The following is a 56,059-nucleotide window of genomic DNA, read 5'->3' as shown; positions in this document are numbered from 1 at the left end:
CAGCTGGCCGGTGCCGCGCAGGGCTTCCGGACCCACCAGGTAAGGTACATAAACTTCTTCATAGCCGTGTTCGCTGCTATGAATATCGAGCATAAAATCGATTAGCGCACGATGCAGACGGGCCAGGCCACCAGTCATTACCGCAAAGCGGCTGCCGGAGAGTTTGGCAGCACGCTCGAAATCGAGACTGCCCTGCCCCAGCGCCTCGCCCACATCCACATGGTCCTTTGGCTCGAAGGCAAAGGTCTTCGGTGTGCCCCACTGACGCACTTCCACGTTGTCGTCTTCGTCATTGCCGGCAGGCACGGCGTCCTGAGGCACATTGGGAATGCCCATCAGGAAATCACGAATCTCATCCTGAATCGCCTTGGCGTTAGCCACCTCCTGATCCAGTTCCTGGTCAATGGTCTTCAGGGATTCGGCCACCTGGGCCTTGGCCTGCTCCACATCCATGCCGGACTGGATCAGCTGGCCCACCTGCTTGGACGCTTTCTTGCGCTCGGCCTGCAGATCCTGGGATCGCACGTCGGCCTGTTTGCGGCGGGCATCCAGGGCGGCAAAGGCATCCAGATCCAGGTCAAAACCACGCTTGGCCAGTGCTGCCTTGATGGCTTCACCGTCCTGACGCAGGGCACGAATATCCAGCATGTTTGTTTCACTCCAGGCAAAAAACGCCCGACGCCAGATGCCTGACGCAAGACGCTGATAAGATTCTTCCTGTAGGAGCCATGCTTGCATGGCGAACCTGCTCGCGAAAGCGCCCTGACGGGCGGTTCGCCATGCAAGCATGGCTTCTACAATGTTTTTTCAGGCAATCGTTACTCGAACACCAACCGTCCCAGCAGCAACCCCAGCCCACCGAGACAAAAACAGACCAGCACCGACGCCAGGGCATATCCAGCCGCCATCCCGTAGGCCTTCACTTCCACCAATCGAACCAGTTCGAAGGAGAAGGTGGAAAACGTGGTCAACGCGCCGAGCATGCCGGTCATCAACGCCAGCCGCCAGAGCTCACCCACCGGCAGGCTGGCCAGAGCCACCGCCAGAAAGCCGAACAAAAAACTGCCCACCAGATTCACCCCGAAGGTGGCCCAGGGCCAGGTCGGCATGGTCGGCACACCGATCCACAGCGTAGTGGCAAAACGCAGGCTGGCACCAAGAGCTCCGCCGCCGGCAACAGCCAGCCAGGGCGCCAGGGTTGCCATATTCATGACTCGTCCCCGTAGCGTTGCCAGTCACTTTGCTGGTTCAGCTCGCGCAGACGCGCCAGCTTTTCCGACACCTTGATTTCCAGCCCCCGGTTCACCGGTTCGTACAAGCGGGTCCTGCTGAGGCTGGGCGGAAAGTAGTTCTCGCCAGCCACAAAGGCATCCGGAAAATCGTGGGCGTAATGATACTCGGCACCGAAGCCTTCATCTTTCATCAACTGGGTGGGCGCATTGCGCAGATGCAGTGGCACCTCATCGGTGGGGTGCTCACGTACCAGCGCCCGGGCCTGGTTATAGGCCTTGTAAACCGCATTGCTCTTGGGCGCCACAGCCAGGTAAGCAATGGCCTGGGCGATGGCCAGCTCACCTTCCGGGCTGCCCAGCCGCTCCTGCACATCCCAGGCCTGAAGGCAAAGCGTCAGCGCTCTGGGGTCAGCATTGGCCACTTCTTCACTGGCCATGCGCACCACGCGGCGGGCAATGTACAGGGGGTCACAGCCACCGTCCAGCATGCGCGCAAACCAGTACAGCGCCGCATCCGGATCAGACCCGCGAACGGATTTGTGCAGCGCGCTGATCTGGTCATAAAACAGATCCCCGCCCTTGTCGAACCGACGCACCGCATCGCGAAGCACTTCCCGCATCAGCGCCGCATCGATGACCGGGGATTCGCCGTCAGCCAGATCCGCCGCCACTTCCAGCATATTCAGCAATCGCCGGGCATCACCATCGGCGTAGTTGAGCAATAGCTGGCGAGCATCACCGTCAAGCTCCATGCCTTTCAGGGTCGGGTCCGCCAGGGCCCGGGAAAGCAAACCGTGCAGGTCCTCCGCGGTCAGTGAGCGCAGTCGGTAGACCCGGGCCCGGGACAGCAAGGCGTTGTTGAGCTCGAAAGAGGGATTTTCCGTGGTGGCACCGATAAAGGTGATGGTGCCCTCTTCCACATGGGGCAGGAAGGCGTCCTGCTGGGCCTTGTTAAAGCGGTGCACCTCGTCCACGAACAGGACCGTGCGCCGCCCCTGGCCCAGGCGGACCTGCGCCTGTTCCACCGCCGCGCGGATATCCTTGACCCCGGATAGCACTGCGGAAAGCGTGATAAAGGCCGCATCCACCGCCTGGGCCAGAATCAACGCCAGGGTGGTCTTGCCGGTCCCCGGCGGCCCCCACAGGATCATGGAATGCAGTTGACCCCGCTCCAGTGCCTGGCGAAAAGGTTTGCCGTCGCCCACCAGATGCTGCTGCCCCACGTACTCGTCCAGCGAGGTGGGACGCAGGCGTGCCGCCAGGGGCTGTGCCTGCCGGGCAGCGTCGGTGGCGAACAGGTCGTTCATTGTTGTTGCTGGATCACATCCGTGCCTTCCGGCGGCACGAAGTTGAACAACGCGGCATCAATGCCGGTGTTGATCATCAAGTCGCGAAAATCGATCACGGTTTGCTGACCCAGGGCATCCTGCAGACGCATGGAACGGGGCTTGTCGCCCTCGAACGTCACATCCAGCTGGTCGAACAAGGGATCGCTGCCTTTCGGCTTGAGGCGGTAGGTGACGCTTTCTCCCTCCCGGCTACGCTCGGAAATGGCGAAGGCCTCGGCCACGTCAGCAGGTTTGCCGCCAAACAGCAGCGCAGGGGTCTGGCCAAGGTCCTGACTCAGGGGCCGCACCACCACTTGTTCCAGATCCTTGTCATAGACCCAGACGGTGCTGCCATCGGACACCGCCAGTTGCTCGAAAGGCATTGCCGTGGACCAGTAGAAGCGGTTGCCCCGGGCCACCTGAAACTCCCCTTCCGCTTCCTGCATGTGGGTACCACCCTGGTCCAGCACCATCTGTTCAAACTGGCCCTTCATGGATTCCAGCTTCTGCAGCTTGGACAGCAGCTCATCGGTAGGGGCCGCCCACAACAGGGACGGCATGATCAGTAAACCCGTTAACAGCTTGCGCATTGAAACTCCTTGTTAAACCGGCGGCGGCGCCAGCACTTCGCGCTGGCCGTTGTGCCCCGCCTCGCTGACAACCCCGGCCATCTCCATGGCTTCCACCAGACGGGCGGCACGGTTGTAGCCGATTTTCAGTTTCCGCTGTACGGACGAAATGGAAGCCCGGCGCGACTGGGTCACATAGGCCACCGCCTCGTCATAAAGCGGGTCGTTTTCGTCATCGCCCCCGCCACCGGCACTTTCCATACCCGGCATGGGCGCATTGAGATCACTGCCACCATCCAGAATTTCGTCCAGATAGTTGGGCTCACCGCGTTTGCGCCAATCGTCACAGACCCGGTGTACCTCTTCATCTGAGACAAAGGCGCCGTGAACACGTTCCGGAACACTTTTGCCGCCGGGCAAATAAAGCATGTCACCGTGGCCGAGCAGTTGCTCCGCCCCACCCTGGTCCAGCACCGTGCGGGAATCGATCTTGGAGGACACCTGGAAACCGATCCGCGACGGCACGTTGGCCTTGATCAGGCCGGTGATCACGTCCACGGATGGCCGCTGGGTGGCAAGAATCAGGTGGATACCGGCGGCCCGGGCCTTCTGGGCAATACGGGCAATCAGCTCTTCCACCTTCTTGCCGACGATCATCATCATGTCGGCAAATTCATCAATCACGATGACAATGTAGGGCAGATGCTCCGCCAGTGGTGCCTCTTCCTCCAGATTCATGGGGTCGTCCGGCTTCCACATGGGGTCCTTGAGCGGCTGGCCCGCCTTCTTGGCGTCTGCCACCTTGCGGTTATAGCCGGAAAGGTTACGTACGCCCATGGATGCCATCAGCCGGTAGCGACGCTCCATTTCACCCACCCCCCAACGCAGGGCGCCGGCGGCCTCCTTCATGTCAGTGACCACCGGAGTCAGCAGATGGGGGATGCCATCGTAGACCGCCAACTCCAGCATCTTGGGGTCAATCAGGATCATCCGCACATCTTCCGGGCTGGACTTGAACAGCATGGAAAGCAGCATGGCGTTCACGCCCACCGATTTACCCGAGCCGGTGGTGCCCGCCACCAGCAAGTGGGGCATCTTGGCCAGATCGGCCATGACCGGGTTACCGGCAATGTCCTTGCCCAGCGCCATGGTCAACGGTGACGGAGACTGGTCGAACATCTGGGTGCCGACCACTTCGGTAAAGCGGATCATTTCCCGTTGTTCATTGGGAATCTCGATACCGACGGTGGTCTTGCCGGGGATCACTTCCACCACCCGCACACTGATCACCGCCAGGGAGCGAGCCAGATCCTTGGCCAGGTTAGTGATTCGCGACACCTTGATGCCCGGTGCCGGCTGGATTTCAAAGCGGGTAATCACCGGGCCGGGCTGCACCGCCACCACTTCCGCTTCGATATTGAAGTCCTTGAGCTTGATTTCCAGCAGGCGAGACATGCCTTCCAGGGCTTCCTCGGAAAAGCCCCCTTTGGACTCTTCCACCTGATCCAGGAGCACCAGCGGTGGCAGCTCGCCAGTAACCTCGGTGGTAAAGAGTTTCTGCTGTTTCTCCTTCTGGACCCGGGCGCTCTTCTCCACCGGTTTGGCCGGTTTGGCGATCTTCGGCGGGGTGCGGGTCTCGGCTTTCTTCTTCGCTTCGCTGATCACCTTGGCGCGCTTTTCATGGGCCTCTTTCTTCTGCTGGGCTTCCTCGCGCTTCTTGCGGCGAGCCTGCCACCAGGCGGGGATTTTCTCGAAGGCCCCCAGCACCAGGGCACCCAGCCCTTCGGCCAGAGCGATCCATGACAGATCCGTAAAGATCGTCACCCCGATCAGGAACAGGGCCACCATGATCAGTGAGCCGCCCAAGGGGTTAAAACCGTCCAGTGCCGCGGCACCGACCTCGTGGCCGAGAATCCCCCCTGCCCCTTCCGGCAGGGCATCCCCCACGGTGAAGTGCATGTAGGACAGTGCGGTTCCCGCCAGCATGGTCAGGACAAAGCCCACCAGGCGCAGGCTGAATAATGGCCAGCTGCCCGGCAGACCCGCATGGCGCTCTCTCAGCACCTTGGTGGCCCAAAAGCCCACCAGCACCGGAAACAGATAAGCCATGTAGCCGAACAGGCCCAGCAGCAAGTCAGCGCTGAACGCCCCTGCCCGGCCGGCGGCATTGCGCACCGCATCCACATTGCCCACATAGGACCAACCCGGATCCCGGCTGTCGAAACTGATCAGCGCCAGCAGCAGATACAGGGACAGGGCAATCAGGGCGATCACCATGCCTTCTACCAAACCGCGCTTGAGATGGCGGGAAAACCCGGACTGTCCTTGCCCGGCAACCGTTTTACTCACGCCTCGCCCCTCGCATTCATAAAGTTACGCTTAAAAAAGTGCTGATAACGAATTGAAATTATTGCGATTATAGTCAATCCCGCTGGGAGCGGCCAGCTTTGTGGCCCCGGCCCGGTCGAGCCGCCGGGCATTATCGCACAATTCCCCCTGGCTGCCTGCCCGGCGTGGAGTCGGTTGGCCAAATCTATAGGATCGATAGGCTTCACGTCACCCCGGTTTTACGGTAGTTTTCACACGCCTTGAATGTGCAGTGCCGCACCCCCATTAGCTGGGTGACAACCTGCCCTTACCTATCAACTGGAGTTCTCAATGAGCGACGTGCAGCACCATCGCCTGATTATCCTCGGTTCCGGCCCTGCGGGTTACACCGCCGCCGTTTACGCCGCCCGTGCCAACCTGAAGCCGGTGGTGATTACCGGGATTCAGCCCGGTGGGCAGCTCACCACCACCACCGAGGTAGATAACTGGCCCGGTGATGTGGAAGGTTTGCAAGGCCCAGACCTGATGGTGCGCATGCAGCAGCACGCCGAGCGCTTCGAGACGCAGATGGTGTACGACCACATCAATGAAGTGGATGTCCGTAATCGCCCCTTCACCCTCAAGGGCGACAGCGGTACCTACACCTGCGACGCCCTGATCATTGCCACCGGCGCTTCCGCCATGTACCTGGGCCTGGAGTCCGAGGAAGCCTTCATGGGCAAAGGGGTGTCCGCCTGCGCCACCTGTGACGGTTTCTTCTACAAGGGCCAGCGCGTGGCCGTGATTGGCGGCGGCAACACCGCCGTTGAGGAAGCCCTGTACCTGTCACACATTGCCGAACACGTCACCCTGGTGCACCGTCGTGACAGCCTGCGTGCGGAGAAAATCCTGCAGGACAAGCTGCTGGCCAAGGACAACATCAGCGTCGAGTGGGATCACACCCTGGAAGAGGTACTGGGCGACGACAGCGGCGTGACCGGTATGCGCATCAAGTCCACCAAGGGTGAAGGCAGCAAGGATCTGGAACTGCAGGGCGTCTTCATTGCCATCGGTCACAAGCCGAATACGGATATCTTTGAAGGTCAGCTGGACATGAATGACGGCTACATCAAGATCCGCAGCGGCATTGAAGGCAATGCAACGGCCACCAGTGTGGAAGGCGTGTTCGCTGCCGGTGATGTGGCTGACCACGTCTACCGTCAGGCAGTGACCTCCGCCGGTGCCGGCTGTATGGCCGCTCTAGATGCGGAGAAGTATCTGGATAACCTGAACCACTAAGCCATGGTGCCGTGGCTGGAGCCGGGAACCCCGTTCCCGGATACCCGCACCGCCCTGCGCGACCCGGACGGCCTGCTGGCCGCCGGGGCCGATCTGAGCCCGGAGACACTCCTCCGGGCTTATTCGTTGGGCATCTTTCCCTGGTACGACGCGGATTATCAACCCATCCTCTGGTGGTCCCCTGCCCCACGTTGTGTGATTCGCCCGCAACGGATACATGTCAGCCGGAGCCTGACCCGCCATCTGCGCCGGACCGACTTTACTGTCACCCTGGATCGCGACTTTGAATCGGTGATGCGCCTGTGTGCCGCCCCCCGGGCGGATGGGATGGGCACCTGGATCAGCGAAGAAATGATCACTGCCTATGTGGACCTGCACCAGCTTGGCTTCGCCCACAGCCTGGAGATCTGGCAGGACGGCGCCATTGCCGGCGGCGTTTACGGTATCAAGCTGGGTGGGGTCTTCTTCGGGGAATCCATGGTATCGCCAAGACAAAATGGCTCAAAGATGGCCTTTGCGGCACTGCGCGCCCTGGCGCCCACCCTCGGCATCGAACTGATTGATGCCCAGGTGGAAAACCCGCACCTGCTGACCCTGGGCGCCGAACTGATTGACCGACCCACTTTTGAGGGTCTGCTGCACCAGCTGATTCCTGACGCTGCCAAGGCAGAGCGCTGGCCGGATACCGATTGGGACCGGTCCCTGATCCTCGAAAGCGCGCGCTAGGGCGCCAGCGACAGAAGCTGCGCCGCTCCTCTCCCGGAAAAGGGCAGAATTAGCGCCCCTGCCCCCTCTCAGGGATATGGCTTCCACCAGGATATTCGCTACACTGAGGCCATGACCGATCTGTCCACGCTGCGGTTCTTCCGCACCCCGGCCCACAGCTGCAGTTACCTGGAGGACCGCCAGGCCTCTACCCTGTTTGTGGACCCCCAGGCCAAATTGTCACCAGAGCTCTACAGCGAACTGAGCTTGCTGGGGTTTCGTCGCAGCGGCGATTATCTCTACCGGCCGCACTGCGAGGGCTGCAACGCCTGTATTCCCGCCCGGGTCCGGGTGGCGGATTTCCAACCCCGGCGCCGTCATCGGCGTATCGAGAAAGCCAACCGGGATCTTACGGTTCATCGTGAGCCGGCCCGCTACACCCGTGAGTTCTACAACCTTTACGCCGCGTATATTGATCAGCGGCACGGTGACGGCGACATGTATCCGCCTTCGGAGGAGCAATTTACCAATTTCCTGACCTGCGACTGGGCGGATACCCACTTCTACTGCTTCCGCCGCCAGGGAGACCTGCTGGCGGTGGCCGTGACCGATCAGCTGGCGGACGGTCTCTCTGCGGTTTATACCTTCTTTGACCCGACACTGGCGGAGCGCAGCCTGGGGGTAATGGCCCTGCTCTGGCAGATTCGTCAGTGCCATCACCTGGAGCTTCCCTATCTCTATCTGGGGTACTGGATTGACCAGTGTCAGAAGATGGCCTACAAGAGCCAGTACCAGCCCCTGGAAATCCTCCGCAGTGGTGCCTGGAAAGAGTTCAAGAAGGACTAGAGCGCCCGATACCACCTGGAATAACCCGCTTTTCTTTCCCGTCCCAACTTCTTTTGCAGCCCGGCGTCTTTTCCGGCACAATTGCGCCCGCTAATAGCCGGTAACCCAAGGTATTCGTTGGATGGCGAAAGAAGAGCAGATTGAACTAGAAGGTGTCATCGTTGAAACCCTGCCGAACACGATGTTTCGTGTGAAGCTGGACAACGGTCATGTTATTACCGCCCATATCTCCGGGAAGATGCGTAAATTCTATATCCGCATTCTCACCGGTGACCGGGTCAAGGTGGAAATGTCCCCCTATGACCTGACCAAGGGCCGTATTACGTTCCGCATGAAATAAGCCTTCAATTGACAGTTGATAATTGACAATTGATAGCTAAAAAAATACCCCTGCCTCTTCGTGAGCCAGGGGTATTTTCTTTTTCTATGTTTTGCGGAAACCTGCAGAGGTGCAGGCCCCCTTGCTTAACATCTATTCCTGACGAAAAACCCGGCTTTGCCGGGTTTTTTCGTTTCTCGTTTTCAACTGTCAATTATCAACTATCAATTGCTTCTACGCTGGCTCCGGCTCCGCCGCCTTGACGGTAAGCGACAGTTGGCCGTCCTTCTCGGTCACATCGACCTGGCCACCGTTAGCTGAAAGCTCCCCGAACAGCAGCTTTTCCGCCAGCGGCTTCTTGAGCTGTTCCTGAATCAGGCGGGCCATGGGGCGTGCCCCCATATCCTTGTCATAGCCCTTGTCCGCCAGCCAGGTACGCGCCGCCTTGTCCACGTTGAGCACCACGCCTTTCTCGTCCAGTTGCGCCTGCAGTTCCACCAGGAACTTGTCCACCACACCGAGGATGACCTCTGTGGACAGCGGCTTGAACTGGATGATGCCATCCAGGCGGTTGCGGAACTCGGGGGTGAAGACCTTTTTCAGCATCTCCATGCCATCGGTGCTGTTGTCCTGCTCCGTGAAGCCGATGGTGCGCTTGTTCAGCACTTCCACGCCAGCGTTGGTGGTCATGATCACAATCACGTTGCGGAAATCCGCCTTGCGACCGTTATTGTCGGTCAGCGTGGCATTGTCCATGACCTGCAACAGGATGTTGAATACCTCCGGGTGAGCCTTTTCGATTTCGTCCAGAAGCAGCACACAGTGAGGCGTCTTGGTCACGGCCTCGGTGAGCAGACCGCCCTGGTCATAACCCACGTAGCCCGGGGGTGCGCCGATCAAGCGGCTCACGGTATGACGCTCCATGTACTCGGACATGTCAAAGCGCACCAGTTCCACACCCAGAGCTCGGGCCAGTTGCCGGCTCACCTCGGTCTTGCCCACCCCGGTGGGGCCGGCAAACATGAAACTGCCAATGGGCTTGTGTTCGCCCTTGAGGCCGGCACGGGACAGCTTGATGGCCGCCGAGATGGTATCAATGGCTTCCTCCTGCCCGAACACGGTCATCTTCAGGTCCCGCTCCAGATTACGCAGCAGTTCCTTGTCGGAAGACGACACCTGCTTGGGAGGAATGCGCGCGATCTTGGCCACCATGTCTTCCACGTCAGACTCGTCAATGGTGTGCTTGCGCTGGTCTTCCGGGCGCAAACGTTGCCAGGCACCCACCTCGTCAATCACATCAATGGCCTTGTCCGGCAGGTAGCGATCATTGATATAACGGGCACTGAGCTCCGCCGCCGCCTTGAGCGCGGCATCGCTGTAGGTCACATCGTGGTGCTGCTCAAAACGGCTCTTCAACCCTTTGAGAATCCCCACGGTATCTTCCACCGAGGGCTCTACCACATCGATTTTCTGGAACCGGCGCGACAGGGCCCGATCCTTCTCGAATACACCACGGTATTCCTGGAAGGTGGTCGAGCCCATGCACTTCAGCTCGCCACTGGCCAACATCGGCTTGAGAAGGTTGGAGGCATCCATGACCCCACCAGAAGCGGCACCTGCGCCGATGATGGTATGGATCTCATCGATGAAGAGAATCGAGTTGGGGTCTTTCTTCAATTCGGCCAGCACCGATTTCAGGCGTTTCTCAAAATCGCCACGGTACTTGGTACCGGCCAGTAACGCGCCCAGATCCAGGGAATAGACGGTGGCATCCAGCAGTGGTTCCGGCACCTTCTCTTCCACGATCATCCGTGCCAGACCCTCAGCGATAGCGGTCTTGCCGACACCGGGCTCGCCCACCAGGAGCGGGTTATTCTTGCGGCGACGGCAGAGTATCTGGGCCGCCCGCTCTATTTCGAAAGCACGCCCCACCAGCGGATCAATGCGGTCCGCACGGGCCAGCTCATTCAGGTTGCTGGCATAGTTTTCCAGGGCGCTGGCCGGGGCACTCTCCCCGGCATTTTCCATGTCCTGTTCCGCCTCCATGGACGGCTCCGCATCCTGCACCTGGGAAATGCCGTGGGCGATAAAATTCACCACGTCCAGGCGATGGATATCCTGGCAGTTGAGGAAATAGACTGCCTGGCTTTCCTGTTCGTTAAAGATGGCCACCAGCACGTTGGCGCCGGTCACCTCTTTCTTGCCGGAGGATTGCACGCTGAAGACGGCGCGCTGGAGCACACGCTGGAACCCCAGGGTTGGCTGGGTATCACGATCCGGATCACTTTCCGGCAACAGCGGGGTGGAGTCCTCAATAAACTGGCTTAACGCATCGCGCAGTTCCTCCAGATCCGCGCTACAGGCGCGCAGGACCTCGATGGCCGCCTCGTTATCCAGCAGCGCCAGCAGCAAATGCTCAACGGTCATGAATTCATGACGGTGGCTACGTGCATGGCGAAACGCTTCATTCAGCGTCATTTCCAGTTCTTTGCTGAGCATAAGGCTACCTCACTGCAGTACCCGGGAATCCAGCTGGAGAGCCTGAATCAGGCTTTCTCCACCTGACACATCAGCGGGTGCTGATTTTCACGGGCGTATTCCACCACCTGAGTGGCTTTCGTTTCGGCGATATCCTGGGGATACACCCCGCATACCGCCTTTCCTTCGGTATGAACCGTGAGCATCACGCGAGTGGCCTGCTCCCGGCCCAGATTGAAGAAGTCTTCCAGTATCTCTACCACAAAATCCATGGGGGTGTAGTCATCATTGAGCATCAACACCTTGTACATGGACGGTGGCTTCAACTTCGGCCTGGCCTCTTCCACTGCCAGATCGCCGTGACGATCCGGATCGGAAGGCGAATCCGCAGGCCCGTTACGGAGATCCTCTTTTCCGTGAGCCATTACCCAGTGCCCTTGTTGTTGCCAGTTCATAATGCCTCAAAACCGTTGTAACCCTGCTTGCGTCAGCAGGCAATGAAGAAATGATGGACGGTAACGGATTTTTCAATCCCTAGCAGCCTGCCACCCGTTGAATATTTCACGGGCTTGACACCCCGCCACGCATGTTTAAAAGTTGCACGATAACTCCGGATTCCAGTTTACCGCAGCAGTCGGCCCGGGGATAACAACAAACAACGACAGCCATTGGATAGGCAAGAGGGAAGGACCATGGCAACGGGACGAGTAAAGTGGTTTAACAACGCCAAGGGGTACGGGTTTGTCAGGCCGGATGAAGGGGGTGAGGACCTGTTTGTTCACTACTCCTATATACAGATGGAAGGCTACAAGAGCCTGAAGGCTGGCCAGCCCGTGGAATACGAGGTTCAGCCGGCCAACAAGGGCTTCCACGCTGTCAATCTCAGGGCTGACGGGGATTACGCCGAAAGCGACCACGAAAAAGGCGCCCCTGAAAATCAGTCGACGCCTTCCTGAGCAATCTGTGCCGCAGGGGTATCTGAGAAATCAGATGCCCATATGCTCTATCACCGCATCCCCGAATTCGGAACACTTCAGCAAGGTGGCATCAGGCATCAGTCGCTCGAAGTCATAGGTCACGGTTTTGGCCGCGATGGCCCCTTCCACACCGTTGATGATCAGGTCAGCCGCATCGTTCCAGCCCATATGCCGCAGCATCATTTCCGCTGACAGGATCAGGGAACCCGGGTTCACCTTGTCCTGCCCGGCATATTTCGGCGCCGTACCGTGGGTCGCCTCGAACAGGGACACGGAGCCACCGATGTTGGCACCCGGGGCAATACCGATCCCCCCCACTTCCGCTGCCAGCGCGTCGGAAATATAGTCACCGTTCAGGTTCAGGGTCGCGATCACGCTGTAATCGGCAGGACGCATCAGGATCTGCTGCAGAAACGCATCGGCGATCACATCCTTGATGATGATGTCCTTGCCGGTTCGCGGATTTTTCATGGTCATCCAGGGGCCGCCATCCAGCAACTCGGCGCCAAATCGCTCGCCGGCAAGCTGGTAGCCCCAGTCCTTAAAGGCCCCCTCGGTGTACTTCATGATGTTGCCCTTGTGCACCAGGGTCACGGAATCCTTGTCATTGTCGATGGCATACTGAATCGCCTTGCGCACCAGGCGCTGGGTCCCCTCCCGGGACACCGGCTTGATGCCAATACCACAGCCTTCCGGGAAGCGGATCTGGGTGACGCCCATTTCCTCTCGCAGGAAACGAATCAGCTTGGTCGCTTCCGGGCTGTCGGCCGCCCACTCAATACCGGCGTAAATATCTTCAGAATTTTCCCGGAAAATGATCATATCGGTGAGTTCGGGGTGCACAACCGGGCTGGGAACCCCTTCAAAGTAGCGCACAGGACGCATACAGGTATAAAGGTCCAGCTCCTGACGCAAGGCCACGTTCAGTGAACGAATACCCCCTCCCACCGGGGTAGTCAGTGGCCCTTTAATGCCCACGGTAAACTCCCGCAGGGCTTCGAGGGTCTCCTCCGGCAGCCAGACATCCGGCCCGTAGACTACCGTGGCCTTTTCCCCTGCATACACTTCCATCCAGGTGATGCCGCGCTTGGTGCCATAGGCTTTTTCAATGGCTGCATTCACCACTTTCATCATTACCGGTGAGATATCAACACCAATGCCGTCCCCTTCGATATACGGAATGATCGGATGATTGGGGACATTCAGGGACAGGTCCGCATTGACCGTGATTTTGTCACCGTCTGCAGGCACCGTGATCTTTTGGTATCCCATCTACACTACTCCCTCTGAATAAAAGCGAAACAGGTATTTACTGGCGAGTATAGCACCGACCTGCAAGCGGCGGACATCTGCCCGGAGGCCGATTAAGCAAGCTTTCCGCCCGATCTTCAGACAGCCACCCAAGCGGTCAGAGAGCCGGATTGAACATTGCGACTGAAACAGGGCCCGGTGGATTGTCCATAAAAAAGCCGGCTTGCGCCGGCCTTCTTATTCACTGCAGAGACTAGAGTCTATCGAGGATATTGTTGAAGGTGGCACTGGGCCGCATGGCAGCAGAGACCTTGCCAAAATCGAGATTATAGTAACCGCCGATATCCACGGGAGACCCTTGTACCGCAATCATTTCCTTGACGATAGCGTCTTCATTTTCTGTCAGAGCTGAGGCAATGGCGGTGAATTTGCTTTTCAGTTCAGCATCCTCATCCTGCTCGGCCAGCGCCTGCGCCCAGTACATGGCCACATAGAAATGACTGACCCGATTATCGGGCTCGCCGACTTTTCGTGACGGCGACTTGTTCTGCTCCAGGTACTGCTCATTCGCCTTATCCAGAGCCGCGGCAATCACCTTGGCCCTTTCGTTGCCGTATTTTTCACCCAGTTCCTCGATGGACACCGACAGCGCCAGAAATTCGCCCAGCGAATCCCAACGCAAATGGTTTTCTTCAGTGAACTGCTGTACGTGTTTCGGGGCCGAGCCGCCAGCACCGGTTTCATAGAGCCCACCGCCGGCCATCAAAGGCACAATGGAAAGCATCTTGGCGCTGGTGCCGAGCTCCAGAATCGGGAACAAGTCCGTCAGGTAATCACGCAACACATTCCCGGTGACCGAGATAGTGTCTTTGCCCCGAATCATCCGTTCCATGGTGTAACGGATCGCCTGAACCGGAGACATGATGCGTATATCAAGCCCGTCAGTATCATGGTCTTGCAGATATTTTTTGACTTTGACAATAAGCTGGGCGTCATGGGCCCGCTCCTTGTCCAGCCAGAAGATGGCCGGGGTATCACTTTGCCGGGCACGGCTGACGGCCAACTTCACCCAATCACGAATGGGCAGATCTTTCGCCTGACACATGCGCCAGATATCCCCTTGCTCCACTTCATGGGTCAGCAAGATTTCACCGTCTTCACGGACGATGCGCATGGTTCCGGCTGATTCGACTTCAAAGGTCTTGTCATGAGAGCCGTATTCTTCGGCTTTCTGGGCCATCAGGCCCACGTTAGGCACCGAACCACAGGTCACCGGATCGAAAGCACCATGGGTTTTGCAGAAGTTGATCACTTCCTGGTAAATCGTGGCATAGGTGCTTTCAGGGATAACCGCCTTGGTGTCCTTGAGCTTGCCGTCTGCGCCATACATTTTGCCACCCTGACGTATCATCGCCGGCATGGAGGCATCCACAATCACGTCGGAAGGCACGTGCAGATTGGAAATGCCGCGGTCTGAATCGACCATGGCCAGTTCAGGGCGGTGCAAATAGCAGGCACGAATGGTGGATTCGATTTCCAGACGCTGGGAAATCGGCAACTCTTCGATCTTCTGGTAGATGTGGCTCAGGCCATTGTTCGGGTTGGCGCCGATCTCATCGAGAATCTCGCCATGCTTGTCGAACAGCTCCTTGTAGAAACGGCGAACCGCATAGCCAAACACAATGGGGTGAGACACCTTCATCATGGTGGCTTTCACGTGCAGGGAGAACAGAATGCCGGTTTCCTTGGCATCATCGATCTGCTTGTCAAAAAAGTCGCACAGTGCCTTTTTGCTCATATACATGGCATCAATCACTTCGCCATCCAGCAACGGCAATTCCGGCTTCATGACCGTGACATTGCCCTCGGCATTCTCAAACTCGATGCGAACATTGCAGGCTTTCTCGACCGTCAGGGAGGTTTCATGGGAAAAGAAATCGCCGCCACGCATGTGCGCGACATGGGTGCGCGATGCCGGGCTCCAGTACCCCATGCTGTGAGGGTTCTTGCGGGCATAATTCTTCACCGCAATGGGAGCACGACGATCCGAGTTGCCCTCTCGCAGTACCGGATTGACCGCGGACCCGAGAATTTTGGTGTAGCGGGCCTGGATCTCTTCCTGTTCCGCGTCGCGGGGATCATCCGGGTACTCCGGCACGGCAAAACCGTGCTCGTTCAGCTCCGCAATGGCTTCCCTGAGCTGTGGAATGGAGGCACTGATGTTGGGGAGTTTGATAATGTTGGCGTCGGGATCCTGGGTCAATTCCCCCAGCGCGGAGAGCGTGTCTTCCACTCTTTGTTCGTCTGAAAGATATTCAGGAAAACTCGCAAGAATACGTGTGGCCAGTGATATATCGCTGCTTTCCACTTGAATGCCAGCGATGGAAGTGAATTTTTCAATGATAGGTAGAAAGGAATAGGTCGCCAGCGCTGGCGCTTCATCGGTAATCGTATAAATAATTTTAGGGGTCATAAAATTACAGGTCCCAATTGTATTGGCAGTGCTTCTCGCCCGATATGAGCCGGCTTTTGGCCGTCAGATCAGCGAGCCTAAAAGGAGTGCTCCCTCCAGATAAACCGTATTCTGCATGAGTTGGCGAGTATAGCACCGACCGTTTAGCCTTGTTAGTTCAACCGGCACCAACGCCATAACGACAGCCACCGAAACCCATACCCATGGCACAACTGATATTGCTCAACAAGCCCTTTCACACGCTATCGCAGTTCAGTGACGACCGCGGTCGTCGCACACTGCGAGAGTTCGTCCCGGTGGCCGGCGTTTACCCGGCCGGGCGGCTGGACTGGGATTCTGAAGGACTGTTGTTGCTCACTGATGACGGTGCCCTGCAGGCGCGTATCAGTGACCCGCGTTTCCATCTGCCCAAGACCTACCTGGTTCAGGTGGAAGGCACGCCCGGGGAGCAGGAACTGCAAAAACTGCGCCAGGGCATCACCCTGAAGGATGGCGACTGCCGACCCGCCAAAGCGGCTCGCATCGACGCCCCTGACCTGTGGCCGCGTCACCCCCCGGTCAGGACCCGAAAAACAGTAGCGGATAGCTGGCTGAAACTCACCATAGACGAAGGTCGAAATCGGCAAGTGCGGCGAATGACCGCCGCCATCGGTCACCCCACACTCCGCCTGGTGCGCTGGCAAATCGGCGACTGGGACCTGACCGGGCTGGCCCCCGGGGAATGGCGGTCTATGGCGGTTCATGCGCCGAAAGCGCCCGCAGCCAGGCAGCGGCGGCCTCGGCATCCCGCTCACGGGCCTCGACCCAGAACCAGCGGCCGCCGATAAGTTCTTTCTTCCAGAAGGGGGCTCGGGTTTTCAGCAGGTCCATGATAAAGGCGCAGGCCTCGAAGGCGACCTGTCTGTGAGCGGCACTCACCGCTACCTGAACAATGTCATCACCCGGCTCCATGGTGCCAACCCGGTGCACCACCCAGGCACCATTCAGGTGCCACTTCTGCCGGGCCTGCTCGACAATGGTGCCAAGCACAGACTCTGTCATCCCCGGGTAATGCTCCAGATGGAGCGCCTCCACCCTGCCCTGTTCATCGCGGACCTGGCCGGAAAACTGTACCTGGGCGCCGCTGAGGCCCGCATCTCGAAGCCAATCAGATGGCTCCGCGGCCACCAGCGGGCCATTACGAATCTCGATACGGGTTTTCATCCCCCGGTCACCGGCGGGAATAGCGCCACAACATCGCCGGGAGAAACCGTGGAGTCTTCCGAACCCAGCACCTCGTTGACCGCCACCATACGGCGTGGTGTGGCCGCCAGGGCCTCGGCCAATGCCGGGTCTGTCTCCAGCCATGCAACCAGCTTCGCCACCGTATCCACTGAATCCGGGGGGGACACTGCCAGCCTGTCACTGCCAACCCGCTCACGAAGGGCAGCGAAAAAACGGATTTCAATCATGCATGGGTACCTTCGAAAACCATCCCGGGAGCAAACGGCCATTGGCCATGCCTGCATGGCTCCCACCCTATCAAGGAACAAACGCCTCAGGACCTGACGTAGTGACCACTGCGGCCACCTTCCTTTTCCAGCAGGCAGATGGCTTCAATTACCATGCCACGATCTACCGCCTTGCACATATCGTAGAGGGTCAGCGCTGCCACCGAGGCCGCCGTCAGGGCTTCCATTTCCACCCCTGTGGTGCCCTTCAGTTTGCAGGAAGCCCGAATCAGCAGCGCATCCTCGCCCTCCTCGTCGATGGCGACCGTTACCTTGGTCAGCAATAACGGATGACACATGGGGATCAGGTCCCAGGTTTTCTTGGCAGCCTGAATGCCGGCGATACGGGCGGTGGCCAGCACATCGCCTTTGGGGTGACGCTGATCGCGGATCATCGCCAGGGTCTGCGGTTCCATCCGAATACGCGCCATGGCTGTGGCCTGCCGCTGCGTTTCCGCCTTGTCCGTCACGTCCACCATCTGGGCGCGTCCCTGGTCATCCAGGTGGGTAAACCGGTCCCCGGGCATTGATCACTCCTGTTGTCTGTGGCGCTGCTGCGCTACCATTCCCGCCCTGATTTGCGTCTGAATCCAGAGCCACGCGCGGGTATCGTGGATTCAGTTATCATTGTGCCCCATTTGGACGGGGTCGGTACCGGTAGGGTTGATATGAACAGCTTTGAGCCGCACATTACTGTGGCCTGTGTGGTGGAACAAGACGGGCGCTTCCTCTTTGTTCGGGAAATGAGCAAGGGCAAGGAAGTGCTGAATCAGCCCGCCGGGCATGTGGAGTTCGGGGAAAACCTGATGCAGGCCGCCTATCGGGAAACCCTCGAAGAGACCGCCTGGCAGGTAGAAGTCACCGATCTGCTGGGCTGGTATATCTTCCAGCCCTTCCGGGGCGCCGGGGTCTACTTCCGCACCTGTTTCGTGGCCAGGCCGGTCAGCCATGACCCGGCCCAGAAGCTGGATACCGGTATTCTTGGCGCCGAATGGCTGACCCCGGACGAACTGCGCAGCCGCCGCCCCCAACACCGTAGCGCCCTGGTGGAAAAATGCCTGGATGACTACCTGTCAGGACGCCGCTTGCCACTGGACACCATCTATCAGCACCCCTGGCCGCTACAACGCGGCTGACATGAAGGCAGCACCATGAGCCACGTTTCTGCAAAAGCCCCACAAGACACCCATGTGATCGTCGGCATGTCCGGCGGTGTGGATTCCTCGGTGGCCGCTGCGCGGTTGCTGGACGCGGGTTATCGCGTCGAGGGCCTGTTCATGAAGAACTGGAATGAGGATGACGGCACCGACTACTGCACCGCCCGGGAAGACCTGATGGATGCCATGCAGGTGGCCGGGGTGCTGGGTATCGAACTGCACACCGCCAACTTCGCGGCAGAATACTGGGACCGTGTCTTCGAGCACTTTCTTGCCGAGTACAAGGCCGGGCGCACCCCCAACCCGGACATCCTCTGCAACAAGGAAATCAAATTCCAGGCCTTTCTGGATCACGCCATCACCCTGGGGGCTGACTACATCGCCACCGGCCATTATTCCCGGGTGAGCCACGACGGCAAGGGCCGCTTGCTACGCGCGGTGGATACCAACAAGGACCAGACCTACTTCCTCCATGCCGTGGATCACCACAAATTCGCGCGCACCCTGTTCCCCTTGGGGGATCTGGAAAAGCCGGAAGTGCGGCGCATCGCCGAAGAAAAGGGCTTTGCCAATCACAAGAAGAAGGACTCCACCGGGATCTGCTTTATCGGCGAGCGCCGCTTCAAGGATTTTCTTGAACAGTACCTGCCCGCCCAGCCCGGCAAGATCGAGGACGATCATGGCAATGTGATCGGTGACCACGATGGCCTCATGTATTACACCCTGGGCCAGCGCCAGGGGCTGGGCATTGGTGGTCTCGCCAACGCCGGCGATGCCCCCTGGTATGTGGCCGGCAAGGATCTTGACCGCAACGTCCTGATCGCCGTGCAAGGCACCGATCACCCATTGCTTTACAGCCGCGAACTGACCAGCGCTCCCATGCAGTGGGTTGCCCTGGCAGCCCCGGCCTTGCCCGCCAGGCTCACCGCCAAGACCCGCTATCGGCAACCGGATCAGGCCTGCACCGTCAGCGATGCCGGGGATGGCCGCGTCCATGTGGTCTTTGATGAGCCCCAGCGTGCCGTCACGCCGGGCCAGTCCGTGGTGTTCTACGATGGCCCCCTGTGCCTGGGTGGCGCTGTCATTGAGGAAACGGCATGAGCGAACGCTTCAACCCGCAACAGCAACAGCTTCTGGCCCTGGCCGCGGTCTTTCAGGCCGCCCAGCTGGCCGACGACATCGCCCTTCGCGGTGACTGCGAACCGCGCGCCTTTGAGGCCCTGATGCAGGGCGTCATGGCCCTGGACGCGGACAGCTTTGACGCCATTTATCCGCAGCCTGCCCTGCTTCGTGATGGCGTCAGCCTCCTTAACCGCAGCCTCAACCGGGACTCCGCCGGTGGCAACCTGCGGCCACTCAATTATGGCCTCGCCTTGCTGCACCTGGCCGCCAAGCTGCGCAAGAGCGATGACACCGTGAATATCCTGCGCCATCGACTCAAGGCGCTGGATGGACAACAGGCCCATTTCAGCAGTGTGCGGGATGATGCCTTCTGCCACCGCCTGGCCGGCATCTATGTGGATACCCTGGGCACCTTCCGCTTTCGCATCCAGGTGAAGGGGGAACCCGCCCACCTGCAGGACGAAAACAAGGCCGCCCGGGTTCGCGCCCTGTTTCTGGCCGGGGTGCGCGCCGCCTTCCTCTGGCACCAGCTCGGCGGCCGCCGCTGGCAGTTGCTGTTCCAGAGGAAACGGCTTTTAAGTGCCATAGAGTCCATAGATATCAATAACCTATAGGTCACTCTTAAAGCTACTTGCAGGATCGGCGCTCTCTGTGCCCCGCGGGTATGAGCCGCGAACCGCGCGGTAGCGCGGAAATCGTCCGAAGGGCGATCAGGCGAATCAGAAGCCTGCATATCTCCAGGAACGCTTGCCGCAGCCATCACGCTCTGTTGCCTCGCTTCGCTCGGTTCGCCCCTCAAGCGGGGCGCCTACAGGGAGCATCCGCTAACCCGGCAAACAACAACGCAGCCTTTGCGGTTTTACGGTATCATTGCGCCGCTTTTACCCTCACGGAAACGATTCGGGAGCTATTTCCATGTCCAGCCTTACCTCTTTGAATGCCATTTCACCGGTCGATGGCCGCTATGCCGGCAAGGTGGATGCCCTGCGCCAAACCACCAGTGAATACGGCCTTATCCGCTTCCGCGTGCACGTGGAAGTGAGCTGGCTGGAACAGCTCGCCCACGACAAGAACATCCCCGAAGTGCCATTGATGAGCGGCCAGGCTGCCTGGCATCTGCGCGGTATAACCCGCGACTTCGATGTGGAGCATGCCGAACGCATCAAGGCCATCGAAGCCACCACCAACCATGACGTGAAGGCGGTGGAATACTTCATCAAGGAACAGATGGCCGAACACGAAGAGCTTGCCGGCATGAGCGAATTCGTTCACTTCGCCTGCACCAGTGAGGACATCAACAACCTGTCCTACTCCCTGATGCTCAAGGAAGCCCGGGAAATCCTGCTGCCGAAGATGGACCAGGTAATCAGCGCCATCCGTCGTCAGGCCCATGCCCAGGCGGATCAGCCCATGCTGTCACGGACCCATGGCCAGTCCGCCTCCCCCACCACCGTGGGCAAGGAAATGGCCAATGTGGTGGCCCGCCTGCAACGCCAGCGGGACCAGTTTGCCGCTGTGGCGCTGCTGGGCAAGATCAACGGTGCCGTGGGCAACTACAACGCCCACCTGTCCGCTTACCCGGATGTGGACTGGGAAGCCTTTGCCCGCCGTTTTGTGGAAGGCCTGGGCCTCACTTTCAATCCCTACACCACCCAGATCGAGCCACACGACTGCGTGGCCGAGTACTTCCACGCCCTGATGCGCTTCAACACTATCCTGCTCGATTTTGACCGTGACGTGTGGGGCTATATTTCCCTGGGCTACTTCAAGCAGAAGACCGTGGAAGGCGAAGTGGGCTCCTCCACCATGCCGCACAAGGTCAACCCCATCGACTTCGAAAACTCCGAAGGCAACCTGGGCCTGGCCAACGCCATCATGGATCATCTGGCGGCCAAGCTGCCGGTTTCCCGCTGGCAGCGTGACCTGACCGACTCCACCGTGCTGCGCAACGTGGGTGTGGGCCTGGCACACAGCCTGATCGCCTTCGAAGCCAGCCTGAAAGGTATTGGCAAACTGGAAGTGAACCCGGCCCGCCTGAATGCGGATCTGGATGCGGCCTGGGAAGTGCTGGCCGAGCCAATCCAGACGGTCATGCGCCGCTACGGTATCGAGAAGCCCTACGAAAAACTCAAGGCCCTGACCCGTGGCAAGGACGGTATCAACCAGGACACCCTGACCGCCTTTATCAATGATCTGGCGATTCCTGACGAAGCCAAGGAAATCCTGCTGGCCATGACCCCGGGCAGCTACATCGGCAATGCGCCCCAGCAAGCGCGCAATATCTGATGACCGACGCTCCGGGCCAGTCAGCCCTGACTCTGCCGCGCTTCACTCTGCCCATGAAGCCGGCAGCGTTTTTGCGGGACTACTGGCAGAAAAAGCCCCTGTTCATGCCCGGCGCCGCCAGCGGCCTGGATGAGCCAGACGCGGACACCCTGGCCGGGCTGGCGCTGGAAGACAACGTGGAAGCGCGCATCATTCGCGGCTCTGCCGGTGGCAGCTGGGAACTGAAACAGGGCCCGTTCGAGGAAACCGTGTTTGCCGAGCTGGGTGAGCGGGACTGGACCCTGCTGGTACAGTCCGTGGATCACTATCTCACCGATGTGTCCCTGCTGCTGGACAGTTTTGCCTTCCTGCCCAACTGGCGTCTGGAAGACATCATGATGAGCTATGCCGCCAAGGGTGGCAGCGTGGGGCCCCACTACGACCGCTATGACGTATTCCTGATCCAGGCCGCCGGCAGCCGCCGCTGGCAGATCGGTGATATCTGCGACGACAAAACGCCGAAACTGCCGCACCCTGATCTGAAGTTACTGGCCGATATGCCGGTGCGGGAAGCGTTCGTGGCCAATCCCGGTGATGTGCTCTACCTGCCACCCGGCGTAGCTCACCATGGGGTCGCCGAAGACAGTGACTGCATCACCTGGTCGGTGGGCTTCCGGGCCCCGGATTACCAGATGCTAATGGCGGAAATTGCCGGTGAATGTCTGGCCGATGCGGACAGCGAACTGTTCACCGACCCGGACCGGCCAGTGACGGGAGACCCGTCAGTACTGGCCGATGCAGACCGGCAGCAACTGATTCGCGGCGCCCTGGACCTGCTCAACCCGGCGGCCATTGAGCGTGCAGTTTATCGCTGGCTGTCCACGCCCCGGCTGGATGGACTTGAATTTGCCGTCGATGATGCCCATATTCGCCACCGCGATCCATCGATCGCCCTGGTGCGCCATGGTAGTGTGCGCCTGATTTTGCAGGGCAACATTGCCTGGTTAAACGGTGAGCCCTACTCACTGACAGAACAACAACGACCACTGGTACAGCTGCTGGCCCGCCAGCGCTGCTATACCCGTGACGCGCTGGATGCGGTAATGCAGCCAGCCGGGAGTGAATTGCTACATGACTGGATTGAACAGGGCTTCTTCGCCCCACTATAACGAGACCCCTATGGCTATCAGCATTATCGAGACCCGCTGGGACGAACACGAAAGCGCCCTGCGAGCCCTTCGCCAGAAGGTCTTTATCAACGAGCAACATGTTCCCGAAGAGCTGGAGTGGGATGGCGAAGACGATAACGCCGTCCATTTTCTGGCCCTGGACCGGGAACAAAACCCGGTGGGTTGTATCCGTCTGCTGCCGACCGGGCAGATCAGCCGTCTGTGTGTGCTCTCCGAGCAACGCAACAACGGGGTTGGCAGTTCCCTGCTGGTCGCGGCGGAAGAAGCCGCCCGCGCCAAGGGTATGGAAGAAATCTTTCTGCACGCCCAGACCCACGCCACCAGCTTCTACGAAGCGGCCGGTTTTGCAGTGTCCGGCGGCATCTTCATGGATGCCAATATCCCCCACCGCCAGATGTTCAAACCCCTGGTCTGATGCCTTTTGTCATCGGTGACGACGACACCCTGCACCACCCGGAATTCCACGAGGCCGGCACGGCGCTGGCCAGCTTGATCCTGGCCTGCCGCCGCAGCCTGTGGCTGCGGGTGCCCTCGCTGGATAACCTGACCGCCGACCGGGTCGTCTGCGATGCTCTCAAGCAGCTGGGATTGAGCAGTGAAAGAGTGGATATTCGCATTCAGTACGACAGCCAGGACGACGCAATCCGCAACGGCCACCGCCTGATCCACCTGGCGCGCAGGCTGCCTTCCCGTATCCAGCTTCGCCAGAGCCAGGACGATGACAGGGATGGCCAGCTTTGCTTTGCCATCGGTGACAACACCGGCCTGTTTGAAGCCAGCGGCTGGCCCCGGCCCGCCCGGCTGGACCTGTGTGCCCACCGGCTGCCCAGGGCGCCTCGACTGGCGCGGCAGTTTCAGGAGCAATGGGAGCGCGCCTTCCATTCAACCGAGTTGAGGGAGCTACGCCTGTAGGCGCCTCGCTCGCGGAGGATGCCCGGCCAGCTGGGCCTGCCGTGCCGGAAGGCCGGGTTACAGACTCGCTGTCAGCCGCCAGTTCAGCTGCCCGCTGGCCTGATATTTTTCCTCGAAATCCGTCAACGGCTCGTGTTGTTCTGGCAACGCGGACAATGTCGCCTGGATACCACTGATCTGCAGCGCCGCCTGCACTTCTTGCAGATACAGGGGCCAGTTACTGCGCATTTCCAGCTCCCCACCCAGAGACAGCAAGGTGGGCCACACCGGGTGACCGTGCCAGCGCCGCTTGAGATGGGCGCTTTTGGGCCAGGGGTTGGGATAGAGAATCTGGTGGCGGTGAAGTTGCCAGCCCTCTCCGGCCATCAGCCGCCACAGGCCAGCGCAATCGGCCCGCAGCAACAACAGGTTGTCAGGAAGGGTCTCAAACCGCCTTGTCGCCCGGTCCAGCCGCACGGCGGACTGGTCCACGCCGACCACCAGGGCATTCGGATTCTGGCTGGCCAGCGCACGGGACGAGCGGCCGGTGCCACAACCGGAATCCAGCATCAGGGGTCTCTCACTGCCCTGCGCATCACGCCATTGCTGCAATCGGCGAAATGCCTGGACATCATGATCGGCAATGGGGGCGCGCCAGGGGTGCTGCAGATGACGGCGGACCACCCGATCCAGGTCGTCATGGATGGAGGTCTGGTTGGTGGTAACGCTTCGGCTGTTGGCAAACATGGCAACTCTGGGGTTGTTCACAGGCGGCGGCCATTATGCCTGTGATCCTCTCACCATGCGCAGTGGAACCGCCATGGTACAGTGAGAAAAAGTCCGCGGGAGCCGGTCATGGAAAGAAGCATTCACGTTTGCCGAACCCTGGTGTTCTTGCTGTTACTGGTGCTGGTCGTACCCGCGGCAGCGGATAACCTGCGAATCCATGTCCTGCCACGCCCGGACGCCCCCGCCCTGCTTCCCGTGATCGAACCCCTGCTGCCGCCTGGAGGCAGTGTGCGGGCCTACCAGGGCAAACTGATCATTCGCACCACCGATAGCAATATGGCAGAGCTGGAGCAGGCGTTGAGCAGCCTGGAAGCCACGCCCTCTGCGCTGGTTGTCCATCTGCGCCGCCATGGCAGCAGCAGTGAACAACGGCACGGTGTGAATACCCGCATCCAGGGGCAAATACCCGGCGGTGTCTCCGGCGACATTCGCATTCAACAGAGTCAGCGCCAGACAAGCCAGCAGGACCATTACCGGATCCGCACCCTCAGCGGTTACCCGGCCCATATCAGCCAGGGCACCCTGCTCGCCCTCGGCGGCGGCTATTACGGCACCGTGTTTGCCGAGCTGCAACAGGGAATTCAGGTAGTCCCACAACTGACCCCGGACGGCAGCGTCGTCCTGCAGATCCGCCAGCGCTACGACCAACCGGGCGACCAGGGCGTGGCATACACCCAATCCAGCGGCACCACCCTGCGGCTACAGCCGGGTGTCTGGCAACCCATGGGCAGCATCCGCGTAGACCGCCAACAGGACCAGCGTGGTATCGGCGGGGTGCAGAGCAGCAGCCAGCAAGTCAATCTGCCGTTGGAAGTGATGGTGGAGATCAGTGAATAGTTAACAGTGAACAGTTACGCGGCGAACAACAGGCAGGGATTAAAACGCAAGAGGCCGCGCCCAACGATTGGGCGCGGCCTCTTTGCTTTCAAGAACCGCGACACGAGAACGCGTCGCTGTTAACTGTTAATTATTCACTGTTAACCGTTGTTCTTCAGCTCACGGCGACGACGGTGCAGAACCGGCTCGGTGTAGCCGCTGGGCTGGGAGCAGCCCTCGAACACCAGTTCTACCGCTGCCTGGAATGCGACGGAGTTGTCGAAGTCCTTGGCCATGGGCACGTACAGCGGATCGTTGGCGTTCTGACGATCGACCACTTCGGCCATGCGCTTCAGGGTTTCCATCACCTGTTCCTGGTTGGTGATGCCGTGGTGCAGCCAGTTGGTCACGTGCTGGCTGGAGATACGCAGGGTGGCGCGGTCTTCCATCAGGCCCACATCATTGATGTCCGGCACCTTGGAACAGCCGACGCCCTGGTCGATCCAGCGCACCATGTAACCCAGAATACCCTGGGCGTTGTTATCCAGCTCCTGCTGGATCTCCTCGGCGGACAGCTCACGGGTGAGCAGCGGCACGGTGAGGATGTCGTCCAGGGAGGCACGCTTGCGGTTGGCCAGCTCTTTCTGCACCTGGGCCACGTTCACTTCGTGGTAATGGGTCACGTGCAGGGTAGCGGCGGTCGGGGACGGTACCCAGGCGCAGTTGGCACCGGCTTTCGGGTGACCAGCCTTGGTGGCCATCATCTCGGCCATCTCGTCCGGCTTGGGCCACATGCCCTTGCCGATCTGGGCGTGGCCCGGCAGGCCGCACTCCAGGCCGATATCCACGTTCCAGTCTTCGTAGGCGTTGATCCACGGCAGGGCTTTCATGTCGCCCTTGCGCGCCATGGGGCCCGCTTCCATGGAAGTGTGCATTTCGTCACCGGTACGATCCAGGAAGCCGGTGTTGATGAAGATCACACGCTCCTTGGCCTGACGGATACACTCCTTCAGGTTGACGGTGGTGCGGCGTTCTTCGTCCATAATGCCAATTTTCAAGGTGTTAGGAGCCAAACCTAAGGCTTTTTCTACACGCTCGAACAGCTCAACGGCGAAGGCCACTTCTTCCGGGCCGTGCATCTTCGGCTTCACGATGTACATGGAACCGGTGCGGCTGTTGCTCAGTTTATTGAGCTTCTTCAGGTCATGCAGACCCGCCAGTACGGTCACCATGCCGTCCATGATGCCTTCCGGAGTCTCTTCCCCGTTCATCAGGATGGCCGGGTTGGTCATCAGGTGGCCCACGTTACGAACCAGCAGCAGGGAGCGGCCGTGCAGGGTCAGCGTGGAGCCGTCCAGGGCGGTGTACTCGCGATCCGGGTTCATGGCACGGGTCATGGTCTTGCCGCCCTTCTCGAAGGATTCCTGCAGGTCGCCCTTCATCAGGCCGGCCCAGTTGCGGTACACCTCGACCTTGTCTTCCGCATCCACGGCAGCCACGGAGTCTTCGCAGTCCTGGATGGTGGTGATGGCGGATTCCAGCAGCACATCCTTCATGTTCGCCGCGTCTTCAGCACCAATCGGGTGGCTGGCGTCGATCTGGATTTCCGCATGCAGGTTGTTGTGCTTGAGCAGGATGCCGGACGGAGCCGCCGCATCGCCCACGTAGCCCTGCAGCTGGGACTCGTCTTTCAGGCCGCTCTTGTCACCGCCCAGAGACACTTCCAGCTTGCCATCGACGATGGCGTAGCCAGTGCTGTCCTTGTGGGAGCCGCTGGCCAGGGGGAAATAGTTATCCAGGAAGTCGCGGGCCCAGGCGATCACCTTGGCGCCACGCTTGGGGTTGTAGGCACCGCCTTTCTCGGCGCCGCCTTCATCGGAAATCACGTCGGTGCCGTACAGGGCATCGTACAGGCTGCCCCAGCGGGCATTGGCCGCGTTCAGGGCGAAGCGGGCATTCTTCACCGGTACCACCAGCTGCGGGCCGGCGATGGTGCCGATCTCGTCATCCACATTTTCGGTGGTGACCTTGAAGTCGTCGCCTTCCGGCAACAGGTAGCCGATCTCGGTCAGGAACTGCTTGTACTCGGCCATGTCGATGGCCTGGCCTTTACGGGCCTTGTACCACTCATCCAGTTGCGCCTGGATGGTTTCACGCTTTTCCAGCAGCGCCTTGTTCTTGGGCGCCAGGTCCTTGAGGATGCTTTCCAGCTCGGCCCAGAAGTGTTCCGGGTCCACGCCGGTGCCCGGCGCAATCTCGTTGACTACCAGATCATGGAGTTCGGCAGCGATTTCGAGGCTACCCTTCTGAATACGATCGGTCATGGTGCTCCTACCCTTCTGGTCGAGAGAGTCTTGGTTAATCGGGACATTCAGCGAAAACCCAAGGGTCGATCTCACGTCAGTGAGCTCGGAGGAAATCACAGAAGCCCGGGGAAACGGTTACATGGCCATCCGATGGACAGCCCCGCAAAAAGGCGCGGGCATTTTACCGGAAACGTGGCCGTGAATCATGTTTAGTGGCAAATCAGGGAAAATCGTTGCTTTTTTGATCAACCGAACAGGTTGACCACATCCAGCCGATGGGCCTGTTCGCCGCCCTGCTGCTGGCCGTCTTCCAGGTTCTCGAAATCAAACAGACGGGTATCGGCCAATTGGGAGGGGGCGATATTCTGGATCGCGGCAAAGATGTTCTCGATGCGCCCGGGCTGGTCCCGGTCCCACTTGTTGAGCATCTCCTTGATCACCTGCCGTTGCAGGTTTTCCTGGGAGCCGCACAGATTGCAGGGAATGATCGGGAAATCCTTGAAGTTGGAAAACGCGATAATGTCCTTTTCCCGACAGTAGGCCAGCGGGCGAATGACGATATTGCGGTTATCGTCGCTGCGCAGCTTGGGCGGCATGGCTTTCATCTTGCCGCCGTAGAACATGTTCAGGAACAGGGTTTCAATGATGTCGTCACGGTGATGGCCCAGGGCGATCTTGTTGGCGCCGATTTCCTCGGCAAACCCGTACAGGCTGCCCCGGCGCAGGCGGGAACACAGACCACAGGTGGTTTTGCCCTCGGGGACCTTCTCCTTGACGATGGAATAGGTGTCCTTTTCCAGGATGTGGTAGGCCACCCCTTCCTTTTCCAGGTATTCGGGCAGTACATGCTCCGGGAAGCCTGGCTGCTTCTGGTCCAGGTTCACCGCCACCAGCTCGAAATTCACCGGTGCCGAATGCTGCAGATTGCGCAGGATTTCCAGCATGGTGTAGGAATCCTTGCCGCCGGACAGGCATACCATCACCTTGTCGCCCTCACCGATCATATTGAAATCGGCAATGGCACGACCGACCTCACGCCGCAGCTTCTTCTGCAACTTGTTGAGGCGGGTCCGTTGTTTGGCGTCCAGGGCGTCCACAGACATTACGTCACCTTCATTTTGCGGATCAATCGGCGGTACAGCGCGGGGCTCCAGCGTTTCAGGTAGACGCCCGCCCCTTCGCGGCCGGCGATGATAACCTGATCACGGCCACGCTGCACGGCCTTCACCAGCCGTTCGGCGCATTCTTCAGGGGGAATACCGGCTTCCTGGGCCTCGTCCATACTGCCCTGGGCGGAACCATCCGCAGTGAGCGCATTGAGCGAGACATTGGTACGGATAAAGCCGGGCATCACCAGGGTCACCCGGATTCCGGCATCGTACTCTTCCGCACGCAGGGATTCGAAGAACCCATGCAGGGCATGCTTGCTGGCGCTGTAGGCGCTGCGCAGGGGCGTGGGCAACTCACCCACCAGCGAGGTGACCACCACAAACCGGCCACTGCCCTGCTCTTTCAGCCAGGGCAGCACCGCCTTGGTCAATGCCACCGCCCCGAAGAAATTCACCTCCATGATGCGCCGATCCACCTCAAGATCAGTATCCGCCACCAGGGAACGCTGGGAGATGCCGCCGTTATGGATCACCTGATCCAGGCGATCAAAGCGGTTACGCACGGCCTCCACCGCCGCAGGCATGGCGCCGCTATCCGCCAGATCCAGCGGCAGGACCAGGTGATCATCACTGTTGACCAGCCCCTCGCGGACCCGTTGCAGCTCCGCTTCCCGGCGGGCAGAAAGCACCAGCGTTGCGCCGCGTCGGGCATATTCCTTCGCCACTGCCTCGCCAATGCCGGAGGATGCTCCGGTAATCCATACCACCTTGCCAGCCAGCGTTTCGGCCATCTAACACGCTCCTTGAAGTGAAAAGACACCGCAAGGGTAATGCTATGGACAGGAAATCCAAAGACTGAAACGCCAAATACGCCAACTACACAGCCGCTGTAGGAGCGCCTCTCGAGGCGCGAACCGGCCGTGGCATGCTTTAGCTTACAGACTAACCTGCATACAACTGGCGAGCCCTGAAACGCCTGATCGCCCTTTGGTCAATCCCGCACTGCGTGCGGTTCGCACCTCAAGTGGTGCTCCTACAGCAGCCTTGTCGCTATTTATTTCAGTTCTTTGGAGGACAGCCCCAGCAGGTGCCGCGCGACGATCAACTGCTGGATCTGCTGGGTACCTTCGAAGATGTCGATAATCTTGGAATCCCGGGCCAGCTTTTCCAGCAGAGTCCGCTCGGAATAACCCAGCTCGCCGCACAGGGCCACACACTTGAGGGTGACGTCGTTGCCCATGCGCCCGGCCTTGGCCTTGCACATGGAAGCCTCCTTGGAATTGGGCTGGTCATTGTCGGCCATCCAGGCTGCCTTGAGGGTCATCAGCCGGGCCGCTTCCAGGTCGGCTTCCAGGCGGTAAAGTTCCAGCTCCCGGGCCGTAGAGTTATAAGGTTGTTTCGAGAAATCAGCGCCAACCCCTTCTTTTTCAAATATTTCCCGGGTAATTTCCAACGCAGCACGGGCCACACCCAGGGCCATGGCAGCCACTTGCGGCCGGGTGTTATCAAAGGTCTGCATAACCCCACCGAATGCCTTCTTGCGGGCTTCCTCGGTGTCACCGATCTCCGCAGAACCGAGAATATGGTCCTTGGGAATGCGGCAGTTATTGAAAGACAGCGCCGCGGTATCGGACACCCGCAGGCCCATCTTGTCTTCCACCCGCACCAGCTGGAGGCCCGGGTTATCGCGGGGGACAATAAAGGATTTGATCGCCGCCTTGCCCAGGGATTTATCCAGTGTCGCCCAGACCACCACCGCGTCGCAGCGCTGGCCGGCGGTGCAGTAGATTTTCTCGCCGTTGAGGACCCACTCGTCACCGTCCAGTTCGGCAGTGGTGCTGACGGCGGCGGAATCCGAGCCGGCACCCGGCTCAGTGATGGCCATGGCACAGTAGAGCTTGCCGTATTTTTCTTTCTGCTCCGGGGTGCCCACCGCCATGACGGCCGCATTGCCAAGCCCTGAGCCCGGGATCGAGAGCATGAGGCCCACATCCCCCCAGCACATGGCTTCCACCGCCAGGATGCCGGTCATGTTGCTGCCATTTTTGATCTCGTCGCCACCGCCCTTGCCGCCGCTGCCGCGGGGCATGGCCGCCATCATCTGTGCCACGGGTTTCAGTTCTTCCGGGGTGTCGCAGTGCTCGATGGCGTCGTATTTACGGGCAATGGGACGAAAGACACCCGCCGCCAGTTGCTGGGCCATCTGCTGGACCTGTTGGAGCTTGGCCGGGATTTCCAGGTTGATCATGTCTCTCTCCTATACCATCAGGCTGCCGTGCAACACGGCGATGCTGCGCAGGTTGCGGTACCACATTTCCAGCGGGTAATCGCGCACAAAGCCGGCACCACCGAACAGCTGGATGCCGTTGGTACCAATCTCCATGGCTTTTTCCATGCACTGCAGCTGGGCCAGATAGGCCTCCCTGTGGAAATCCAGTCCCTGCTCCGCGCGGCTGGCGGCACGCAACATCATCAGACGCATGCCTTCGATCTCGATGCCCATATTCGCCACCATAAAGGCCACAGACTGACGCCAGGCAATGGGTTCACCGAAGGCCTTGCGCTCTTTCACGTAGGGAATGGCGTATTCCATGACCGCCTGACAGCAACCCACGGCCATGGCACATTGCCCAATACGGCTCAAGCCCAGCAGACGATCCAGATCAAAGTGCGGCAACCGGTCATGGGCCGGAACCCTGACGTTTTCCAGGGTCAGCGTGGCCGTATTGGCGCTGCGCAACCCCATGCAAGCCTCGGCAGCAATGGTCAGGCCCGGGGCATCCGCCGGCACCACAAACGCCGCCACCTCACTCTCCGTGGCAGCGATCACCACGAACCACTGACATTGGCCCGCCATGGGCACCAGGCTTTTCACACCGTTCAGCGTATAACCATCGCTTTCTTTACGGGCTGTTGTGGCCGGCATCGTCGGTTCGAAGGTGGCACGGGGTTCATTGAGGGCCACGGCGGCGCCAACGAAGGTTTCGGATGCCAACGCCGTCAACCAGCGCTCCTGCTGCTGCTCGTCAGCAAAATCCATCAGCGCATTCACCGCAGACAGGGGCTGGAGCGCCGCCAAGGTATGGGACATGTCACCCTGAGCCAGGTCTTCCACGGCCAGGGCATTGGAGAGCGGCGAACGGGGCATTCCCACTCCCCCCAGGGCTTCCGGCATTGGCATCAATGCCAGACCAAAACCGCTAATGGCATCGAGCAGGCCCGCATCCGCCGCCGCAGCGTCGTCGGCAGCTCTGGCCTGGTTTGACAAGGTATCGCGGGCGAGACGCCGCATGCTCTCGCGGGTAATACGCTGCTCTTCTGTCAGCGTGAGATCGAACAGTGGGGTCGACATGGTCTGGCCTCAGAGTGTCGGGTTAACACAACCAATCAAACGATTGTTTTACGCAACACAGTCTGTCAGCTTATGTCTACCTCTCACAATGACATCACTGTGACCCGGGATGAGAAAAACGGTAAAGTCGAAAAAAAGCCATCAGGCCAGCTACAGGATTGTGTTTCTTACGTGTTTACCCTGATCCCCGCCGACCCACCGGAACGGGCCATCCGCCTGCGCCGCCAGATCATGGCTCTTTATTCCTATTGCCTGTTGTGGGCGGGAACCATCATCGGTGTCGAGCTCAGCGCCTTTGCTCCCGATACCCCCCACCTGACCCTCTTTTCGGTCCTTTTTGCCATCAATCTGGTGTTTTTCCTGATCATTCGCAGCGGGCTCAGTGAGCGCTTCGCCGACCCCAGCCTGACCATTGTGCAGATGGCCACGGGGATCGTACTGACCACAGTGATCCTTCACTACACCCGGGAGTTGCGCGGCGCCATGCTGAGCATCTACTTCATGGTCATGACGTTCGGCATCTTCGCCCTGGATCGGCGCCGCCAGATGGCCATGGCAGGTTTTACCCTGCTCTGTTTCACCCTGCTACAGATCTACGAATGGCGGGAAACCCCCCAGCAGGCCATTTTTTCGTTTCTGATCGGACACTGGATCATTCTTGCCCTGATTCTCTGCTGGTTCATTTACATGGGGGGCTATATCCACAATTTGCAGACCCGGGTCAGGGACCAGCGGGAAAATCTGCGCGACGCCCATCGACGCCTGGAAGCCATTGCCGTCCGCGATGATCTCACCGGCCTGTACAACCGCCGCCATTTCCTGGAACGGCTGGAAGAGGAAATCTCCCTGGCCAACCGTAACCACACCAGCCTCCACCTGGCGATTATCGACCTGGACCATTTCAAGCAGGTCAACGACAACCACGGCCATCACAGTGGCGACGAAGTCCTTAGCCGCTTTGGCCGGATCGCCAGCCAGAGTCTGCGCAAGTCGGACCTGCTGGCCCGCTACGGGGGAGAGGAATTTGTGGTGCTGTTCCCCCATGCCTCGCAGAGCGCCTGCGAAGCGGCCCTTGAGCGCCTGCGCCAGCAGTTTTCAGAACAGCATTACGATTTTGCTCCATCGCTACAGACGACCTTTTCTGCCGGTCTCACCGCCTTTCAGGAAGGGGAAACGGCGGATCAGTTAACCAAGCGGGCCGATACCGCCTTGTATGAGGCAAAATCCCACGGCCGAGACCGGATCATCAGCCTGCCCTGAGCCAAACACCGGGAATGCCTGGAGCCCCTGAACAACTCCCGGTATGCTTGCGGCCAGCGGAGGACTCCATGTCAGATATCACCAATCCCAGCCTTAAAAATACCGTTCGCCAATATTTCCAGGACCAGGGTGATGACGCACCCACCTGGACGGAAATCCACGGCATGTTATGCGCGCTGGCCGTAGGACCAGAGGCGGAGACCGTAGACTATGCGGCGGAGCTGGAGATGCCGGTTCCCGAGGAAGTCTGTGATGCCCTCAACCGTCTCAAAGAGCGGCTGGTCACCCAGTTGCTGGGCGGCGATGCCATCAACCTGCCCTGCCTGCTGGACCCGTACCAGGACGATGACGGCCAGGACCTGGCAAGCTGGTGTGCCGGCTTCATGACCGGGGTGTTCGTGGATGAGCAAGCCTGGTACCAGGACGATGAAGAACAGATGGCGCAATTGCTGCTGCCCTTTATCCTGATCTCCGGCGTGGATGATGACGAAGCCCTGGACACGCTCTGGGACAACACCCAGGTTGTCCGGCAAATGGCCCTGAGTGTTCCGGAGATTCTGGAAGAGCTCTACCTGGTATTCCATGGCCCTGATCAGGGAGAGGACCCCGCTTAGGGAACCTTCCCCGCTAACGTGACACAGTTCTGCGCCTTGTTGCTTCTCTCCGACTAGTCTTGAGGTAAGCGCTGCCGCGATCCCAAAAACGCTTCTTACAAAGCGGCAGCCCGATAACACTCTGGGGGGAAATCAAGGTGCGCATCTGCATTGTCACCGGCCTGCTGATTCCGGCACTGGCCTTCGCTGAAACAGCCACCAACAACCCTTGCCCCACCTTGGTCAGTGCGGCTTTCACAACCGACGTGGAAAATCGCGAACCCGTTTCCTCATTGGCAACCGCCCCACTTTCAGCCAATGAACTGCTGTTTTTCACTGCCATCCAGGGTGGCAATGGCCAGCAGCTGCATCACACCTGGTCCTACAACGGTGACGCTATCGTCGATGTCACCCTGGCGGTAGGTTCGGACTACTGGCGCACCTGGTCATCGAAGACCTTTGCCGGCCTTGACCTGGCCGTGGGCGGTCAGTGGCAGGTCCAGGTTTCTACCCAAAGTGGCTGTCAGCTGGGAACCTGGACCCTGACCCTGAGCGAGGATGGGGCTGCCAGCCAGATGGCGCCTGCACACGCCACGCCACCGGCCCCCTCGGGGCACGCCGAGCCGGAAAGCGCGGATCCCTCACCGGTGGATCTCAGTAAACATTACGACGTGATCCGACAGTTGCTTGACCTTGGTGACACCCGCGCAGCCAAGGTGGCCATACGCCGTGCCCGCCAGCTCACCGACAACCCGCAACAACAGAACGCGCTTGATTCCCTGGCCACGAATAACGAAGCCTTTGCGCAACTGGAGAGAATGATCCGCCAGCGGGATATCCATGGTGCCCGGGAATTGATGCAGACCCTGGAGATTTCGATCTCGCCCGACAGTCCAGTTTACCCGGCACTGCAAAGTCGGCAAAGACTGCTGGAACGGCTGGAGGGCGACGATCGCAACGAACCGATCTTCCAGTCCGCATCCAGCCCCTGATCATGACGGGCCGGAGGCCTCAGTCATCCTTGAGGGAAAGGTGGCTGATATCCGGAACCACGGGCGCTTTTTCCTCTTTTTTCTGACCCAGTACCTCGCCGGCCTGTGCCATGCTCAAGTGGCTGACATCCGGTGCTGGCGGGGGTGCCTTCTTGTCGCTGTTATCCATTTTTGCGCCAACCTCCGCCACAGAAAAAGCGCCGGAAAATCCGGTGCCACCGGTGCGGATCGTGCCCACCGTTTCCAGCTCGCCCGTTGAGGCCTGCGCATCCCCCTGGCTGTCCGTTCGGACCGCGGCCGCCGTGTCACGGACAGGCGCCGACGGTTGTGGGGCTGACGGCGGCGTCGCGGCTTCTGCCACCGGGCGCAATTCGCACTCGGCACCGGCCTGTTTCAGTACCGCCCGGAATTTCATGGCAGTGGCCTGATCCGCATCCTTTTTCAGCACCACAGGCTGGCCGGAGAACAGCTTCTCCACCCGCGGGGCCTCCATCTTGAAAATTTTTCCCAGGTTGGCCTTCACGGTGGCAAGGTCCGAGCCTTTCACCAGTTGACCGGTAAACACAATATGAAAACGGGCGTCGGCCATTGTGGCGTCCTCTCTCGTTGTTGCTGCCTTCCCCATGTGGCGATCTGGGTCAGCAGGGTCAGTCATCGTCCAGCGGGGTTTGAGCGCGCGCCCCAGGCGAACCTCAACCCATCTGACTGGCAGCATATTCCGCCAGTGCAGCGATGGTCCGCGACGGATTCAAGCCCAATGCACGGGGCACCATGGCACCATCAATCACAAACAGATTGGGGTAGTTGAACACCTCTCCCCGGTGATCTACCACGCCCTGTTCCACAGAATCCGCCATATTGCAGCCCCCCAGAGGGTGAGGGGTCACCAGATCCTTGAACCAGTTCCATGTGGCTGGAGTCATGGGCTTGCCGCCAGTGGCGGCGGTCAGGGCCAGATGCCTGTCGGCAAGGGCCTGCACCGCTTTTTCTGCCTGGCGGTAATCCCAGTCCAGTTTCAGGCGGTCTTTTTTCCAGGGCCAGTACCAACGACGCCCCAGAGAGAAACGGCCGCCGGGATCATCCATGGCCTGTCCGAACCAGGGCATCATCTTCGCAAAGGGGTCACTGCTGTCACCGTATTCGACCATGGCAGCGCCCAGCCGGGTACCTGCGAATCGCGGATCTTTTCCCAGCCGTTCCATCCAGCTGCCGAGGATATCCGGCACGCCGCCATCTTCGACAAAGTAGCGCGCCCCGCCATCGGAGCCATCCAGATAGTCGATGGCGCTGGTGATGGTGGGCCCGCGAGTGGGCGAAACCCGGCGCTCGTCGTAGAAAGCCATGGTGGCAAAGTCGCCATTGCAGGACCAGTTATGGCCCAGCTTGCGGCTGAGTTTCGGCAAGGTCTTGTATTGATCCCGGCAGCGCAGCAGCAATTCCGTGGACCCCATGGAGCCGGCGGCCACGATCACTTTCTCCGCCTTGAAACGTCGCCAGCAATGACCCTCCAGGTCACGGGCCAGCACTTCATAGCCGCCGCCCTGCATAGCCCGAATGGTGCGCACATGATGCAGAGGACGAACATCGGCACCGGCATTCTCCGCCGCCGCCAGGTAATTCATGTCCAGGGTGTTCTTGGCTTGCACCGGGCAACCCAGATCGCAATTCCCGCAATGCACACAGGTGCCCTGGGTCTTGCCCTGTGGGTTCACCCAGGATTGGCTGTGGCCATAGTCATAGGGATCATCACGCTCCGGACTCCAGTCCGGATCGAAGGTGATCGCCTGGGGAACGATACGAAACCGCTCTCCGGCACCCACCGCCTCGGCCCCCTCTTTCATCAGGTGGGTTCGTGCTGTCCACTGATTGGCCGGCAGCTCCTGGACGTTGAGCATGACACCGGTGGTGTCGTAATGAGGCTTGAGGGTGGTGTAGTCGATGGCCTCGGGCCAGCCCTGCGCAAAGGCCTCGGGTCTGGCCTCAATGCTGACATTGGCGTAAATCAGGGAACCACCGCCAACGCCGGCACCGGTGGCGATACTCATGTCGCCGAAATAGCGAAAATCAAGCCAACCGTTCTGTTTCTCAGGCTCGTCCTCATCCCAGAACCAGTCTCGCTGGGAAACCGAGGGATAGGCCTCAGGCAACCAGCGCCGGCCCCGCTCCAGCACGACCACCTGACTTCCCTTCTCCGCCATACGGCAGGCCATCACCGAGCCACCGAAGCCGCTGCCGATGATCAGGACATCCACATTTTCCATCGTCTCCCCCATCCCCTTTTCTTGTCGTTGCCTTTGCGACAACGCTATTTTAATCAAGGTTTTGCACTATAAAATTAACGCTCAATCCTGTCTATTTGCGGCACTTTCCAGTAATCTGGCCACTGTCTTCGCCGGCCTCATTGCAGCACCCATGGAACAGATCGATTTCGTCACTATTGAAGAGCAGCAACGCCCCCGCAAGCGTAACGGCGTCGCTCGCAAACCGGCTGCGAAGAAAGCCGCGAAGTCGCAGCGTCCGGGTGCCGTTCGCGATGGCTATCGCCGCCTCACCGCTGACATCCCCGCCGATCTGCATAAACGCCTGAAAATGCAGGCCCTGATGGAAGACCGTTCTGTTACGGAATTGATTGTTCAGGCCGCCGAGTGTTTTCTCCGTAATCGGGACTAGCCCGTCCACGTGTCGCCCCCATCCTTCACACAATCGTAACGCGCCTGTCATTCCTCCGCACTGTTCCACCCCCATCCTCCTCGTTGACGCCACCGTTGAGGAGCTCGCTGATGGCTGCGGATCTGTTTCTGTTGGGCTGTGCCCTGGTGTTCGGGGTAACCTTTCGCTTTCTGTTCCGTCACCTACCGGAAGAGCGCTGGCAATTCGTGGCCTCGCTACCCCTGAAAAAAAACAGTGACGGCTCCTGGCAAGGCCTCAACCTGACCTTTTATGGGTTGTTCACCGGCATCTCCGGGGGGCTCGGCGTTGCTGCCTTTATTCTTTTGACGGCATCCGCCGGCGTTGCGCTGGGAACCGCCCTGCTGCTCACTCTGGGCGTGCTTGCCATCTGTCTGCCCGCCGCCAAGATCATCGCCACTGTGGTTGAGAAGAACCGCCATGGTTTCACCGTGGGCGGCGCCAGCTTTGTCGGTATTATTATCGCTCCCCTGTTTCTCTGGCTGGCGGATATGGCCAGCCAGCGCTGGTGGGATACGGCCCTGCCGATTCTGCCCATGTTGGCGGCCATGTCGATTGCCTATGTGTTGGGTGAAGGTATCGGCCGGCTGGCCTGCATCAGTTTCGGCTGCTGTTATGGCAAGGCGCTCAGACATTCACCGTCCTGGGCTCAGCGCCTGTTCAGCACCTTGAATCATGTGTTTATCGGCAAGACCAAGAAGATCGCCTTTGCCGGCGAAATGGAGGCAGTGAAGGTCATACCCATCCAGGCAATCACCTGCGTGGTGTACACCGCTCTGGCCCTGTTGTGCAGCGCGCTCTTCTTCCACCAGCAGTTTGCCCTGGCCTTTGCCCTGAGCCTGGTGGGAAGCCAGTTGTGGCGGGTTTATTCAGAGACACTGCGGGCGGACTACCGAGGCGGCAGCAAGCTGTTCTCCGTCTACCAGATGATGGCCCTCTTTGCCGCACTCTACGGCATCGTCATCAGTCTGGTACTGCCGGTCCATGCGGGTCTGGTACCGGATCTGGCAGCAGGCCTGGGCGCTCTGTGGTCACCGGGGGTGATTCTCAGTCTGCAGGTGATCACCGTGACCATGTTCTTCTTTTCCGGCACCAGCACCATCACCACCGGGGAGCTTCGCTTCGGCCTGGCCGCTGACTGGCGCAGCCAGGCAGGCTGTGAAGAGGCAGGGTGCAAGGGAGAGGGAAAGGCGGCAGCTTGAACAGCTGCAAGCTACAAGCTACAAGCCTCAAGCTACAACACGAGAAACGAATGTAGGGTTTCCAACGTATGAAGCCGCGCCCAGGACTCGGGCGCGGCCTCTTACGTTTCAAATACCAACATGATTGAGCCGCGTTGTAGCTTGTAGCTTGAGGCCTTGACCTCACCCCAACGCCACCGCCTTCACCTGCGCATACAACTGCGCACCGGGAAATACCTCCAGTTCCCGGGCGGAACGGCTGGAGATACGGGCCAGCAGCCGCTGGTCCCCCAGGACCAGTTGCACCACCGCCTGGCCCGGGCCCACTTCACGCAGACCTGCCACCTGAACCGGGTGGATATTGAGAATGCTGGAATCCTCTGGCGCCTGCCTGCACAGGCTGACATCCCTGGCCGCAATCCGCAGCCGCACCGGGGCATCTCCGGCCACCGGTCGCGCCGCCGGCAGCCAGAATGTCTGCCGCGCCACGTTCACTGCCTGCAAATGATCCCGACTGTCGTAAGCGCCTAACTCTCCGTACAGCAACGCGGTAGCATCGCCCCGCTGGGCCAGCGGGCCATCCAGCCGTGCCAGCTCCTCATGGGCCTTGCCACTTGCCACGATCCGCCCCTGTTCCATCAGCCAGACTTGCCGCGACAGGGTCAGCAATTCATCCAGGTCGTGGGTAACGTAAATCACCGGTACCTGAGTGGCGATGGCGCTGATCATGCCAAGAAGCTCCTGCTTGTGGCCATGATCCAGCGCCGACAAGGGTTCATCCAGCAGCAACAACTCCGGGCCGGCCATTAAGGCGCGAGCCAGTGCCACCCGCTGGGCCTCACCACCGGACAGTGTCTCAACAGAACGGGCCAGCAGGGGTTCAATGCGGGTCTGGCCGACCACCCTCGCCAGATCTTCCCCACTGGCACCGCGGCGCTTTCTCACATAGTCCAGATTGCCGCGAACATCCAGATGGCGAAACAGGGTCGGCGCTTGAAACATCATGCCCAAGGGCCGTTCCCAGGGAGGAAGCCGGAAACCCTCGGTATGCCACAATTGATCCCCGAAGCGGATTTCCCCCTCGCATTCCTGGAGCCCGGCCAGCATTCGCAGCAGGGTACTTTTGCCGGAGCCGGAAGGGCCAAACAGCACAGTCACGCCACTGGCGGCAAGCTGTGCCTGTACCTGCAGACGGCACTGCCCCACCTGCCCGGCCAGGGAAAATGCCAGACTCAAGGCATCACCCCCACGTTCTGTTTGCGCTGCCAGCGGAACAGGGCCCACAACATCATCACCGACATCACCAGCAGCACACCGGCCAGCCGATGGGCATTGGCATAGTCTCCGGCTTCCACATGTTCATACAGCGCCACGGATGCCACACGGGTTTCTCCGGCAAGGCTGCCACCGATCATCAACACCACACCGAATTCCCCCAGCGTATGGGCAATACCGAGAATAGCCGCGCTGGCATAGCCCTGCCGGGCCTGGGGAATCACCAGCGAGAAGAACCGGTCCAGGGGACGGGCACCCGAGACCGCCGCCATATCTAACTGCCTGGTCTCGATGGCGGCGAAGGCATTCTTCAGGGGCTGCAGGACAAATGGCAGCGAGTAGATCAGCGACCCGATCACCAGGCCGGTAAAGCTGAACGCCAGGGAACGGGCCTCTCCCCACTGGGTCACCCAGCCACCAGGACCGTTCGGCCCCAGCCCGATCAGCAGATAAAACCCCAGCACCGAAGGCGGCAGTACCAGTGGCAGGGCCAACAAGGCTTCCAGTAACGCCTGACCGGGCAAACGGCGGCGGGCCAGCCACCAGGCCAGCGGCGTACACACCAGCAGTAGGATGGCGGTGGTGACCAGCGCCAGTTTGATGCTTACCCAGAGCGCCAGCCAGTCGCCATCACTCACCATCGTCATCGGCGACCTCGTCAGTACCGTATCCCAACCCGTTAATTCTCTCCCTGGCCGGGGCAGAAAACAGAAACGCATAAAAATGCCGGGCGGCCTCGGAATCCCTGAGCAGGCCCGCCTGTTGGCGTATGGGAGGATAAAGGCCATCGGGAATACGCCACTGCCGCCCACCCTTGTCCTGCACCTGACTCAAGGCGACAAATGCCGCCTGGGCGGCACCACTGTGCGCAAAGTGATAGCTCTGACCCACGTTCTCTGCCTGCACAAGAACCACCGACTCAGGCAGCGGAAAGCGTGCCAGTACCACCTGGGCGGCTTCCCCATAGGGGGCGGTGCGGGGATTGGCCATGGCCACCGGCGACACCTGACCGGCGACCAGCGACGGCCCGGCCAGGACCGGCCCGGCATCCGGTGACCACAACACCAGTCTGCCAATCGCATAGGTCCGTACCGTCTCCGGCAGAATCAACCCTTCCGAGGCCAGCTCTTGCGGTCGACGAGCGTCCGCGGCCAGGAAAATATCATAGGGCGCGCCTTGACGAATCTGGGCCGCAAGCTTGCCGGTGGACCCCACCGTGATCTGAATCTCCGCCTCCGGGTGATGCTGGCGATACGCCTCAACCAGTTGCTTCAACGGAGAAGAAAAATTGGCGGCAACGGCAACCTGTACAGGCTCCGCCGCTGCGGTGGCCGCCACCATCAACAACAGGCTGACAAGCAAACACTTCATGAAGGCTCCAGGACCATGAGCGAACGCCCAGTCTAACCCGAATCAGGCACTCCATGGATGACAGCAGCCCACCGATGGCGCTTTGCTGGCAAAGCGAAGATTTCAGAAAGCACCGGGCTTGATTGACCTCTTCGCCTTGCGAGCAAGGCGCCAACGACGCGCGAATGGAATTATCAGGAAGGTTTGCGGGGATTCTGACCACGATGCTGGCAGCCGCGAGCGCGGGCCAGTTCGATCTGCTTCTGCCGTTCGGCAAAACGCGCCTTTTGTTCCGGTGAGGATTCGTCGAAGCACTTCGGGCAGGACACCCCCAACTGGAATTTTTCCGACGCCTTTTCCTCTTCACTGATGGGTCGGCGGCAGGCGTGGCACTGGTCAAATTCACCGGGGTTAAGGTCGTGATCAACGGTCACCCTTTCGTCAAAGACGAAACACTCCCCTTCCCACAGGGATTCTTCTTTCGGCATCTCTTCCAGATATTTGAGAATGCCTCCCTTCAGGTGATAGACCTCTTCAAAGCCCTGCTCTTTCAGGTAGGCAGTGGATTTCTCACAACGGATGCCGCCGGTACAGAACATGGCCACTTTCTTGTGCCTGGCCGGGTCCAGGCTCTCTTTCACATACTCGGGAAACTCCCGGAAGGTTCGGGTTTCCGGGTTGATGGCGCCCTTGAAGGTGCCCACTTCCACTTCATAATCATTGCGGGTATCGATCAGCAGGGTTTCCGGATCACTGATCACCGCGTTCCATTCCTGCGGGCTCAGATAGGTGCCCACGGTACGATTGGGGTCGATGCCTTCCACCCCCATGGTGACAATTTCTTTCTTGAGCTTCACCTTGGTACGCAGGAAGGGATGCGCGTCGTGGAAGGATTCCTTGTGCTCCAGATCCGCCAGACGGGGATCCTCACGGAGCCAGCCAAGTACCGTGTCGATACCCGCCCGTGGACCGGCGATGGTGCCGTTAATGCCCTCGTTGGCCAACAACAGGGTGCCGCGCACATCCTGTGCGAGCATCAGCGCCAGAAGGGGCTCGCGCAACTGCTCGAAATCGCCCAGACGGACAAACTTGTACAGGGCAGCAACGACGATGCTGTCCGACCTTTCCACTTTATGCTGACTCACGCCTTGAACTCCGGATCGTGCTTACTGCCACCAAGACAGTCAGGGGATTCACTCACCTCGCCACCCTTGGCCTGCCACTCCGCCACGGTATAGGTATGCAGGGCCAGTGCATGCACCGGACCCGCCAGCTCCTCGGCCAGAACCTTGTAGAGCATCTGGTGGCGACGCACCGGCAACATACCGTCAAAGGCGTCGCTTACCAGCACCAACTTGAAGTGGGTTTCTGAATTGGGTGGCACACTGTGCTTGTGACTTTCGTTTTCCAGGGCCAAATGTGCCACAGGGACAGCCTCGGAAACCTTGCGCTCGATCAATGTTGCTACGCTCATGGCACTCACCACCCGGGGATACAAAACCAGTATAGCGCGGCGTCAGGGCCGCGCGGGGGCAGTATTCTACGCGCTTTGCCAGGTCCTGAGAAATGTCCGGCGGTCAGACACTCCCGCTCACTGCGGGGCAGGAATGATGGACTCCCACAGCGTCTCGGCGTCCTTGTCCAGCAAGGCGGCCATCACCTCGCCCGGCCCGAACTGGCGCACCTTGCGCCCGGCGGACCAGCCGTGCCAGCCAGGAGCCTTGCCGTGAGCAAAGTCGCCCCAGGCGGTCTGTACCTGACGGGACAAGGTTCTGGCGGCATCTCCACCGCCGGTGAAATAGATTCCCGCCGGGGTATCGGTGACGCCAAACACGAAGGGCACATCCACCACATGACAGGCTCCCAGCGGCAAGCCGAAGGGTTCGCTCTGCCAGGTAAACTGGAATCCCCAACAGTCCGCATTATGGCGGCTCTGGGCATCCAGCAACCGCAATGTGGGCACACGGAAGAGACGATCAGACTCCATGGCCGAAAACACATCCAGCGGACTGCGGCGGGGATCCGGTTTCACCGTGGAATGGTAATACTCGAACGCCCGGGCCCCATTGCCCGGCAGGCCACGCTCGAACCGACGCTGGATTTCCTGATCATCCACCTCCCGCAGGGAATCCATTTTCACCGTGCCAGCCAGGACGCCGGCGTACTGGAAAAAGTGATATTCATCCCGGCAAACCCCCGCCAGCAGTCTCTTGTCCGCAGCAGCACCGGCGGCAATGGCATCTATCGGCGACTGCGGCAACAGGTCCCCATCCACCATGGGAAGAAAGTTCATCGCAAACTGTGGCGTGGTGGTGCGAAGCCCTCGATCCACCAGCACTTTCACCGCCTGGTTCTGGGCCTTGATCCAGTCTTTTGCGGTACTGTCGCGCAGCCTCTCTGCGGCACTGCCCGCGCCCGGCAATGCTGCCACAAAAGCGTCGGTGACCCTGCGGACCTGCTCCGGCGCCAGCACAAAATCCGCCGCACCGGACTGCGAGATGGCAGCGTGGAACAATGATGCGGCCCGGGGACATGCGAGCAGTGCACAGACACTGAAACCGCCAGCAGACTCCCCGAATACGGTGACCCGACCGGCATCACCGGCAAAGGCACCGATATTTTCCTGGACCCATTCCAGCGCCGCCAGTTGATCGCGCAGGCCCAGATTACTGTCCGCATCCAGTTCCGGCGCCACCGCCGTGAAATCCGCAAAGCCCATGGCCCCCAACCGATAGGCCGCATTCACTACCACCACCCGCTGGCTTCGAGCCAGTTCCGCCCCGTTGTACAACGGTTGCGAGATGGAGCCGGCCAGGTAAGCGCCGCCATGGAACCAGACCATCACCGGAAAGGGCCCCTCCCCTTCGGGCACCCAGATATTCAGGTACAGGCAGTCTTCGCTGGACTCGTGGACACCCATCAGCGGGTTCTTCATCTGCAGGGAGGGTTGGGGATAGTGATCTGCTACCACCGCATTATCACCGTCCGGCAACGGCCGGGGGGCCTTGAAACGATGCTCACCCAGCGGTGGCAAGGCAAACGGGATGCCCCTGTATTCGGTGACACCGTTTGCGGTCAGTCCCTGATAACGGCCCTGACGAATCACTGCTGACATAGCTGAGTCCTTTTCCGGTTTCTGTCCGACAGCCTTGTTGTCTCCTGCACGCTTTGGCGCCGGGCAACGGCCTTGTGAATTGCCACCATGGCCCACAGGGCAAAGGCTGACCGCAGACCATAGCAAATTACCTACTGATAAGTAGGCCAAAGCTCATGTTTAATTGTTAGACAACATTAACAACACTGTCAGAATCCTGACTTACACTTGTTCACGCCCTCGCAGCCACCGCCAGAGGGCTTTGCTAATCCATTTTTCTAGGAGGGAAGCCCCCCATGAGCAACGCTACGATCGAGCAACTCAACGAGCGCTATGAACAAGTTACCACCGAAGCCAAAGCGGCTCTGGAGAAACTGAACACCGCCGTGCGTGGTGCCTACACCCGTCTGGAAGAAAACGGCAACGAACTGTTCCAGACGCTGGTAAAAACCGGCGAGAAACGTCAGAAAGCCCAGAGCAAACCCCAGAAGAAAACTGCCGCCAAGAAACAGCCGTCCCAGCTGGACGAAGTGCGTGGCAAGGTTGCCACCGCCCTGGGTCTGCCCACCCGTGATGAGGTGGAAGCCCTGAACAAGAAGCTCGCTTCCCTGACCCGCAAGGTCAACAAGCTGGCCAAAGAAGCGAAATAACCGCGCTTTGCCCGCTTCGGGGGCGGCATCCCCGCCCCCGCTCCTTCCCCTTTGTCTCACCTGAACCGTTGACTTCCCCGCTCGCCTCTCGTTATCTAGTGCAACCCACTGATAACAAAAACCACGCGAGTCATGATGTCCGCCAGCCTCACCTCTTCACTGAAATTGCGCACTGTCGCCCCTTTCTGGCTTGAATTCCTGCTGGATGCTGCCCTGCGGGCCGGTGTCGACCTGAGCGGTCCCCTGGTGGACCTGGGGATCAGTAACGATGATCTGGAAAATCCTCAGTCGCGGATCGCCATGACGGTGGAGAACCAGCTCCTCAAGCAGGCCATCCTGCAAAGCGGTGACCCGCTGTTCGGTCTGCACATGGGCGAAGGCATCCGCCCCCGTTTTATGGGCGAACTGGGCTATGCCAGCATGTCCAGCGCCACCCTGGGGGATGCCATCGAGTTGATGATCCCTTTTGCCAATGTCACCAGCGAATGCGCCAAATTACGCTTCGAGTGGCGCGACAAACACCTGTGGCTGATCTGGGAAAGTGATCTGGAAGCGCTCTCCACTTACCCGGCCCGCATTGATGCCCACTTCGCCGGCGCTATCATCTATGGCCGCTGGCTGATCGGCAAGGAACTGTCTCCGACCCGGGTGCTGTTTCACCATGCCCCCCAGGGCGATGAGCAGGAATATCAGCGGATATTCCGTTGTGACGTGGCCTTTGAACAGCCACTCAATGCCATCGTGCTGGAAGCGGATTTGCTGGACCTGCCGTTGCGCGATGCGGATCCGGAAATGCACAAGGTGGCCCGTTCGCGCATGCAACGGGCCGTTACCCAGTACCATGCCCGCGATAACCTGCTGGAGCAGGTACGTCTGGAGATTCAGAAACGCCTGCAGCAGGGGGTCCCCCAGCTGGAGCCTATCGCCGACCAGTTGGGCATCAAGCCCTGGACCTTGCGTCGTCAGCTGCGCGCGGAGAACACGGACTTTTCCAGCTTGCTGGAAGACGAGCGTCGGCGCCTGGCCTGCGACTGGCTGCTGCACAGCGACCGTTCCGTAAACCAGATCGCCCTGGACCTGGGTTACTCGGAGCAAAGTGCCTTCAACCGGGCCTTCAAGCGCTGGTTCGGTGTGACCCCGGTGCACTACCGGGAACAACCCGGCAGCGCGCTAACCCCCGACGATTGAGGCGCCCCGCCAGCGACGCTTGCATTGCCCGAGGGTCAGCCCCCGGGCAAATCCATCCACCAGGGTCTCGCCCAGATGCCCCTGCAACATGCGGGTGGACATGGGCATTAACCGATAGTAGAGCCCCGCCAGTTGCTCCACCGTAGCCACTTCTTCCCGCCAGCCCGCCAGCCAGTGCGGGTAGCTGGACAGCTGGCCGGCAAGAATGGCCTGGGCGGCCAGTTGCCCACTGAGCACAGCACCATAGATGCCCTCCCCCAGCAGCGCTTCGGTGCAACCGGCCGCATCCCCGGCAAACAGGATGCGCCCGTGACGCAAGCGGGCACGGGGCAGCCAGGTGCCCAGCGGGTAACCCTGCATATGGGAGGGACTGACTCCCAGCCGTTGCTGACTGTAGCGCTCAAGCTGCTCACGGCCGGGGGAAGCCAGGCCATGGCGCCACACATAAAGCCCCACATTGACATGATCCCCCTTGGGAAACAGCCAGCCGTAGCCCCCCTTGATTGCCGCAAAGTCCAGGGTCATGCCCGGATACCGGGTCAGTCGATCCCGGGGCACACAGCCTTCAATCGCCATGGCGCCGGGGTAACGACGTTCTCCCAGGAGTTTTCGCACCGGGCTATTGGCACCATCAGCGGCAATCAGTGTGTCGCTCTGGTAACGCTCTCCCTCGCGGGTGGTTACGGTGACCCCGTTGCTATCCTGCTTGATGGCATGAATCCCCCGGGTCTGTCGGAAACAGGCCCCCTGCTGTTCTGCCTGTTGGCGGCAAAAGGCATCCAGTTCGCCCCGTTCGGTCATCACACAGAACGGGGCCGGGGCCTGCAGCGACCGGTCCCTGCCTGGAAAGCGCCCGATCCGGAGAGTGGATACCACCTCACGGACCACGGGAGCAATGGAGAAGCGGTAGCGATTCAGGGTTTTCGACGTCACTCCGCCGGCACAGGGTTTTTCCTGTCCACCGGCACGGGACAGCACCAGCACACGCCGCCCTGCCGCCGCCAGATCCCAGGCGGCGGCACAGCCGGCCTGGGCCGCTCCGACGATTATCACATCCCATTGGGTCATTCCATGCCTCGAGTCAGTCAAGCGGACTTCGGTCCAAGTATGAATAGGCCTGTGCTTCCTTTATAATGCGCCCCGTCCGGGACCCCTGACCCATGGCGGGATTTGCCATTGCTCAGTGGCTCCCCTGGTTTCAGCCCCATAAGTTCTCCCGAATTCAAGCTAGGAGATTGTTAATGAAAGCACCCGTACGCGTAGCCGTTACCGGCGCCGCTGGCCAAATCAGCTATTCCCTGCTGTTCCGTATCGCCTCCGGCGACATGCTCGGCAAAGACCAGCCCGTTATTCTGCAACTGCTGGAAATCACCCCGGCCATGGAAGCCCTGAAGGGCGTTATCATGGAACTGGAAGATGGTGCCTTCCCGCTGGTCGCCGGCATTGTTGGCACCGACGACGCCAACGTGGCCTTCAAGGATGCCAACTACGCGTTGCTGGTTGGTGCTCGTCCCCGTGGACCGGGCATGGAGCGTAAAGATCTGCTGGAAGCCAACGCAGCAATCTTCTCTGCCCAGGGTAAAGCCATCAATGACAACGCCAGCAAGGACATCAAAGTGCTGGTTGTCGGCAACCCGGCCAACACCAATGCCCTGATCGCCCAGCGCAACGCGCCGGACATCAACCCCCGTCAGTTTACTGCCATGACCCGCCTGGACCACAACCGTGGCATGGCGCAGCTGGCCAACAAACTGGGCAAAACGGTCAACGACATCACCAAGATGACCATCTGGGGCAACCATTCCTCTACCCAGTACCCGGACCTGCACCACTGTGAAGTGGACGGCAAGGTAGCCATCGACCAGGTGGAGCAAGACTGGTACGAAGGCACCTACATCCCGGAAGTCCAGCAGCGCGGTGCCGCCATCATCAAGGCCCGTGGCGCCTCCTCTGCCGCTTCCGCTGCTTCTGCCGCTGTGGACCACATGCGTTCCTGGGCCCTCGGCACTGCCGACGGTGACTGGGTCTCCATGGGCATCTACAGCGACGGTTCCTACGGCATCCAGGAAGGCCTGATCTACTCCTTCCCCTGCACCTGCAAGGATGGCGACTGGAGCATCGTTCAGGGTCTGGAAGTGAACGATTTCTCCCGTGGCAAGATGGAAGCCACTGAGAAGGAACTGGCGGAAGAACGTGACGCCGTTTCCCACCTGCTGCCGTAAGGTTTCGCAGGCATAAAAAAGGGGCTCTTCGGAGCCCCTTTTTTGTGTTTGGCTTCTAAAAGCTCAGTAGTCATAACCCTGTTCATATTCCATTTGCATCGCCTCGCTGCGCTGCAGATAGCCTTCGTACTGAGTCATGGCCATGGGAATCACCACTCCCACGTAACCCACCATCAACAGCAGAAAAATCCAGAAGGCCGCTATTACACCGCCCGAATTTGCCACCGGCGCAGCGCCGTAGTTATTTTCTCCCTCTGAACCTTTTTTGAACAGCAACACCAGCCCAAGCACGATATTCACCAAAGGCACCAACATCAACAGACTTAACCACCCGCTGGCATTGATGTCATTCAGGCGGCGTACCATGTAACCCCAGGAAAACACCAACACCACGATAGCGCCCACAGCAAACAGCAAACCAATAACGACCCCCATAGAACTATCAGCAAATGCCGGAATCATGATCGCAGCAAGAACCCCAAGTACCGCATAAAACATCAGCGTCAGGCCTGTGGCATAAGCGAAATAACGCATGCGGCCTATCCGGCCGGATAACGACAGGAACTTGGGCTGATAATTGCCAACACCGGTCATAGACACATCGGCCTTTGGCGCCTGGTAAGGCTGATTCATGTTGTCCCCCTAATAGACAAGTTTTTGTGAATGAAAACTAAAGAGTATGCCGACGGCTGAAGTCGTCCATGGCCCGCAGCAAATCCCGACGACTGATCTGCCCCACCAAACGGCCACCTTCCAGCACCGGCAAACGCCGACGGTGGTCCGCCAGAAACACTTCCGCCACATCCAGAATGGAGGTTTCCCCGGTCACCGTCTGCAGGTCCACGCTCATATATTCCTTCACCGGCCCGATTTCCGTGCCGTGATAGCTGGCTTCGAGGGCCCCTTTGAGACAATCGGATTCAGAGAAAACCCCGACCAGACTGCCATTCTCATCAACCACCGGTGCCCCGGAAATCTTGTGCTCGAGAAATACACGGATAGCTTCATTCACCGACATCTCCGGGCGGATGGTCACCAGCCGCCGGGTCATATAATCCGCAACCTTGATGGACTTGAGCATAACGATTTCCCTGTGTGCAACGGCAAGCCCGTGAAAGGCGCCTTGTTCCCGGTATGGATGGTGTTCTCTTATAGCAAAACGATCACAGAAGCGCTTTCGGTGAAGTGATGATGCCGTTGTTGTCCGCATAGACATAATCACCCGGGCGGAACGTGACCCCACCAAAGGTAATCTCGATATTGAGTTGCCCCTCATCGCGACGCACGGACTTGATGGGTACGCAGCCAAGGGTGACAACACCGATATCCAGCTTGGCCAGCTCGTCCACATCCCGGCATGCACCGTAGATGATCACCCCTTCCCAGCCATTCTTTACCGCATTCTCGGCAATCATGTCGCCGATCAGGGCGTTGCGCAGGCTGCCACCGCCATCAACCACCAGCACCTTGCCCTTGCCATCCGTGCCAAGGTGCTCCTTGACCCGGCTGTTGTCCTCGAAACATTTCACCGTCACCACTTCACCGCCGAAGGCGTTGCGACCGCCATAGCTGAACCAGTTATGGCCGGTTACCACAGAAACACTGTCGGCGTTGTCGTCACAAAGATCACAGGTCACAAAGGTCATACTGACTCCTAAAACAATGGCGAATTCGCTGTGGCGGACAGCAGGCTGGCATCAAGCCCACCTGCTTGCCCTACTCGCCTTTCATTTCCCGTTGGTTTCGGAACTTGCCGGCAAATACCAGAAAGTCCCGGTAGCGTAATTTATAGAGACCGGTCTGCGGCCCTTCCAGCGCCATGCCCACCATGGCATCAGCAACCTTGTGGCTGTCCACCGGTAACCAGTGGGCATCGGTCCAGCGGGTGAGCGGCTCGATGACCCGGTTGAAGATATTTCCCCAGTCTTCCGCCGGGCGCCGGTCTTCACGCTGGCCCCGTAAAAGGGATGGCTGCAGGATGGCCAGCAATGGCAATTCCAGCTTGATCAGCGCCCTTTCCATCTGCCCCTTTACGCGGGAGTAGAAAAACGGTGAGCGGGAATTGGCATTGACCGCCGATACCACCAGAAAGCGTTGCGCGCCGGCACGCAGGGCCATCTGCCCCGCCAGCACCACCAGATCATGATCCACATGACGAAACGCTTGCCGGGAGCCGGCTTTTTTCATGGTGGTACCCAGGCAGCAGAACACATCATCCACCTGGAACGATGACTGGCAGGCTTGCATGTCATCCAGGTCAATCACCTGCACATCCAGTTTGAGATGCTCGACCGATAACGGTCGCCGACACAGTACCCGTACCTGGTCGTATTCATCGCTCTCAAGCAGATTGGCAAGACAATCTTGCCCTACCAGTCCCGTTGCCCCCAGCAGCAAGGCTTTTCTTGTCATTCTTCATCCTCATCGTGATCCGGCTCGGCAGGCAACCAGCGCCGCAATACGGTCTCCAGTGCATCAAGGTGTACCGGTTTTGCCAGAAAATCATCCATGCCCGCCGCCAGACAACGGGCCTGCACCCCTTCGGCGGTGTTGGCAGTGATCGCCACCACAGGGGTACGCTGACCATCGTTCTGTTTCTCCCGGGCGCGGAGCTGACGGGTGACTTCAAAGCCATCCATTTCCGGCATCATGCAATCCATCAGAATCAGATCGAAATTTTCCTGATCCAGCAGGGCCAGTGCGGTCTCACCGTTGCTGACGGTCTTGACCTGATACCCCAGCTTGCTGAGCATGCCGCGGGTCACCAGTTGGTTGACCTCGTTATCTTCCACCAGCATCAACCGGAATTGCTTGCGGCGCAGGCGCTCCTCTCGGGTTTGCATGGGGGCATCCCCCACCGGTTGCTGGCGTTGCAGCCCCACCAGTCGGGCCAGGGCGCTGCGCAAACTGCGACGATGGGCCGGGCGCACCAGCACCACCAGATCATGTTTATCGATCAGTTTCTGGACCGCCGGGGTACCACGCTCTTCGATGGTGGCCAGGAGAACCAGTCGCACCGGCCGCAGGGACGGGTCCTCCAGGACATTACGGCACAGATTCAGGGCCAGTTCCGGCCGCGTCCAGGTGTCCACCAGTAGCAGATCAAAATCGCTATGTTCCCGGTGACCGGCCCGCAGGGCCTGCAGGGCATGGTCGTAACCCTGGGCCGACGAACACTGACAATCCAGGGTTTCCAGTTCTTCCTGCAAACAGGCCACGGTGCCGGAAGCCGCTCCCACAACCACGGCCTCTGCCCCATCCAGCGCCCGCACCAGATCCTGGGATTCGCGCATGTCCGGTTGCATCTGCACCGGCACTGTAAACCAGAAGGTCGACCCTTCACCGGGCACACTCTCTGCCCCCAGTGTGCCCCCCATGGCGTCAATCAGCCCCTTGCAGACCAGCAAGCCGAAACCGGTATGGCGGCTGCTGTAGACATCCTGCCCTTCATCGATAAACCGATCCTGGAACAGATGACGCAGGGTTTCCGGGTCCATGCCCACGCCCTCGTCACTGAGCCTTACCCGCAGTACGCCACTGCTTTCGCTTTCCACGGTGAAATCCACATCCAGGCGGATTTCGCCGTTATCGCTGAACTTGATGGCATTACTGAACAGATTGTTGAGCACCTGCATAAGGCGCTCACGGTCACCGCGAATGCGCTTGGGCAACAACCGGTCGATGACACAGGTCAGCTCCAGCCCGGTGTTCTGTGCCATGGGGCCAAAGGCTTCCAGGGCCTGTTCAATGGCGGTGCGGAAATCGAAGAATTCGGAATTCAGGGTGATCCGGCGCGACAGGATGCGGGAATAATCCAGCACATCATCAATCAACGACAGCAACAGCTTGCCGCTGCGACCGGCCACCTGGAGGTAATCTTTCTGCTCGTCATCCAGACGGGTGTCTTCCAGTAATGACATCATGCCCATGAGAGAATTCATTGGCGTACGCAGTTCATGGGCAAGCCGGTACACCAGGCTGAGCTGCACCTCGGTACTGCTTCTCACCGGCTGCTGGCTGCTGCTTTCACCGCGTCCCCGCCGCTCCCGCGTCATGGCATGCCAGAAGGTTTCATACTGGCCGCGGTAGAGTCGGAACAGGTAGAAGGCATAAATGCTGATCATGATCGCGATCACCCAGTCGTGCAGGGATCCGGTGATCAGCAGTACCAACACGGTGGGCAGGAACATCAGCACGATATAGGCCTGACGCACCCGCAGCCCGGCCATCCAGGAGCTGCCCAGAGCCGTGGTTACGCCGACGTTATAAAGGAGTACCGCGAAGAAGTTGAAGCCCGAGCCCAGCCGCCAGGCCAGCCAGGCGGGAAGCAGCCCCCACAGCAGGGCATGCATGGCCAGACCGACGCCAAACAGCTTGCGCCAGCGTGCCGGCCCCGAGCCATAGAGGGCATCGAATCGGGCAACCAGCCATAACCGATAGGCGGTGACGGCCAGAACGGCCCCGCCTCCGATGAGCGCTTCCAGTTCGAAACTCTGATAAACCTGCCCCCAGGCAAAAACCAGGGCATAAATCAGAAGGGCCGCCAGAACGCCCATCAGGGAATTCTTGGCGGCCCCGTAATCGACGCGCTTGAGAACCTTGCGATCTTTCTTGTATGACACCGTGTCGCGTTCCGTGGAACCTGTTTGGATGTGTCGCGCTACGTTATCACTGCTTTTCCGGGCTGGCTACTCCGCCTCGCACGATCCAGCGCAATCAGCAGCGGCACGAAGAAGAAAAAGTCCACAAACAGCGCCATGGCGATGGTGATCGCCGACAACAGCCCCATACTGGCATTGGGATAGAAGTGACTGGTGCCAATGATCGCGAAATTGGCCACCAGCACCACAGAGGTCGCGACCAGGGCCACCCCCACGGTGCGGAAGGCATAATCCACGGCTTTCTCGGTATTCAGACCCAGCTCTCGCTTGGCACGGACATACTTGCTGAGGAAATGCACCGTATCATCCACCACGATCCCCAGTGTCATGCAGGCCACCACCGACACGGCCAGCCCGATCTCACCATTGATCAACCCCCAGAGACCGAACGCCATGGCCGCCGGCAGCAGATTGGGAATCAGGGAAAGCAGGCCGTAGCGGACTGAACGCAGAGCCAGAATCAGCAGTACCGACACACTGACCAGGGCAATCAGTGCACCGCCCAGCATGCTTTCGATGTTGCGGATGGTGACACGGCCAAACAGGATATCCATCCCTGTTCCCCGGGTCTGCATGGTCGCCGGCCAGTTATCCTGCATCCACTGCTCTACCCGGTCGTTGAAGTCCAGCACCGGCTTTGACCCGATATTCTTCAGCACCACGATGGCCCGCGCCTGGCGCTTGTCGATATCCAGTTGATCTTCCAGCCCGAGCCCCTGGGGCAAAGACAGTTCATACAGGAGGGTGTACTGGGAAATCAGTTCCCGGGAATCGGGGATTCGGTAGTAAGCGGGATCGCCACCGTGCAAGTCGCGGTTAAGTCGCTTGATCACATTGGTGTATGAGGTGGCATAGACCACTTCATCCTGTTGCTCCAGCCATGTCATCAGCGCATCCAGATGCTGAAGGTACGCCGGCTCCATGGTCCCCCCGGATTCACCGGAGGGCACCGCATAATCAATACGGTGCATACCGGTCATTTCCGCCATGGCAAAATCGTTGACCCGCCTTACCTCGAACGTCTCGTCGAAGTATTCATTGAACACATCATTAGTCCGGTTGAGTCCCACACTGGCCGTCAGCAGCACTACCACCACCGACATACCCGCCAGCCAGCGCTTGTAGTGACGATTCAAGTGCGCGGCCAGGGCACTCATCCACGGGGCATAATCCCGCTGCCTGCCGGGCTCGATACGGTGCGGCAACAGCATCACCAGTGCCGGTAACAGCAATACCGAGAAGACAAAAGCCAGCAAGACGCCAATCAGCACCACATTGCCCAGTGCCCGGAACGGCTGGGATTCGGAAAAATTGAGGATGGCAAACCCGATTGCCGTGGTCAGGCTGGTCAGCCAGATCGGCTGCAGATTGATACGCAGGCTTTCCATCAGGGCTGGCGTCTTGGCAATCCCAAGCAGGCGTTCATGACGATAACTGGCAAGAATGTGCACGGAATCCGCCACCGCCAGGGTCAGAATCATGGCCGGGGCCATCCCCACGATGGGAGAAAACTCGATCCCCAACCACATGGCGATTCCCATGGCCGAGGCAATGGAGAAGGCAATCACCACCACGGTAACGGCCACAAACATGAGGCTGCGCAGAATCAGCCACAGGCAAAGCAGCATGACCACAAAAGCCAGTGGCAGCGTGGTCGCCATGGACTGCTCCGTGGCCTCCGCTGACGCCTGGGAGAACACCACAGTACCGGTCACCATGAAGTCGATATCCGGGTATTGCTCTGCGTAGGCCCGGGCCATTTCCCGTGCCGCAGCGGTGATTTCCGGGGCCTCGGTATTGCCCTCGCTCATGGTCACCGTGGCCACCACCCCGGCCACATGGCCCTTGTCCGACACCAGACGTCCCACCAACGCCGGCTCGTTAAGGGCAATGTCACGGGCCTGATCAATCTCGTCCGCCGACATGGAAAGGGCGTTTTCCACCAGGGGCGCCACAAAAAGGTCATCCCCCTCCACTTCCGTGTGCTGGAAATTGGTCAGCGAATCCACCCGGGTGGAATGTGGCAGCGTCCAGGCATCGTCGGTCAGGGCTTCGATCGCGGCCAGGGCCTGCGGCTCAAACACCCGGTCATTCTTCGGGTGCACGACGAACAACACCATTTCGTTGGCCGTGAAGCTGTCTTCCAGGGAGACAAAGCGTTTGAAATCCGGGTTCTCTTCCGTGAAGAAAATGCGCGGATCGTTGTTGTTGTGGAAATGGCTCATACCCGCAGCCATGGCAAGGCACAGGCCCGTACAGACCAGCAGTACCCACACCGGATGGGCGACCACCCAGCGACTCCAAGCGTCTTTCATTCGTTACCCCCATTGATCTGGGACGAAAGTCTAGGCAGAGGTAAACACCGTGTCACGGACCGAACAGGCCAAAATCAACAACTTTACGTTAACGTAAACTTCCCCTATTCTTTTTCCATGAGTAAAAAACAGACCTACAGCATCGGCGAGCTGGCCCGGGAATTCGACGTGACCACCCGTACCATCCGCTTTTACGAAGATCAGGGCCTGGTGACTCCGCAACGACGGGGCCAGACTCGGGTCTACACCCCCGCCGATCGGGTCACCCTGAAACTGATACTGCGCGGTAAACGACTGGGATTTTCCCTGGCCGAATCCA

Annotated in this window: 56 protein-coding genes (2 of these 56 only partly in view); 23 read left to right on the top strand and 33 right to left on the bottom strand. The window is 59.7% G+C overall.

All coding sequences use genetic code 11. The features are described from left to right. The 5 genes from serS to C4S63_RS04430 form a co-directional block, all read right to left on the bottom strand. Positions 1-648 carry the 5' portion of a serine--tRNA ligase gene (gene serS, locus C4S63_RS04450; protein WP_103916828.1) on the bottom strand. 645 nt of this gene lie to the left of the window's left edge, so only the first 648 of its 1,293 coding nucleotides appear in the window; it begins with the start codon at positions 646-648; its stop codon lies beyond the left edge, outside the window. A 170-nt stretch (positions 649-818) separates the two neighbouring features. Then, positions 819-1,211 carry a CrcB family protein gene (locus tag C4S63_RS04445; RefSeq protein WP_103916827.1) on the bottom strand — a complete coding sequence of 131 codons (393 nt, stop codon included), beginning with the start codon at positions 1,209-1,211 and terminating at the stop codon, positions 819-821. Continuing rightward, positions 1,208-2,539: a replication-associated recombination protein A gene (locus tag C4S63_RS04440; RefSeq protein WP_103916826.1), complete on the bottom strand. Its 1,332-nt coding sequence runs from the start codon at positions 2,537-2,539 to the stop codon at positions 1,208-1,210. The genes C4S63_RS04445 and C4S63_RS04440 overlap by 4 nt, the downstream gene beginning before the upstream one ends. After that, positions 2,536-3,150, bottom strand: coding sequence for an outer membrane lipoprotein chaperone LolA (gene lolA / locus C4S63_RS04435; protein WP_062817277.1), 615 nt, complete (start codon positions 3,148-3,150; stop codon positions 2,536-2,538). The genes C4S63_RS04440 and lolA overlap by 4 nt, the downstream gene beginning before the upstream one ends. A 12-nt stretch (positions 3,151-3,162) precedes the next feature. After that, a complete protein-coding gene (locus tag C4S63_RS04430) occupies positions 3,163-5,478 on the bottom strand; it encodes a DNA translocase FtsK (protein ID WP_062817276.1) in 2,316 nt (771 codons plus the stop codon). Between the two features lie 309 nt (positions 5,479-5,787). Here C4S63_RS04430 and trxB point away from each other — a divergent pair, with 309 nt between their 5' ends. The 4 genes from trxB to infA all read left to right on the top strand — a co-directional run bounded on the left by trxB (position 5,788) and on the right by infA (position 8,626). Then, positions 5,788-6,735 carry a thioredoxin-disulfide reductase gene (gene trxB, locus C4S63_RS04425; RefSeq protein ID WP_062817275.1) on the top strand — a complete coding sequence of 316 codons (948 nt, stop codon included), beginning with the start codon at positions 5,788-5,790 and terminating at the stop codon, positions 6,733-6,735. A gap of 3 nt (positions 6,736-6,738) precedes the next feature. Next, positions 6,739-7,461, top strand: coding sequence for a leucyl/phenylalanyl-tRNA--protein transferase (aat, locus tag C4S63_RS04420; protein ID WP_103916825.1), 723 nt, complete (start codon positions 6,739-6,741; stop codon positions 7,459-7,461). A 111-nt stretch (positions 7,462-7,572) separates the two neighbouring features. Continuing rightward, on the top strand, positions 7,573-8,286 hold the full coding sequence (locus C4S63_RS04415) for an arginyltransferase (protein WP_103916824.1): 714 nt from the start codon (positions 7,573-7,575) through the stop codon (positions 8,284-8,286). Between the two features lie 121 nt (positions 8,287-8,407). Continuing rightward, positions 8,408-8,626: a translation initiation factor IF-1 gene (gene infA, locus C4S63_RS04410; protein ID WP_022984063.1), complete on the top strand. Its 219-nt coding sequence runs from the start codon at positions 8,408-8,410 to the stop codon at positions 8,624-8,626. Positions 8,627-8,839: 213 nt separating this feature from the next. On the opposite strand, the gene clpA is transcribed toward infA, so the two are convergent. Both clpA and clpS read right to left on the bottom strand, forming a co-directional pair. Beyond that, complete coding sequence (gene clpA, locus C4S63_RS04405) at positions 8,840-11,104, bottom strand: ATP-dependent Clp protease ATP-binding subunit ClpA (RefSeq protein ID WP_103916823.1); 2,265 nt, start codon at positions 11,102-11,104, stop codon at positions 8,840-8,842. Positions 11,105-11,151: 47 nt separating this feature from the next. After that, positions 11,152-11,508, bottom strand: a complete 357-nt coding sequence (clpS, locus tag C4S63_RS04400) for an ATP-dependent Clp protease adapter ClpS (RefSeq protein ID WP_062817271.1) — start codon at positions 11,506-11,508, stop codon at positions 11,152-11,154. Positions 11,509-11,775: 267 nt separating this feature from the next. Here clpS and C4S63_RS04395 point away from each other — a divergent pair, with 267 nt between their 5' ends. Next, complete coding sequence (locus C4S63_RS04395) at positions 11,776-12,039, top strand: cold-shock protein (protein ID WP_103916822.1); 264 nt, start codon at positions 11,776-11,778, stop codon at positions 12,037-12,039. A 30-nt stretch (positions 12,040-12,069) separates the two neighbouring features. Here the strand turns inward: C4S63_RS04395 and icd are convergent, their stop codons facing one another. Together icd and C4S63_RS04385 are read right to left on the bottom strand one after the other, a co-directional pair. After that, a complete protein-coding gene (icd, locus tag C4S63_RS04390; protein WP_062817269.1) occupies positions 12,070-13,332 on the bottom strand; it encodes an NADP-dependent isocitrate dehydrogenase in 1,263 nt (420 codons plus the stop codon). A gap of 232 nt (positions 13,333-13,564) precedes the next feature. Next, positions 13,565-15,784 (bottom strand): NADP-dependent isocitrate dehydrogenase, encoded by a 2,220-nt coding sequence (locus C4S63_RS04385; RefSeq protein WP_103916821.1) that lies wholly within the window; start codon positions 15,782-15,784, stop codon positions 13,565-13,567. Between the two features lie 203 nt (positions 15,785-15,987). Between C4S63_RS04385 and C4S63_RS04380 the strand changes: the two genes are divergently transcribed. Then, positions 15,988-16,611 (top strand): pseudouridine synthase, encoded by a 624-nt coding sequence (locus tag C4S63_RS04380; RefSeq protein ID WP_103916820.1) that lies wholly within the window; start codon positions 15,988-15,990, stop codon positions 16,609-16,611. Here the strand turns inward: C4S63_RS04380 and C4S63_RS04375 are convergent. The 3 genes from C4S63_RS04375 to moaC all read right to left on the bottom strand — a co-directional run bounded on the left by C4S63_RS04375 (position 16,514) and on the right by moaC (position 17,801). Continuing rightward, entirely contained in the window at positions 16,514-16,987 is a 474-nt protein-coding gene (locus C4S63_RS04375) for a molybdenum cofactor biosynthesis protein MoaE (protein WP_103916819.1), read from the bottom strand. The genes C4S63_RS04380 and C4S63_RS04375 overlap by 98 nt on opposite strands. Next, complete coding sequence (gene moaD / locus C4S63_RS04370; protein ID WP_063508053.1) at positions 16,984-17,235, bottom strand: molybdopterin converting factor subunit 1; 252 nt, start codon at positions 17,233-17,235, stop codon at positions 16,984-16,986. Before moaD ends, C4S63_RS04375 begins: the two co-directional genes overlap by 4 nt. A gap of 86 nt (positions 17,236-17,321) precedes the next feature. Continuing rightward, entirely contained in the window at positions 17,322-17,801 is a 480-nt protein-coding gene (gene moaC, locus C4S63_RS04365) for a cyclic pyranopterin monophosphate synthase MoaC (protein WP_103916818.1), read from the bottom strand. 141 nt (positions 17,802-17,942) lie between these two features. Between moaC and C4S63_RS04360 the strand changes: the two genes are divergently transcribed. The 7 genes from C4S63_RS04360 to C4S63_RS04330 all read left to right on the top strand — a co-directional run bounded on the left by C4S63_RS04360 (position 17,943) and on the right by C4S63_RS04330 (position 23,920). Continuing rightward, positions 17,943-18,410: an NUDIX hydrolase gene (locus C4S63_RS04360; protein WP_103917052.1), complete on the top strand. Its 468-nt coding sequence runs from the start codon at positions 17,943-17,945 to the stop codon at positions 18,408-18,410. A 15-nt stretch (positions 18,411-18,425) separates the two neighbouring features. Continuing rightward, positions 18,426-19,532: a tRNA 2-thiouridine(34) synthase MnmA gene (mnmA, locus tag C4S63_RS04355; RefSeq protein WP_062817263.1), complete on the top strand. Its 1,107-nt coding sequence runs from the start codon at positions 18,426-18,428 to the stop codon at positions 19,530-19,532. Further along, positions 19,529-20,167, top strand: coding sequence for a high frequency lysogenization protein HflD (hflD, locus tag C4S63_RS04350; protein WP_062817262.1), 639 nt, complete (start codon positions 19,529-19,531; stop codon positions 20,165-20,167). The genes mnmA and hflD overlap by 4 nt, the downstream gene beginning before the upstream one ends. Before the next feature lie 301 nt (positions 20,168-20,468). Then, entirely contained in the window at positions 20,469-21,839 is a 1,371-nt protein-coding gene (gene purB, locus C4S63_RS04345; protein ID WP_063508049.1) for an adenylosuccinate lyase, read from the top strand. Continuing rightward, entirely contained in the window at positions 21,839-22,987 is a 1,149-nt protein-coding gene (locus C4S63_RS04340) for a JmjC domain-containing protein (RefSeq protein WP_103916817.1), read from the top strand. The genes purB and C4S63_RS04340 overlap by 1 nt, the downstream gene beginning before the upstream one ends. Positions 22,988-22,997: 10 nt before the next feature. Continuing rightward, the gene (locus C4S63_RS04335; protein WP_062817259.1) at positions 22,998-23,423 is read left to right on the top strand and encodes a GNAT family N-acetyltransferase; all 426 of its coding nucleotides are present in this window, start codon (positions 22,998-23,000) and stop codon (positions 23,421-23,423) included. Beyond that, complete coding sequence (locus tag C4S63_RS04330) at positions 23,423-23,920, top strand: hypothetical protein (RefSeq protein ID WP_103916816.1); 498 nt, start codon at positions 23,423-23,425, stop codon at positions 23,918-23,920. Before C4S63_RS04335 ends, C4S63_RS04330 begins: the two co-directional genes overlap by 1 nt. Positions 23,921-23,977: 57 nt before the next feature. On the opposite strand, the gene C4S63_RS04325 is transcribed toward C4S63_RS04330, so the two are convergent. Further along, the gene (locus C4S63_RS04325) at positions 23,978-24,646 is read right to left on the bottom strand and encodes a tRNA (guanosine(46)-N(7))-methyltransferase TrmB (protein ID WP_062817257.1); all 669 of its coding nucleotides are present in this window, start codon (positions 24,644-24,646) and stop codon (positions 23,978-23,980) included. A 108-nt stretch (positions 24,647-24,754) separates the two neighbouring features. Here C4S63_RS04325 and C4S63_RS04320 point away from each other — a divergent pair, with 108 nt between their 5' ends. Next, a complete protein-coding gene (locus C4S63_RS04320; RefSeq protein ID WP_234999932.1) occupies positions 24,755-25,525 on the top strand; it encodes a hypothetical protein in 771 nt (256 codons plus the stop codon). Between the two features lie 140 nt (positions 25,526-25,665). Here C4S63_RS04320 and C4S63_RS04315 read toward each other — a convergent pair whose 3' ends face one another. The 5 genes from C4S63_RS04315 to C4S63_RS04295 form a co-directional block, all read right to left on the bottom strand. Then, on the bottom strand, positions 25,666-27,828 hold the full coding sequence (locus C4S63_RS04315; RefSeq protein WP_103916815.1) for a malate synthase G: 2,163 nt from the start codon (positions 27,826-27,828) through the stop codon (positions 25,666-25,668). Between the two features lie 227 nt (positions 27,829-28,055). Further along, positions 28,056-28,913, bottom strand: coding sequence for a tRNA 2-thiocytidine(32) synthetase TtcA (ttcA, locus tag C4S63_RS04310; protein ID WP_062817255.1), 858 nt, complete (start codon positions 28,911-28,913; stop codon positions 28,056-28,058). Further along, entirely contained in the window at positions 28,913-29,710 is a 798-nt protein-coding gene (locus tag C4S63_RS04305; RefSeq protein ID WP_103916814.1) for an SDR family oxidoreductase, read from the bottom strand. Before C4S63_RS04305 ends, ttcA begins: the two co-directional genes overlap by 1 nt. A 263-nt stretch (positions 29,711-29,973) precedes the next feature. Further along, positions 29,974-31,167, bottom strand: a complete 1,194-nt coding sequence (locus C4S63_RS04300) for an acyl-CoA dehydrogenase family protein (protein ID WP_103916813.1) — start codon at positions 31,165-31,167, stop codon at positions 29,974-29,976. A gap of 9 nt (positions 31,168-31,176) precedes the next feature. Then, positions 31,177-32,271, bottom strand: a complete 1,095-nt coding sequence (locus tag C4S63_RS04295) for an acyl-CoA dehydrogenase family protein (RefSeq protein ID WP_103916812.1) — start codon at positions 32,269-32,271, stop codon at positions 31,177-31,179. A gap of 171 nt (positions 32,272-32,442) precedes the next feature. Between C4S63_RS04295 and C4S63_RS04290 the strand changes: the two genes are divergently transcribed. The 3 genes from C4S63_RS04290 to C4S63_RS04280 all read left to right on the top strand — a co-directional run bounded on the left by C4S63_RS04290 (position 32,443) and on the right by C4S63_RS04280 (position 35,116). After that, positions 32,443-33,531 (top strand): diguanylate cyclase, encoded by a 1,089-nt coding sequence (locus C4S63_RS04290; protein ID WP_234999931.1) that lies wholly within the window; start codon positions 32,443-32,445, stop codon positions 33,529-33,531. Positions 33,532-33,599: 68 nt separating this feature from the next. After that, positions 33,600-34,145, top strand: a complete 546-nt coding sequence (locus tag C4S63_RS04285; protein WP_103916811.1) for a YecA family protein — start codon at positions 33,600-33,602, stop codon at positions 34,143-34,145. A 137-nt stretch (positions 34,146-34,282) separates the two neighbouring features. Beyond that, a complete protein-coding gene (locus tag C4S63_RS04280; RefSeq protein ID WP_160052714.1) occupies positions 34,283-35,116 on the top strand; it encodes a DUF2914 domain-containing protein in 834 nt (277 codons plus the stop codon). Between the two features lie 19 nt (positions 35,117-35,135). Here the strand turns inward: C4S63_RS04280 and C4S63_RS04275 are convergent, their stop codons facing one another. Next, positions 35,136-35,705 carry a hypothetical protein gene (locus tag C4S63_RS04275; protein WP_103916809.1) on the bottom strand — a complete coding sequence of 190 codons (570 nt, stop codon included), beginning with the start codon at positions 35,703-35,705 and terminating at the stop codon, positions 35,136-35,138. 103 nt (positions 35,706-35,808) lie between these two features. Beyond that, on the bottom strand, positions 35,809-37,377 hold the full coding sequence (locus tag C4S63_RS04270) for a GMC family oxidoreductase (RefSeq protein WP_103916808.1): 1,569 nt from the start codon (positions 37,375-37,377) through the stop codon (positions 35,809-35,811). 151 nt (positions 37,378-37,528) lie between these two features. On the opposite strand from C4S63_RS04270, the gene C4S63_RS04265 reads away from it, so the two are divergent. Beyond that, positions 37,529-37,786 carry a hypothetical protein gene (locus C4S63_RS04265; protein ID WP_063527005.1) on the top strand — a complete coding sequence of 86 codons (258 nt, stop codon included), beginning with the start codon at positions 37,529-37,531 and terminating at the stop codon, positions 37,784-37,786. 110 nt (positions 37,787-37,896) lie between these two features. Then, positions 37,897-39,006 (top strand): prolipoprotein diacylglyceryl transferase family protein, encoded by a 1,110-nt coding sequence (locus C4S63_RS04260; RefSeq protein ID WP_103916807.1) that lies wholly within the window; start codon positions 37,897-37,899, stop codon positions 39,004-39,006. Between the two features lie 162 nt (positions 39,007-39,168). Here the strand turns inward: C4S63_RS04260 and modC are convergent, their stop codons facing one another. The 6 genes from modC to C4S63_RS04230 all read right to left on the bottom strand — a co-directional run bounded on the left by modC (position 39,169) and on the right by C4S63_RS04230 (position 44,725). After that, positions 39,169-40,221: a molybdenum ABC transporter ATP-binding protein gene (modC, locus tag C4S63_RS04255; protein ID WP_103916806.1), complete on the bottom strand. Its 1,053-nt coding sequence runs from the start codon at positions 40,219-40,221 to the stop codon at positions 39,169-39,171. Further along, entirely contained in the window at positions 40,218-40,901 is a 684-nt protein-coding gene (gene modB, locus C4S63_RS04250; protein WP_063508035.1) for a molybdate ABC transporter permease subunit, read from the bottom strand. The genes modC and modB overlap by 4 nt, the downstream gene beginning before the upstream one ends. Further along, positions 40,891-41,631: a molybdate ABC transporter substrate-binding protein gene (gene modA, locus C4S63_RS04245; protein WP_103916805.1), complete on the bottom strand. Its 741-nt coding sequence runs from the start codon at positions 41,629-41,631 to the stop codon at positions 40,891-40,893. Before modA ends, modB begins: the two co-directional genes overlap by 11 nt. Positions 41,632-41,804: 173 nt before the next feature. Next, positions 41,805-42,755 (bottom strand): rhodanese-related sulfurtransferase, encoded by a 951-nt coding sequence (locus C4S63_RS04240; RefSeq protein ID WP_103916804.1) that lies wholly within the window; start codon positions 42,753-42,755, stop codon positions 41,805-41,807. Continuing rightward, the gene (locus tag C4S63_RS04235) at positions 42,752-43,084 is read right to left on the bottom strand and encodes a BolA family transcriptional regulator (protein WP_063508032.1); all 333 of its coding nucleotides are present in this window, start codon (positions 43,082-43,084) and stop codon (positions 42,752-42,754) included. The genes C4S63_RS04240 and C4S63_RS04235 overlap by 4 nt, the downstream gene beginning before the upstream one ends. A 117-nt stretch (positions 43,085-43,201) precedes the next feature. Continuing rightward, on the bottom strand, positions 43,202-44,725 hold the full coding sequence (locus C4S63_RS04230) for a carboxylesterase/lipase family protein (protein WP_103916803.1): 1,524 nt from the start codon (positions 44,723-44,725) through the stop codon (positions 43,202-43,204). Positions 44,726-45,000: 275 nt separating this feature from the next. Between C4S63_RS04230 and C4S63_RS04225 the strand changes: the two genes are divergently transcribed. Together C4S63_RS04225 and C4S63_RS04220 are read left to right on the top strand one after the other, a co-directional pair. Next, complete coding sequence (locus C4S63_RS04225; RefSeq protein ID WP_062817239.1) at positions 45,001-45,354, top strand: hypothetical protein; 354 nt, start codon at positions 45,001-45,003, stop codon at positions 45,352-45,354. Between the two features lie 132 nt (positions 45,355-45,486). Further along, on the top strand, positions 45,487-46,542 hold the full coding sequence (locus C4S63_RS04220) for an AraC family transcriptional regulator (RefSeq protein WP_062817238.1): 1,056 nt from the start codon (positions 45,487-45,489) through the stop codon (positions 46,540-46,542). Here the strand turns inward: C4S63_RS04220 and C4S63_RS04215 are convergent. Then, entirely contained in the window at positions 46,525-47,610 is a 1,086-nt protein-coding gene (locus C4S63_RS04215; RefSeq protein WP_103916802.1) for a geranylgeranyl reductase family protein, read from the bottom strand. The two genes, C4S63_RS04220 and C4S63_RS04215, sit on opposite strands and share 18 nt — an antisense overlap. 173 nt (positions 47,611-47,783) lie before the next feature. Here C4S63_RS04215 and C4S63_RS04210 point away from each other — a divergent pair, with 173 nt between their 5' ends. Beyond that, positions 47,784-48,764: a malate dehydrogenase gene (locus C4S63_RS04210; protein WP_063508027.1), complete on the top strand. Its 981-nt coding sequence runs from the start codon at positions 47,784-47,786 to the stop codon at positions 48,762-48,764. A gap of 63 nt (positions 48,765-48,827) precedes the next feature. Here C4S63_RS04210 and C4S63_RS04205 read toward each other — a convergent pair whose 3' ends face one another. The 6 genes from C4S63_RS04205 to C4S63_RS04180 form a co-directional block, all read right to left on the bottom strand. Next, positions 48,828-49,397 (bottom strand): DUF805 domain-containing protein, encoded by a 570-nt coding sequence (locus C4S63_RS04205; protein WP_062817235.1) that lies wholly within the window; start codon positions 49,395-49,397, stop codon positions 48,828-48,830. A 37-nt stretch (positions 49,398-49,434) separates the two neighbouring features. Beyond that, the gene (locus tag C4S63_RS04200; protein ID WP_062817234.1) at positions 49,435-49,845 is read right to left on the bottom strand and encodes a CBS domain-containing protein; all 411 of its coding nucleotides are present in this window, start codon (positions 49,843-49,845) and stop codon (positions 49,435-49,437) included. 82 nt (positions 49,846-49,927) lie between these two features. After that, a complete protein-coding gene (rraA, locus tag C4S63_RS04195; protein ID WP_103916801.1) occupies positions 49,928-50,410 on the bottom strand; it encodes a ribonuclease E activity regulator RraA in 483 nt (160 codons plus the stop codon). A 70-nt stretch (positions 50,411-50,480) separates the two neighbouring features. After that, positions 50,481-51,176 (bottom strand): NAD(P)H-binding protein, encoded by a 696-nt coding sequence (locus tag C4S63_RS04190; RefSeq protein WP_103916800.1) that lies wholly within the window; start codon positions 51,174-51,176, stop codon positions 50,481-50,483. Continuing rightward, positions 51,173-53,386: a response regulator gene (locus C4S63_RS04185; RefSeq protein WP_234999929.1), complete on the bottom strand. Its 2,214-nt coding sequence runs from the start codon at positions 53,384-53,386 to the stop codon at positions 51,173-51,175. The genes C4S63_RS04190 and C4S63_RS04185 overlap by 4 nt, the downstream gene beginning before the upstream one ends. A 38-nt stretch (positions 53,387-53,424) precedes the next feature. After that, positions 53,425-55,740: an RND family transporter gene (locus C4S63_RS04180; protein WP_103916799.1), complete on the bottom strand. Its 2,316-nt coding sequence runs from the start codon at positions 55,738-55,740 to the stop codon at positions 53,425-53,427. A 117-nt stretch (positions 55,741-55,857) separates the two neighbouring features. On the opposite strand from C4S63_RS04180, the gene C4S63_RS04175 reads away from it, so the two are divergent. Further along, positions 55,858-56,059: the 5' portion of a MerR family DNA-binding transcriptional regulator gene (locus C4S63_RS04175; protein WP_103916798.1), read on the top strand. 188 nt of this gene lie beyond the right edge of the window; only the first 202 of its 390 coding nucleotides appear in the window; it begins with the start codon at positions 55,858-55,860; its stop codon lies off the right edge, out of view.

This window comes from Alcanivorax sp. DSM 26293 (assembly GCF_900107995.1).
Classification (GTDB): Bacteria; Pseudomonadota; Gammaproteobacteria; order Pseudomonadales; family Alcanivoracaceae; genus Alcanivorax.
The sequence above is the reverse complement of the archived record's forward strand: the minus strand, read 5'-3'. Positions and strand labels throughout refer to the sequence as shown.

What these genes read in the sequence shown, in the direction of transcription:
- C4S63_RS04445 (WP_103916827.1), bottom strand. Translation starts at nt 1,211, where the DNA reads ATGAATATGGCAACCCTGGCGCCCTGGCTGGCTGTTGCCGGCGGCGGA.
- C4S63_RS04440 (WP_103916826.1), bottom strand. Translation starts at nt 2,539, where the DNA reads ATGAACGACCTGTTCGCCACCGACGCTGCCCGGCAGGCACAGCCCCTG.
- lolA (WP_062817277.1), bottom strand. Translation starts at nt 3,150, where the DNA reads ATGCGCAAGCTGTTAACGGGTTTACTGATCATGCCGTCCCTGTTGTGG.
- trxB (WP_062817275.1), top strand. Translation starts at nt 5,788, where the DNA reads ATGAGCGACGTGCAGCACCATCGCCTGATTATCCTCGGTTCCGGCCCT.
- aat (WP_103916825.1), top strand. Translation starts at nt 6,739, where the DNA reads ATGGTGCCGTGGCTGGAGCCGGGAACCCCGTTCCCGGATACCCGCACC.
- C4S63_RS04415 (WP_103916824.1), top strand. Translation starts at nt 7,573, where the DNA reads ATGACCGATCTGTCCACGCTGCGGTTCTTCCGCACCCCGGCCCACAGC.
- infA (WP_022984063.1), top strand. Translation starts at nt 8,408, where the DNA reads ATGGCGAAAGAAGAGCAGATTGAACTAGAAGGTGTCATCGTTGAAACC.
- clpA (WP_103916823.1), bottom strand. Translation starts at nt 11,104, where the DNA reads ATGCTCAGCAAAGAACTGGAAATGACGCTGAATGAAGCGTTTCGCCAT.
- clpS (WP_062817271.1), bottom strand. Translation starts at nt 11,508, where the DNA reads ATGGCTCACGGAAAAGAGGATCTCCGTAACGGGCCTGCGGATTCGCCT.
- C4S63_RS04395 (WP_103916822.1), top strand. Translation starts at nt 11,776, where the DNA reads ATGGCAACGGGACGAGTAAAGTGGTTTAACAACGCCAAGGGGTACGGG.
- icd (WP_062817269.1), bottom strand. Translation starts at nt 13,332, where the DNA reads ATGGGATACCAAAAGATCACGGTGCCTGCAGACGGTGACAAAATCACG.
- C4S63_RS04385 (WP_103916821.1), bottom strand. Translation starts at nt 15,784, where the DNA reads ATGACCCCTAAAATTATTTATACGATTACCGATGAAGCGCCAGCGCTG.
- C4S63_RS04380 (WP_103916820.1), top strand. Translation starts at nt 15,988, where the DNA reads ATGGCACAACTGATATTGCTCAACAAGCCCTTTCACACGCTATCGCAG.
- C4S63_RS04375 (WP_103916819.1), bottom strand. Translation starts at nt 16,987, where the DNA reads ATGAAAACCCGTATCGAGATTCGTAATGGCCCGCTGGTGGCCGCGGAG.
- moaD (WP_063508053.1), bottom strand. Translation starts at nt 17,235, where the DNA reads ATGATTGAAATCCGTTTTTTCGCTGCCCTTCGTGAGCGGGTTGGCAGT.
- moaC (WP_103916818.1), bottom strand. Translation starts at nt 17,801, where the DNA reads ATGCCCGGGGACCGGTTTACCCACCTGGATGACCAGGGACGCGCCCAG.
- C4S63_RS04360 (WP_103917052.1), top strand. Translation starts at nt 17,943, where the DNA reads ATGAACAGCTTTGAGCCGCACATTACTGTGGCCTGTGTGGTGGAACAA.
- mnmA (WP_062817263.1), top strand. Translation starts at nt 18,426, where the DNA reads ATGAGCCACGTTTCTGCAAAAGCCCCACAAGACACCCATGTGATCGTC.
- hflD (WP_062817262.1), top strand. Translation starts at nt 19,529, where the DNA reads ATGAGCGAACGCTTCAACCCGCAACAGCAACAGCTTCTGGCCCTGGCC.
- purB (WP_063508049.1), top strand. Translation starts at nt 20,469, where the DNA reads ATGTCCAGCCTTACCTCTTTGAATGCCATTTCACCGGTCGATGGCCGC.
- C4S63_RS04340 (WP_103916817.1), top strand. Translation starts at nt 21,839, where the DNA reads ATGACCGACGCTCCGGGCCAGTCAGCCCTGACTCTGCCGCGCTTCACT.
- C4S63_RS04335 (WP_062817259.1), top strand. Translation starts at nt 22,998, where the DNA reads ATGGCTATCAGCATTATCGAGACCCGCTGGGACGAACACGAAAGCGCC.
- C4S63_RS04330 (WP_103916816.1), top strand. Translation starts at nt 23,423, where the DNA reads ATGCCTTTTGTCATCGGTGACGACGACACCCTGCACCACCCGGAATTC.
- C4S63_RS04325 (WP_062817257.1), bottom strand. Translation starts at nt 24,646, where the DNA reads ATGTTTGCCAACAGCCGAAGCGTTACCACCAACCAGACCTCCATCCAT.
- C4S63_RS04320 (WP_234999932.1), top strand. Translation starts at nt 24,755, where the DNA reads ATGGAAAGAAGCATTCACGTTTGCCGAACCCTGGTGTTCTTGCTGTTA.
- C4S63_RS04315 (WP_103916815.1), bottom strand. Translation starts at nt 27,828, where the DNA reads ATGACCGATCGTATTCAGAAGGGTAGCCTCGAAATCGCTGCCGAACTC.
- ttcA (WP_062817255.1), bottom strand. Translation starts at nt 28,913, where the DNA reads ATGTCTGTGGACGCCCTGGACGCCAAACAACGGACCCGCCTCAACAAG.
- C4S63_RS04305 (WP_103916814.1), bottom strand. Translation starts at nt 29,710, where the DNA reads ATGGCCGAAACGCTGGCTGGCAAGGTGGTATGGATTACCGGAGCATCC.
- C4S63_RS04300 (WP_103916813.1), bottom strand. Translation starts at nt 31,167, where the DNA reads ATGATCAACCTGGAAATCCCGGCCAAGCTCCAACAGGTCCAGCAGATG.
- C4S63_RS04295 (WP_103916812.1), bottom strand. Translation starts at nt 32,271, where the DNA reads ATGTCGACCCCACTGTTCGATCTCACGCTGACAGAAGAGCAGCGTATT.
- C4S63_RS04285 (WP_103916811.1), top strand. Translation starts at nt 33,600, where the DNA reads ATGTCAGATATCACCAATCCCAGCCTTAAAAATACCGTTCGCCAATAT.
- C4S63_RS04275 (WP_103916809.1), bottom strand. Translation starts at nt 35,705, where the DNA reads ATGGCCGACGCCCGTTTTCATATTGTGTTTACCGGTCAACTGGTGAAA.
- C4S63_RS04270 (WP_103916808.1), bottom strand. Translation starts at nt 37,377, where the DNA reads ATGGAAAATGTGGATGTCCTGATCATCGGCAGCGGCTTCGGTGGCTCG.
- C4S63_RS04265 (WP_063527005.1), top strand. Translation starts at nt 37,529, where the DNA reads ATGGAACAGATCGATTTCGTCACTATTGAAGAGCAGCAACGCCCCCGC.
- C4S63_RS04260 (WP_103916807.1), top strand. Translation starts at nt 37,897, where the DNA reads ATGGCTGCGGATCTGTTTCTGTTGGGCTGTGCCCTGGTGTTCGGGGTA.
- modB (WP_063508035.1), bottom strand. Translation starts at nt 40,901, where the DNA reads ATGGTGAGTGATGGCGACTGGCTGGCGCTCTGGGTAAGCATCAAACTG.
- modA (WP_103916805.1), bottom strand. Translation starts at nt 41,631, where the DNA reads ATGAAGTGTTTGCTTGTCAGCCTGTTGTTGATGGTGGCGGCCACCGCA.
- C4S63_RS04235 (WP_063508032.1), bottom strand. Translation starts at nt 43,084, where the DNA reads ATGAGCGTAGCAACATTGATCGAGCGCAAGGTTTCCGAGGCTGTCCCT.
- C4S63_RS04230 (WP_103916803.1), bottom strand. Translation starts at nt 44,725, where the DNA reads ATGTCAGCAGTGATTCGTCAGGGCCGTTATCAGGGACTGACCGCAAAC.
- C4S63_RS04225 (WP_062817239.1), top strand. Translation starts at nt 45,001, where the DNA reads ATGAGCAACGCTACGATCGAGCAACTCAACGAGCGCTATGAACAAGTT.
- C4S63_RS04220 (WP_062817238.1), top strand. Translation starts at nt 45,487, where the DNA reads ATGATGTCCGCCAGCCTCACCTCTTCACTGAAATTGCGCACTGTCGCC.
- C4S63_RS04215 (WP_103916802.1), bottom strand. Translation starts at nt 47,610, where the DNA reads ATGACCCAATGGGATGTGATAATCGTCGGAGCGGCCCAGGCCGGCTGT.
- C4S63_RS04210 (WP_063508027.1), top strand. Translation starts at nt 47,784, where the DNA reads ATGAAAGCACCCGTACGCGTAGCCGTTACCGGCGCCGCTGGCCAAATC.
- C4S63_RS04205 (WP_062817235.1), bottom strand. Translation starts at nt 49,397, where the DNA reads ATGAATCAGCCTTACCAGGCGCCAAAGGCCGATGTGTCTATGACCGGT.
- C4S63_RS04200 (WP_062817234.1), bottom strand. Translation starts at nt 49,845, where the DNA reads ATGCTCAAGTCCATCAAGGTTGCGGATTATATGACCCGGCGGCTGGTG.
- rraA (WP_103916801.1), bottom strand. Translation starts at nt 50,410, where the DNA reads ATGACCTTTGTGACCTGTGATCTTTGTGACGACAACGCCGACAGTGTT.
- C4S63_RS04190 (WP_103916800.1), bottom strand. Translation starts at nt 51,176, where the DNA reads ATGACAAGAAAAGCCTTGCTGCTGGGGGCAACGGGACTGGTAGGGCAA.
- C4S63_RS04180 (WP_103916799.1), bottom strand. Translation starts at nt 55,740, where the DNA reads ATGAAAGACGCTTGGAGTCGCTGGGTGGTCGCCCATCCGGTGTGGGTA.